Genomic DNA, 57671 nt, shown 5'->3' on the forward strand with positions numbered 1-57671 from the left:
GGAATATTTGATCACGCATGGCTTTATACGCAAGGTTGAGAAAAGCTCAAAAAATGATGCCATTGAACTGCGTATTGAATATTTAAATTTAGATAAAGAACTCGTTTCCAAAACCTTTGTCATTCGACCGGTTCAACTGTTGTACTATAAGAATGAAGCTAATGTGCTTTTATCTAACTTTGTATACTTACCCAAATTTCATCAGATCGAATTATTGATTGGACAACAGGTTGAACTGTGTTTATTACCAACTTCTCATTTCTTGGTACAGATTCGCCTTATTGATCCTGAAGCGACATGTACTGACATCTGGCAACCTAAATTACATAAAAGAGCAGTATTTTGGCATCCACACACCTCTGGTATTCCACATCATCAAGCTCCCTATGCACTTGCGAATGTCCAATCGATCCAAGCACTAAAAACAGTAACGGGCTTTGAACTAAAGTTTGAGTGTATGGAGCAAAATGATTTTTGTATTCCAAATGATCTCGGCAATTTCAAAGACATTGAACTTCAAATCCAATCCTTCTTTAAAGGCTTTGACCAATCTACTTATGACCTTTTTAAACAACATCCTGATGCTCATCCAGTTCAACTTTGGCAAACACCCCAGTCCATTAGTACAAGCATTCAAAAGAAAGAACAGGATGGTCAGCTTCAACTGTCCACAGCCTTACTGTTTTTCATTCTACTTATTATTTTCTTTATTATTTGCCAATATTCGATTGGTTGGGGCGTATTTTGCTTTATGTTCAGTTTGGCATTTTTACTGCGTTGGTATTTCTATCAGCAAAAGAAAATCGGCTTTTATAATGGTCAGTATTTCATTCTCAATCAAATAACAAAAACAAATACATAAACAACAGCAGGTCAATTATGCAGAACTTTTCATCCGCAGAAATTAAAACAGCCTCAACACCTGAAGCTCAAAAATTATATTCAGATGCTGTGAAAAACTTTAAAAAATTGCATGGCCCAAAGCTTAAGCTTCATCAAAAAATAAAAGCTCGCTTTCATTGGATTTTTGCTATTGGCGCGATTTATCTTGTATGGAATTCTAATAATCCACAACTGACTATTTCTGTACTTTTTCTTGGGCTGTTTACATTAAATGAAATAGAGGGTTTGTATCTATGGCTATATGCTCGAAAAACACGAAAACAATATTCCGACCAATACCTCAAGACATTTGGCAAGATCACCAAAGTTTCAAAATATGATCCCAAATTAAAGCAGCTTAATATTGAACTTAAATTTTATGATTTAAAAAATGAAACCCATAAAAAGACTTTTAATATTCGCTATCCCGATTTCTTAATTTTACAACCCATAGAAGTTAAACCTAAACAACTTGTAGGTCAATCAGTTGAAGTGTGCCTTACACCTGATTTAGCTCTTATTTTACAAATACGTGCTTATCATCCCAACCCTGACGAATTGCCAATTTTCACCCATAATTTCCACAAACACCCACTGTGGCAACGGCATGAAAATTATCTACTGCACCCAAGTTATTTTTATCCAGAATCCATGTTATCGATTCATTTTATCCGCAATGAATACGCTGGAAATTTTCAGCTTGTCTTTCAAGATTTGAATCAGGATTTTAGTGTTAGCACAGCATCACCAAGTTTAGAGCAGATCGAAAATTATATTTTTGCCTCATATTCGGATTTTTTTATGAAGCATGATGCCTTACAGCCCGCTTATAGTGAATACCGACAACTTAAGTTTAGCAATGAGCCAATAAAAATCGAATTGTGGAAAAATCAGACTAAACCAATGTCAAATCAGGAAATTCAAGTCGTTGTAAAACAAAAAAAGAAACGTGTATTGGTATGGATAATCCCGTGTTTGCTCATCATCCTTTTATCATCTTTGTTTGTTTCGCCAGTAGCAAGGCTTGCATTATTTATTCTATGTATTTATACCTGTTTAATTTATTTCGAATATACATCCAATCAAAGTAAATTTTATCAGCGCTGTGTTCCTCAACTTTAATTATCTGAATGATGATTTGGCTTTTTTAGAAAATAGAGGAAGGATGATTCACAAATTATTCTGCTTACAATAAAAAAATCCCCGATTGATCGGGGATTTTTTATGTCTGTACTTTATTCTCCGGAGAGAAGTTGCTGACGTTTACGAAGACGTGGTTTATACAAAGTGTGATAGGTGGCGAACAGAATTACTAACCACAGCGGACTAATCATCAGTGCTTTCATGGTATCTACTTCGAGACTTAAAATAACCAAGGCAAAGAACAAGAAGATCAGCACCAGATAGGACATCCAGATTCCGCCCGGCATCTTGAAGGTCGAAGTGGCATGTTTTTCAGGTTGCTGTTTACGGTAACGGATATAACACACCATAATCAGCCCCCAGATACTGATAAACAGAATCACACAGAGTGAACTGGCCAGCGTAAAGGCTTCCATCGTGTTCGGCACAAAATACTGGAAAGCCGCACCTGCCATAATAAAGGCACAGGAAAATAACAGACCTTTAGCCGGAACTGCACGACTTGAAAGCTCAGCCAAAGCCTGAGGTGCCTGACCATCACGTGCCAAACCAAACAGCATCCGGCTGGTAGAGAACACGCCACTATTCATGGAGGACATCACAGAAGACAGTACCACCAGATTCATGATAATGGCTGACACCGGAATACCCGCATGCAGAAACAGTGTTACAAAAGGACTTTGATCAGCAGGAATTTCTACCCACGGTGTTACAGACATAATGACCAGCAGAGACAACACATAGAACAGGATGATCCGTGTAGGAATCGCATTCACTGCTTTAGGCAAGTTCTTTTCAGGATCCTTGGTTTCAGCCGCCATCGTACCCAGCAGTTCTACACCGACGAAAGCAAACATCGCAATCTGGAAGCCAGCCAGAAAGCCCATTGTGCCCTTAGGGAACATACCATCATAGGCCCAGACATTGGTCAGGCTGGCAGCCGATCCACCTGGTGCCTGGAAGTCGCTGAAGATCATATATCCACCAATCGCAATCAGGCCTAAAATCGCCAGAATTTTAATCAGTGCAAACCAGAACTCGATTTCACCAAACAGCTTAACGGTCAGCAGGTTAATTCCCAGTACCAGCAGTACACAGCCAGCACTGATCATGGCCTGCCCCATGGGTGTAAAAGCCATATCGGGTGGCAGCCAGAAATTCAGATAATTGATAATTGCCGCTAAGTCGGCAATACCGACCAGAATCCAGCCCAGCCAGTACGACCAGCCAATATAATAGCCAGCCCCCGGACCAATCAGGTCATGCGCCATATCAATGAAGGATTTGTAGTGCAGATTGGACAGTAAAATTTCCCCTAATGCACGCATTAGGAAAAAGAACATGGCTCCAATAATCATGTAGATAAATAAGATTGAAGGCCCTGCCAGTGCAATCGTTTTACCAGAACCCATAAACAGGCCTGTACCAATGGCACCACCAATGGCAATTAACTGCAAATGGCGATTAGAGAGCTTACGCTGTAATTCATGGGGAGATGATGATGCATCATCTTTGGAGGAGGCTGTATTCATATTCGGTTCCTTTTTCCCATCAGGCCCTCGCTCATCTGATCGGATTTCTTCCTGAAATCCTGATTGCAGATACAGTTTCATTTAATGAATTAAATGATCAGGCCTGATGTGCTTACAAAATCAAGTTGGGAGATATAAAAATCTGAAGCAACTTAAGGGAGGGCTGCAATCACTGCAATTTCAATTAACCAGGCGGGATTTACCAGATCCGCCTGAATGGTTGCGCGTGCTGGTGTGCCATATCCCTCGAGCCATTCAATCCAGAGTGCATTGACGGTTTGAAAGTCTTCCAGGTTTTTAACAAAGAGCTGTGCAGATAACAGACGGCTTTTGTCTGTACCTGCCAGTTTAAGGAGTTGATCAATCTTCAAGAGCACTTCACGCGTTTGACCACGAATATCCAGACTGGTGCTGTCTGGCACCTGCCCTGATAAATACACGGTTTGATTATGAATGGTGACAGCACTCATGACCTGATTGCTGTTCAAACGCTGAATATCTGCATGTTCCGTCATAATTTTATCCTCTCTTATTTCTAATATTTGTTTAATCTTTAGCTTTCAATGTGCATAGGCACACGTTGGGTGATGGCACACATCAGCTCATAGCCAACCGTACCCGAACCCGCGGCCACTTCATCAATCGGCAATACTGTGCCGTGTATGGATTGTCCCCACAGCACAACTTCGCTACCAATCTGCGCATCCGGGACAGAAGCTAGATCAACCGCCAGCATATCCATACTGATGCGACCGATCGTTTGGGTTCGAATCCCATCTACCAAAACTGGTGTTCCAGTTTGTGTGATTCGCTGATAACCATCCGCATAACCACAGGCCACAATTCCAATCTGCATATCTTGCTCAACTATAAAAGTAGAGCCATAACCAATGCTGTCTCCTGCCCGAACCTGCTGAATCGCGATCAGTTCGCTACGCAGACTCATGGTCGGTTTTAAGTTCCAGTGATCAATCGTATGGGTAGGATAGTCAGGTGAGCTGCCGTAAAGCATGATGCCGCTACGTACAATGTCTGACTGTATATGCTGATGATGACGCAGAATGGCAGCACTATTACTGAGTGAAGTTTTGCCCGGCAGATTTTGAATGGTTTCGGTAAAGACCAGCTGTTGATGTTCAATACCTTCCTGTCCAAGGCGCATGCCATCCGCATCGGAAAAATGTGTCATATGACTGATGGAGCATACTTGCTTAATATTTTTTAATTCCTGAAAAGCGACACGATACTGCTCAGGTAAAAAACCGAGCCGGTTCATTCCGCTATTCATTTTTAAAAAGACATCAAACTGTACGTCTGGTTGTAATTGGACAAAGGTTTTTAACCATTCCAGTTGATGCTGGGCATGAATTGCAAAACTTATCTCATACTTGGCGCAGTCGAATAAATCTTCAAGGCCAAAAATGCCTTCCAGCAACAATAATGGTTTGTCACAGCCTAAGGCACGCAAACGCTTTCCTTCAATAAGATCCAGAAAGGCAAAACCATCGGCACTTTTTAATGCGGCATAAACCCGCTCAATACCATGCCCATAAGCATCAGCTTTGACGATTGCAAAGACCTGGCTTTGAGGTGCGCAGGAACGTGCAACTTGCAGGTTATGTTGCAATGCCTGTTGATGAATCACCGCGCGTATTGGACGTGGCATAAATTTCTTCCCTGAAACTGATAATCCTTAAAAGCTTAAGCAACCTGCTGATAACGATTCAGCGACAAGCCTTCAGTACTAATTTCAGGTGCTTGACCCAGTACCAAATCACTGATCAGCTTTCCTGAGCCACATGCCATGGTCCAGCCTAGCGTACCGTGTCCGGTATTCAGGAACAGATTGTTAAAGCGTGTCGGTCCAATAATTGGTGTGCTATCTGGAGTCATTGGACGTAAGCCGGTCCAGAAACTGGCCTGCGCCATGTCACCACCCGGGAACAGGTCACGAGTGACCATTTCCAAGGTTGCACGGCGATCTTCGTTCAAGCCCAAATTAAAGCCTGTCAACTCTGCCATACCACCGACACGGATCCGCTGATCAAAACGAGTCAATGCAATCTTGTAAGTTTCATCCAGCACAGTCGATTGTGGTGCATGAGTCTGATCCACAATTGGAATGGTCAATGAATAACCTTTGACTGGATACACCGGCAGATCCAGATGTAGCGGCTTCAGGAAATCACGGGAATAGCTGCCAAAAGCCAGCACATATTTATCTGCGGTCAATACCTGACCATTGACCAGTACACCTTTGATCTGGTCACCTTCAAACAGCAGTTTTTCAACCTGCTGGTTAAACTTGAATTGTACGCCCATGCCTTTGGCGTAATTGGCCAGTGCATTGGTAAACAGGTAGCAATCACCGGTTTCATCATTTGGCAGATGCAAACCACCTACTAGTTTATCTTTAGCTTCTGCCAGTGCCGGTTCAACTTTGGCTAGCTGCTCACGATCCAGCAACTCAAAATCCACGCCGGTTTCTTTCAGCACTTCGATATCACGTTGCACTGCGTCGAGCTGTGCTTCCTTACGGAAAATCTGCAAGGTTCCCTTAGAACGGTTTTCATAAGAAATGCCGATATCACGACGTAGATTACGTAAACAGTCACGGCTATATTCGGCGACCCGCACCATACGTTCTTTATTCACTGCATAATGTTGAGCATTACAGTTTTTCAGCATCTGGGCCATCCACTGTAACTGCCACAGACTACCATCAACATTAATCGCCAATGGTGCATGATGCTGGAACATCCATTTCACTGCTTTAAATGGAATGCCAGGTGCTGCCCATGGTGTCGAATAACCAGGAGAAATCTGGCCCGCATTACCAAAACTGGTTTCTTCAGCCGGACCTGCCTGACGGTCAAGGACAGTCACTTCTGCTCCCTGCTGCGCAAGATAGTAGGCACTTGTTACACCAATGACACCACCACCCAATACAATTACGCGCATGACATTACCCTCAATGACATTTATAGTTTATTTCACCAGTATATTTTTGGATCAATAGTGAATTTCACTGTTTTAAACTGATATATTCAGCAAATTCACTAGATTCTTCGCGTCATTTTTAAAAATTAAGGGAATAATAGATGCGCAAATTAGACCGCATTGATCGCATGATTTTAGATATCCTGCAGCGCGATGGACGCATTGCAATCAGTGAACTCGCTTCCCGGGTCAACCTCTCTACCACGCCTTGTTCCGAGCGGGTCAAGCGGCTAGAACGCGATGGAATCATCATGGGTTATCATGCCCGACTCAATCCGGAAAAGCTGGAAAAGAACCTGTTAGTGTTTCTGGAAATCAAACTTTCTGCCAAATCCGGTGATGTATTTGAACAGGTCGCGCGTGACTTAAGCGAAATTCCTGAAGTGCTGGAATGTCATCTCATCTCGGGAGATTTTGATTATCTGGTGAAAGCCCGCCTAAAGGAAATGAGTGCTTACCGGCGTCTGCTTGGGGATTTATTAAAAAAGCTCCCCTCTTCTGCTTCCTCACATAGTTATGTAGTGATGGAAGAAGTAAAGGAAAGTTCATATCTGGATGTAGGAATCTAATTCTGACAAGGGTTCAATTTGTAGACACAACAAAACCCCATAAGGGGCTTTGTTGTGAACCGTTTATCTGAATTAGATAAGTTTAAAGTAAAATTTTATTATTTATATGGATGATTATCTAAGACTAGGCAGGAATACGTAGTACTTGCCCCGGGAAAATATCATCGGCATTTTTCAGTAAAGGGCGATTTGCCTCGAAAATCTTATTGTACTGATTGGCATCACCATAAAACTCTTTCGAAATTTTAGATAAGGTATCACCCGATTTAACCGTATAGAACTTACTTTCAGGTTCCGGATTCGCCACAGTCAGCTGGTCATCCACTTTAGCGACATGATCAACATTTCCTACTGCTAAAATAATCTTTTCACGATCCGCCTGACTTTGTACCTGTCCGCGTACGGTTGCCAGATCTGAGGTTGAGTTATAGCTGATCGACAATCCTGTAATTGGCAGTCCTAGGCTTTTAACATGGCCTAATAATTTGTTCGCTATTTCCTGTGCAGAAGGTTCAGCCGATGCTGCTTTAGATGCAGCGGCAGGTGCCTGTTGAGTTGCTGCCGGTGTTTGTTGTGGCTCCGCAGCTGCAGTGTTCTTTTTACCAATGCCTTTTACAAAATCAAAAAGACCCATAGTGGACTCCATTCTTGTTATTCATCAGATCATTCTTATTTGTACAAGGAAAGCAGCAGATACAAAGTTAGTCATTGGTAAGCAAAAGGTTATCGATTGTAAAATCACCCTATATCTATTCTACAGGCACAAAAAAACCACCTTGCGGTGGTCTTTAGGTTCAGCAAAGCTGAAAATCAGCATTAACCAAGTTTTTTAGTAACATAGTCAATAGCAGATTGAACAGTCGTGATTTCGTTAGAATCTTCATCAGGAATAGTGATGTCGAAGTCATTTTCGAAAGACATAACAAGTTCAACTAGGTCTAGAGAGTCAGCACCTAAGTCATCCATGAAAGATGCTTCGTTTTTAATCTCTTCGACTTTGATACCAAGTTGTTCTGCAACCGCTTGTTTAACGCGTTGTTCGATATCGCTCACAGGAATTCTCCTCATTGCTTGTGGCGTTTTTAATGCCGTTAGTTTAATTGAATCTATAAAATTTGGAAAGTTAATACATGTGCCGTTTAGCTCATGTATAAACCACCATTAACGTGAATGACTGTACCTGTAATGTAACTGGCTTTGTCCGATGCCAGGAAACTTACGGCATTCGCGATATCTTGTGGGTCACCTAAACGGTTTAAAGCCACTTGATCACTCATTTTCTTGCGAATTTCTTCACTTAACTGTTCAGTCATTTCAGTCGCGATAAAGCCTGGTGCAACAGCATTGACTGTAATCTGACGACTACCCATTTCTTTAGCCAGACTGCGACCAAACGCCTCAATACCTGCTTTGGCAGCTGAATAGTTCGCCTGACCTGGGTTAGCAAAATGCGCCACCACAGAACTGATATTGATGATACGGCCGAAACGTGCCTTAGTCATACCTTTCAGCACACGTTTAGATAAACGATAAACGGCTTTCAGATGGATGTTTAAAATATCATCCCAGTCGTCTTCCGACATGCGTAATAACAGGTTGTCTTTGGTAATACCGGCATTATTCACCAGTACCAGCACAGGGCCATAGTTTTGCTCAATATCGCTGACCAGTGCATCAATCGCAGCACCATCACGTACATCTAGAACTTTACCGGCACCATTTTCAGCAAATTGTGCATTAAGTTTCTCTGCACCCGCTTCAGAAGTCGCAGTACCTACGACAAAATAACCGTCTTGAATTAATTGTTGTGCAATTGCAGCACCAATGCCGCGGCTTGCACCTGTCACCAAGGCAACTTTACGTTCCTGTGTCATGCAATTTTCCCTTCTGCCACCAATACGGTGTTCAACGCATCTTCCAGACGAGATTGAGTATCTAATGGAAGTGCTTTTTCGATATTCGGTAAACGTTTTGCCATATTGGCCAGTACATTACCTGGGCCACATTCTACAATGTACTCAACGCCTTCATCTTGAAGGAATTGTAGTGTTTTAGTCCATTGCACTGACTCATACAGCTGCTCAGTCAAAGCCTGACGAAGTTCAGTCACGTCCGCAGCTGCTTTTGCGCCTACATTTTGTAATACAGGTATGCGTGGCATCTCAATGGCAGTTTGTTCCAAAGCTGTTGCGAACTGCTCAGCGGCAGGTTTCATCAGTGAACAATGTGAAGGAACTGAAACTGGTAGTGCAATCGCTTTACCGCCATTTTCTTTGGCCAGTGCCATCACGGCTTCTACACGTTCTTTATTACCAGCAACTACGACTTGCCCCTGAGCATTATAGTTGGCTGCTTCAACTGAACCTTCACCTGCTGCTGTTGCTTGTGCACAAAGCTCGATCACTTTGGCATCATCCAGACCCAGAATCGCTGCCATTGCACCTACGCCTTGAGGTACAGCAGTTTGCATCAACTTACCACGCAGGTTCACCAGCTTGACTGCATCACCCAGACTTAAAGCACCCGCTGCAACTAACGCGCTGTATTCACCGAGTGAATGGCCCGCCATATATTTTGGTGCTACTCCACCCAGCTCTAACCATACACGCCATAAAGCGATTGATGCTGTTAATAGTACCGGTTGAGTAAATTCGGTTTGATCCAGACCTTCACCCGTCTGTGCAATCTGCCACAGATCAAAACCCACCGCTTCAGATGCTTCAGCAAATGTATCGCGGATACCACTAAACTGTTCTGCAAGTTCAGCGAGCATGCCGACTTTTTGCGAACCCTGACCTGGGAACACAAATGCAGTTTTAGTTGCTTGAGCTGCTTGTTCGAGTTGTTTAGCAGACATAAATAAAATCCTTTCATTCAAGAGGTGCGAATCTTTTCTTAGACCTAAAAGTTGGCCGATCAGATCACCTTACCCATTGTGGAGCGCAATTTAACACGTAATTTTGGCTTGGGTAATTGCCAAATACAACAAAAACCGCGACTTCACATGATGACCGCAAAACCTATGTATAAAATCAAGCATAAAAAAAGGGAGCTTAACGCTCCCATTTTTTCTACTAAGCTTTAACGCTTAATACATCATCAATTATTCAGCAGATGCTTTAGCGAATAATTGACGACCACGGTAGATACCATCTTTAGATACGTGGTGACGACGATGAGTTTCACCAGTAGTTTGGTCTACAGTTAATGCATTCTCAGTTAAAGCGTCATGTGAACGGCGCATGTCACGGCGAGAGCGACTTTTACGGTTTTGCTGAACGGCCATGATGGCTCCTTACAAATATCGAAAAAATGGATCAGAACAAATTCGATTGTCTTATACGCATGAGTATAACACAAAAATTAGTTAAGTTTACCCTTCAAAGCTGCCAAAACTTCAAACGGATTATCCCGTTTTTCTTCAACAACTTCTTCTGCGGCAGGTTGATGCTTATGCTCACAAACATCATGCTTAGGAGACAGCGGCATCAACAATAACAATTCATCTTCTATCAGTGCGAGCAAGTCAGCGGTGGCAGGTGCATCATATGAACCTTTCGTCGTTGCTTCACTTTCACCTAAGACGATGAAATCAGCATCCTCATCCAAGCGCTCTATCAGTGACTCATCATCCACAAGAGCTAGATGAAAATCTGAAACGAGTTCGATTTCAACAGTCTCCAGACAACGCTGGCATTCCATTGGAACTTTCGTTTCAACATGACCATCCAACCATGCAATGCGATGATAGGCATCCATTGATAGCTTACAGTCTATGTTAATCAATTGATCATCAATTGATCCAACAGCTTCACGAGCAATACGAACAAAGCGAGATAATGGCAGGTTTCCTGACCATACAAAGCCCTGTTCAGCCCATTTAAACGGCTCAATCTGTGCCGGAAAGGTATTTGCTGACATAATTAAGGCGGCAATTCTACAAATTCATCAGAACTCTGTCAAAGATTAAGATACAATTTTGTACTTATTTTTAGACAGACCAATTGGGTAATTTCAGTCATGCATCTGTTGCAGCCGCAAACAGAAGTGAATGTTTCATCACTCGTTAGCACACTTTCAACCTCCGATTCTGACAGCTCACTACAGCAAGTGCAACGCTTACCGTGGGCGAATTTATCCTCAGAAGCGGAACAGGTTGATTGGCTCATCTTACACTTTAATCACTGGTTTTCCCACCTAAATGTCACTTTAGTCCGTGGTGATTTTGAACCGGAGTATTTCCCGGCAACAAAAGATAGCCCTGCCCGGATCCAGTTTGCGCATGGCTTCTTTAATAGTGCTCTGCATGAAATCAGTCACTGGACTATTGCCGGTGACAAGCGCCGTCTGCTGCCAGATCTGGGCTACTGGTATGCGCCAGATGGCCGCACCAAGGAACAGCAGGCATTATTTGAGCAGGTCGAAATCAAGCCACAAGCGATTGAATGGATGTTCTCCAAAGCATTTGGCCGTAAGTTCCGTGTGTCTCTGGATAATTTAACCGGTGATGGTGGCGATGGTTCCAGCTTTAAAGATAATGTCTATACCCAGGTGCAACGCTATTTTAGTGGTGAAGCCAAACTGCCACGTGATGCCAAACGCTTCATTGATTGTATCTGTGTCTGCATCCGTGCGGGCAAAAGTTTACAATCTGATGAATTTCAACGTGAAATGCTTGATTAAATTACACAAATCTACCTGTTTGTTATTGTTACTTTATACAAAGGCATTTCATAATAAGTTTAAGGCAGGTTGGGAGGAATATTTATGCTGCATTTACGTGTACACCCGGATAATCCGCAAGCTCGTCTGATCAGTCAGGCGGTAGAACGTATTCGTGCCGGTGATGTTATAGTTTATCCGACCGATGCAGCCTATGCGATTGGCTGCCAGATTGGGAATAAACATGCGATGGAGCGAATCGCGCAGATTCGTGGTCTAGGCCCAAAGCACCAATATGCCATTATCTGCTGTGACTTATCCGATCTTGCGACTTATGCCAAAGTCGACAATGCTGTCTATCGTTTGCTGAAAAATAATACACCTGCTGTGACCACGTTTATTCTTCCGGCAACCAGCGAAGTGCCTAAACGTTTAATGCATCCGAAGAAAAAAACTATTGGTTTACGTATCCCGACCAATCCTGTGTGCCAGATGCTGCTGAAAGAACTCGGTGAACCGCTGCTAACTTCAACACTCATCCTACCAGACCAGACGGATCCTTTAGATGATCCTTATGACATTGAGATGCAACTCGGTAAGCGTATTGATGTGTTTATCGACAGTGGTCTAGGCACATTAAGTACGACTTCTATTGTAGATTTATCAGGAGATCAGCCTGAAGTGATCCGTCGTGGTGTTGGTGATGTCAGTGCTTTTGAATAAATAAAGCTGCTTCTAATGAAGTCTCAGAAGAAAATAAAATGGATTTGTTTTATATCCTCCTGAACCTGAATGAATTTCCTGCCGATCATCTGATCTATGCCGAATTGCCTTGGACACTGGAATCCAAGGCAATATCTATCGATAAAAATTCCAAGCCAGAATTAAATCTGAATATCAACAATATTGAATACGCATACTTTCTTGAGATCGCGATGGCAAGAAAACTTCTACAAGTTTATTCAACAAGCAATGTTTGTCTGGCAGCTACCTGCCAACGTATCATCGAATATGTATTGCGAGAGCAGAATTAAAATAACCTTATCACGCATGCCAAGATTTAATAGCTCGCTGCACGCTCCTGAGTAGATGTACTGACCGCTGGTGCAACCGAAGGAACCTGATTATTCAAACTTGGCATTGGGGGTAACGGATCACCTTCTTTATAATGTTTTAACTGCAAGAAGTTTGGACATTCCGACAGTTTTTGCTGATGAGTTGCCAGTTCAGCACCAAACCTGTTTTTGACTGAAACATGAAAAGTGATTTGATCCTCTTCAAGCACATTCAATAACGCAGTCCGGGCTGTGGATTCCATAGTCCTAAAAGAATCAATAGAATTACAGCTCATGGTTTTGACCATTGCAGTAACACCGTCGGGTAAATCTTTACCCGTATAAAGTGTATTACGCATATAGAAACGAATATGGGGATATTGATCCAGTACGCTAAAATCCAGTTTCATGGCCTGCATCACTGGTTTGGCCTGCTCAACAAAGCTGGAAAAGCCGCCAGACTTCAGATTGGTACGCATTTCATTTTCAAGCTGCATAAGCTGATATTGAGGATAGCCCCAGAATACTCCTAAGCCGATGACGCCGATTAACACAAGTATGATTGGCATTTTTATAATTAACCTGATCTATGGTTGTTATTTATCAATATTTTTTTGGCTACATTAGTTTATTTTTTAGGCGATAGATAACTGTTTTTTCTTATTTTTATCACATATTTCCTGATGAGTTTAAACTCAGTCACTATTTAATAGGAGCTGAGAATCTTTTAAAAATTCTCTATATGAAGTTACAGTTTCTTAAGCCACCCAGACTATATTGTATTTAATTTTAGCTAATATACTGTTTAATATCAGACTTGTGCGTTTTACCCAATTAAAAAAATAAAATTTCTCCTAAAATAAATATAGTTTTTTTGCTTTTGAATGCATATCTATTTTATTTAACGACAATTTTCCAGTACAATGCCAACTACTAAATTATGTGCTTTTTCTCCTGACAAGAGCTCGGGGAATAAGCCATTTCATGCCTTTGAAAATTCGCGTGGCTTATAATTGTAATGACTCAAATGCCCCATAACGCTATGGAATCTGCTCCAAACATCCGGGTTCTGGATGAATGGCAAAATACGATTCCAGAGGATCTGTATATTCCTCCAGCAGCGTTTGAAATTCTGTTAGAACATTTTGAAGGCCCCCTCGACTTTTTAATCTACCTGATCCAGAAAAATGGTTTTGACCTGTTACAGGTTGATATCGCGCCGATTGCCTCCCAATATCTGTCCTATATGGATGCGATGAAATCCCTGAATATTGAGCTAACCGCGGATTATATGGTGATGGCTGCTTTACTGGCCGATCTCAAATCCCGTTTATTGCTGCCTAAACCGAAAAGCGTGGCTGCGGTTGAACAGGATCCGAAACAGGATCTGATTGAGCGTCTGGAAAATTATTTACGGATTAAGCAAGCTGCGGAACGTCTGGGTCAGATGACGATTCTGGAACGTGATACCTTTCAGACCAATGTTCACTTAGGCGAGTTTATCCAGCCGAATGAAGGTCATAGTGCTGATCTGCTGCGTGATGCCTTGCTTTGTGTCTTTAACCGCCCTGAACCGGCCATTCATCAAGTACAACAGGAACCGGTATTACTGGAAGAACGGATTGCCTATATTGAAAGCTGTCTGGAATCCGGTGAAGTCTTGTCTTTTGATCATTTACTCAAGCCAAGTCAGGGACGCATGGGTGTAGTCGTGACCTTTATGGCCGTACTAGAACTTACCCGCCAGCAAAAAATTCAAATTATTGCCTCAGGCATTGAGGCACCGCTCGCAATTCAAGGAGCACACGCATGACCACAGAACACAATACCTCCTTGTCTGCGGAAGATAATCTGCATGAAATTCTGATGCAGCTGGAAGCGATTATTTTTGCCAGTGATTCCCCGGTTTCCTTAGCTCGACTGAAAGAAGCATTTCAGGATCGCTATAGTAAGCAGGAGCTGCGCCAGTATTTACAGCAACTTTCCATGCTGATGCATGGCCGTTCTATTGAACTGGTTGAAACTGTGCAAGGTTACCGTTTTCAAGTGCGTGTAAAATATCGTAATATTATTGCACAGACCTGGCCTGAGCGACCGACACGCCTGTCACCTTCATTACTGGAGATGCTTGCGGTGATTGCTTATCATCAGCCAGTGACCCGAGCTGATATTGAACAAATTCGTGGTGTCACGAATAACAGTCAGATTTTGCGTACGCTATTTGACTGGAACTGGATTAAAGAATCCGGCTTTCGTGAACTCCCTGGAAGACCTGCGTTGTTAGTGACAACGCCACAATTTTTAAATGCATTTGGCTTAAATTCTTTAGGCCAATTGCCTCCCCTGCAGGATGCCAAGGAAGCTTTTATGGCGCTCGATGCGAATGCACCGAAGTCATAAATAGGTGAACTGTTGAATAATTATTTCTAAGGTTATGCTGTCATGAGTGAAAAGTTGCAAAAGGTGCTTGCACGTGTTGGTTTGGGTTCTCGCCGTTATATGGAAGAAGTCATTGCCGCAGGTCGTGTGAGTGTGAATGGGCAGATTGCCCAAGTGGGTGAACGAATCGAACCAGGTGATGAGCTTCGCATCGATGGTCGTAAAGTGCAGTTCCAAATCGAAGACGAAATCCGTCGTCGTGTACTGATTTACTATAAGCCAGAAGGCGAAATCTGTTCACGTAATGATCCTGAACAGCGTCCAACAGTATTTGACAACCTGCCATCAATTCAAGGCGATCGCTGGGTAATGGTCGGCCGTCTGGATATTAACTCGACCGGTCTGTTACTGTTCACAAATGACGGTGAACTGGCAAATCGTTTAATGCACCCATCCAATGAAATCGAACGTGAATATGCGGTTCGTGTCATGGGTGAAGTAACTCCACAACTGAAAAACAACATGCTGAAAGGCGTGGTGCTAGATGATGGTCCTGCGAAGTTTGAATCATTCTCTGAACTGGGTGGTGACGGGATCAACCGTTGGTATCAAGTTGTCGTGAAAGAAGGTCGTAACCGTGAGGTTCGTCGTATCTTTGAATCACAAGGCCTGAAAGTCAGCCGCTTGCTACGTACCCGTTACGGTACCGTGATTCTGCCACGTGAACTTCGTACAGGTCGCTGGATTGAACTGGATAAACAGGATATCGACAACCTGACCAAATCAGTTGAGCTGAAACCGCGTCAAGGTACCGGCTTATTCGGCATGGCGAAACGTCGTAATGAACGTATGCAGGAAAAACCGATGGCAGCGCGCCGTGGTGGTTACCTGCGTCAGCAACGCCGTGATACCGATGAGCAGCAGCCGCAATACAACAGCCGTGAACGTCGCGATGATCAGGGCTTTGGTCGTCGTGAAAACCAGAATGGCACCCAGTTTGCACGTCGTGACAACCGTGAAGACAACCAGTTTGGTCGCCGCGAAAATCGTGAAGGCAATGCACCACGCGGTTTATATGGTGCGAATAAAGGCTTTAAAAAGTTCTAAGCTTTGAATAAGAGAGAGTCACTTCGGTGGCTCTTTTTTTTGCAAGAACAATAATAATGACTCAATTTTATCTATCCCTGGTCTTCTCAATAGAACCCGATATAAAAGGTGAGTATCTCCTTCCTATTTCCTGAAAGTGAATTCCCGTCATAAAAAATGCCCAGCAATGTGGACATTTTTTACTTCGTACTTTAGCAAGTTACTGCGGAATACCCTGTGGAATCGCACTTAACAAACGCTTGGTATAGTCGTGTTGTGGAGATTGATACAGATCATCTGAGTTGGCAATTTCCACCAAATCACCATGATTTAGCACCATGATCTGATCAGAAATATATTTCACCACTGATAAATCGTGTGAAATAAAGATATAACTCAGACCAAATTCATCCTGCAAATCCTGCAATAGATTCAACACCTGTGCCTGTACGGATACATCCAGTGCTGACACCGATTCATCACAGATCAGAATCTCAGGCTTTAAAGTTAGACAACGTGCAATCGCGATCCGCTGACGCTGACCACCTGAAAACTCATGTGGATAACGATAGAAGGCCTGAGCCGGTAAGCTGACCCTTTCCAGTAAATCGAGTGCCATCTGTTTACGTTCTGCGTCATCTTTACCGATATGATGAATCTGCATCGGCTCCATCAGGATTTGTCCCACGGTAAAACGCGGATTCAGCGAAGCATACGGATTCTGGAAAATGATCTGGATTTTACGTTGATAGGCCGTAAACTCTTTTTCCGTCATCGACAAGATATCTTTGCCCTGAAACAGCGCCTTGCCGCCTGTGGCCTGCTGTAGACGCATCAAAAGCAAACCAATCGTGGTTTTACCAGAACCTGATTCACCAACCAGCCCTAAGGTTTTGCCTTTAGCCAGCTGAAAAGACACCCCTTTCACGGCCTGAAATTCATCTTTGCCAAATAGGCCTTTACGGCTATAGAAGGATTTTTTCAGATCACGTACATCGAGAATGATCTCTTCATTACCTTTTAGACCACGAGAACGTTCCTTTTGTGGCGGAGCGTTCGCATGCAGGTCATGCGCCAGACTATCCTGTTTCATAAAGTCGCTAATCACCGGCAAACGCAAAGGACGGTGCGACAGCTGTGGACGGCAATGCAACAAGGCTTGGGTATAAATATCCTGAGGATTGTTCAGGACTTCTGTCACCGAACCTTGCTCACGAATCTCGCCATAACGCATTACAATGACCTGATCCGCAATTTCACCAACTACCGCTAAGTCATGGCTGATGAATAACATCGACATTTGACGGCGCTGACGCAGGGATTCAAGCAGGTCCAGAATCTGTTTCTGGATAGTCACATCTAGTGCTGTCGTTGGCTCATCGGCAATCAAGAGCTTCGGCTCACAGGCAATTGCCATCGCAATCATGACCCGTTGCTGCTGTCCACCAGACAACTGACTCGGATAAGCATCAATCTTAGTTTCTGGAGAAGGAATACCGACTTCCTGCAAAAGTTCCAGTGTTCTTTGACGGGCCTGCTTTTTATTCATACCCAAATGCAGACGTAGAATTTCCGAAATCTGCATCCCCACGGTAAATACTGGATTCAATGAAGACATTGGCTCCTGGAAGATCATGGCAATTTCTTTGCCACAGATCTGACGCATTTCACTCGACTTGAGTTTTAGCAAATCACGCCCTTCAAACAGAATCTGACTGTCTTCAGCGACCTTCGAGTTCTCAGGTGCTAATAGTCCCATCACTGCTAATGAAGTCACAGATTTACCACTTCCGGATTCGCCAACTAACGCCACTGTGGTATTGGCCGGAATTTCAAATGAAATTCCTTTGACCGTTTCCACATACTGTTTATTTTCACCTTTAAAACTGACGCGTAGGTTGTCTACGCGAAGTAACGCGGGTGCTGTGCTTAGATTCATTTCAGACATCGCTGCGCTCCTATTTCAGTTTTGGATCTAATGCATCACGTAATGCATCAGTAAACATTGAGAAAGCTGTCACCAGTACCGCCATCGCCACCGATGCCGCAGTCAACTGCCACCATTTACCTAAAATCAGCTCGCTTTGTGCTTCATTCAGCATACTACCCCATGACACTACCCCAATCGGTACGCCAAAGCCTAAGAAGCTCAGAATCACTTCGGACTTGATAAAGGCCACTGCAAGAATGGACATTTGAACCAAAGCGATATGGCTGACATTCGGGAAAATATGCACGAAGATACGGCGCATATTGCTTACCCCAATGGCTTTAGCCGCCAGTACATATTCACGCGCAGTATGCTTCATATATTCAGCACGAACCAAACGGAACACCCCGGTCCAGCCAGTCAGACCCAAAATCAGGATAATCGATAAAATCCCTTTTTGTTGCAGTACTGCTGCAATCGCTAACACCAGCAACAGATAAGGAATCGAAGTAAAAATATTATAGAACCAGTTCAGCACATCATCGACCCAGCCACCGAAATAGCCAGCAATCGCACCCAGTACAGTACCAATCACCACCGCAACCAGCGCAGCAATCAGGCCAACCAAGATCGAAGTTTCTGCACCTTTAATGGTTTTTAGTAATACATCCTGACCCCATTTATCCGCACCAAAGAACAGGCTTTGCTTTAATTCACTGCTCTGATCCAGTAACTGACCCCCTAATTCCTGATCAATGGCTTTCATATCTTCAGCCAGCGGATCAACTACACCATAATAATCAATCGCACCTACACCCTGTTCAGCAGCAATTTCTGCTTCCAGTTCGGCAATCACATCTTTTAAAGGATCGACTGGATTAACTGGCACTGCGGCAGATTCAGTACTTTGATCTTCACCTGCCGCTCCAGGCACAGACGGTGTATAGATAAAACTTGGAGGTGCATAACTCACCGCTACTTCTTTATTCCAGTCCTTGGCAATCATACCGGTCATGGAAAGCAGAAGCATCAGCAGATAAAACAGCACCACAAATAGAGAGAACATCGCAATACGGTCACGTTTCAGACGACGCAACGCCAGCTGCCATAATCCGGTTGAAGCAGACTCAGGCACTGCTGAAGCATGTTGCTCTTTTTTAAATATCGCACTCAGCATAATTCACCTACTTCAACTGTACACGTGGATCGACCCATTTATAGATCAGATCGGCAATCAGGTTAAATAACATGGTCGCAGCCGCAACATAGACCGTAATCGCTTTAATTACCGGAAAGTCAGAACGTTCAACTGCGATAATCACTTCACGGCCAATGCCAGGAATACCGAAGAAACGTTCAATCAGGAAAGCACCGATCAGTAAAGCCGGAAGTCCCGCCATGACATCAGTAATGATTGGAATCGAAGCATTGCGCAGTACGTGCACGCCCAGAATGCGGCTTTCGCCCAGACCTTTGGCACGTGCGGTACGGACATAATCCTGATTGACTTCATCCAGAACAAAACTGCGGTAGAGACGTAAAGTCGGTGCAATACTCACCACCAGCATGATTAATACTGGCAATAGTGCATATTTGAATAAATTTTCAGTAAAGTTATCGCTCCAGCCCTGTACCGGGAACCAGCTCAGTTCATAAGCCAAGACGTACTGGAATACGATGATATAGACCAGAATACTGATCGACATACCGATGGTACACAGCATCATGATCATGCGGTCAGTCAGCGAACCACGCACTGAAGCTACCCCGAGCGCCAGAATGATTGAAACAATCGTTTGCAGGATAGTCAGTGGAATCAGAATGGTCAGTGACGGCCCCAAGCGGGTAGTAATAATCTGTGATACCGATTCTCCGGTACTCCAGCTCACGCCATAATCAAAGGTCAAAATCTGCTGGATAAAAATCCACAGTTGTACGTAATAGGGCTGATCGACCCCGAGCTGCTGACGGATGTTTTCAATCTGCTCAGCATTGGCCATTTTACCGGCCAGGATATAGGCCGGATCTCCCCCGACCCAGTTAAATAACAGGAAAATCAGCAGAATCACCCCCAGCATGGTGGGGATCATTTGCCAAATCCTTCGAATAATATATGCCAGCATCACTTTCCTTCCTTGACTTAATGTCCTGAAATTTCATTAAAGAAAGCTTTGCTGTCCGGTTCGCGGCCCAGAAAATCTTTAACCATCTGATCGCCCGGTTTTTGTCCGCCTTGTGCCAGTACAGTCTCACGATAATGCATGCCGACTTTCGGATCCATCAGATGATCACCATAAGCAGACAACATATCGAGTGCCAGCACTTCAGACCACATATAGCTGTAATAACCCGCCTGATAGCCACCCATCAAATGTCCGAACTGACCCGGGAATTGCTGACCTGGAACAGAACCCAACGCAGTTTTACTTTCCATATCCTGCCAGAGTTTTAATGGATCAATACTTTTCGCATCTTTACCGTGCAGGGCCATGTCGTACTGAGCATATAAAGTCTGACGGGCATAATGCAGGCCGCGACCATAATTTTTCACATTCTTTAAGCGCTCGGTCATGGCTTCATCGACACGAGGACAAGCAGGTTCACAGTAATCCGCTACTTTAGATAAAGTCTCGAAACGGCGCGCCCACTCTTCATACATTTGCGAAGGTGCTTCAACAAAGTCACGCTCTACCGATGTACCTGACTGCTCGGTATAACGAGTCTTCGATAAAATTCCATGCAGCGCATGACCCATTTCATGTACAAAAGTTTCCAGCTCATTACTGTTCAGACCTTTACGGTTGAAGTTGGTCACCAAAACAGAGACCGGACGGCGATGATTTAAACGACTACCACCATAAACGCCCCAGACTGCAGCGTGGCCATATTTGCCTTCACGTGGGTATTTATCAACATATAGTCCGCCCATAAACTCACCAGTAGCTTTGTCATGCACGGCATAGTATTCAACTTCATCGTGCCAGGCTTTGACTTTTACCGGCTTGAATTCAATTCCATATAAATCGGAAGATACGGCAAATAACCATTTTTGAGCCGCTTCAGTCGGGAAATAATCACGCAGTTTTTCCTGATCCACTTTGTATTTAGCCTGACGCAGTTTTTCACTCCAGTAGCCTTGGCTCCAGCGCTCAATCTCTGCTTTTTCCAGCGGAATTTTTAAGGTTTCTGCCTTGAACTGACGTAATTCTTCAACATCCTGCTTTTCTAATGGTGCAACTTTGGCATAAACCTCATCCAGAAAACTATTGACTGCTTCTGGGGTTTTGGCCATGCGATCTTTTAAGGCAACATAAGCATAGCTGTCTTTATCGAATAGCTGGGCCAGTTCATAACGCAGATCAATGGCCTTTTTCATGTATTCGAGATTTTTCTCGGTACCACGACGGGTATAGGCAGTCTGATAGCGTTTACGTGCTTCATCACTCTCTGCCAGCTCCATAAATGGCTGATATTCCGGATAGTCAAAGCCGAGCAGATAATTGCCCTTTTCATTTTTCTTTAGACCGGCGATATAGCTCGCAGGTAAACCTTTCAGTTCCGCAGCAGTGAATTCAACTTTTTCAGGATTATCACGTACATTCTTGGAATAGTCCTGCCCCAGTTTGGTACTTTCTTCAATAATTTCCTTCAGACGCTTCTGTTTCTCTGCGCTGAGTTGTACCCCCGTTTTTTCAAACTGATTCAGAATATCTTTCAGGAATTTTTCATCGACCGGATCTGTGGCTTTCAGTTTCTTGAACTGGGCATACAGTTTTGGACTCTGATACATGGAAGTCAGGTATTTACTGATTTTCAGTTCACAGTCATCTGCCGCCTGACGCAAGGCTGGATCAGGATCAACATTACTATATAGACCGATTGGCGAAACAAAATCACCGATCGATGCCTGCAATGTATCCCAAGCTGCCAGATAAGGACGGGCTTCAGCCTTATTTTTGATTTTCTGGCTTTCAAATTTCTGGATATCTTTTTGCATTTTATCCAGATTGGCATCGCACAATGCCGGAATTTCTGCAGCCTTGAATAAAGGCAAAAGCTGGGTTTGGGTCTCTGCCATGACGGTTTGAGATCCCCCGATCATCGCCAGACAGAGTGTGGTAAATTTCAAGTGTTTTAATGTCATCATCATCTCCAGCTTTTTCTTACTTTTTAGTATCAATATCGATATACATCCATTCTGTAGACAGAATCGGATGGGACTTGTGTCCAACAACATGAGGTTGCGCTAATGCATTACGGTAGGTGCTATACAGCATCATGGTTGGCATATTGACCTCTAGAATACGGGTCATTTTGCGATAAACCAGATCCCGTTCAGGACCCGGTGGCATGCTCTGACTCTGTTCATATAAACGGTCATATTCCGCATGCTTGAAACAGGCATTATTGGTGACATTGACGTTTTTGCCATAGAACAGCTGCATGAAGTTGTCAGCATCCGGATAATCGGCAATCCATGCAGAGCTTTTAAACATGGTTTTACATTGCTTTTCCAGCTTAATGCCTTCAGCAAATGGCATGGCCTTACTGGTCAGTTTGATATGAATATTATCTAGGGTCTTTTTCCAGAATTCGCCCTGTTGCTGACCACGACTGGTATTGGCCGTAATCAGTTCAATCACCAGAGGTTTGCCTTCAGGAGTTCTCCGCCAGCCATCCGCACCGATCTTGTAGTTATAGCGATCCAGCAACATGTTGGCTGCCTTGACCGAATATGGCGTACTGGTTTTATAAGCGGGTGAATAGCCTGCAACTCCTGGCGGAATAGGCATGTGCAGTTTTGCGCCATCTCCTTTTAGTAATACGCTAATCATGTTTTCAACAGAAAAAGCCATTGCCATCGCACGACGTAAGGCTATTTTTTCTGGCGTAAAGCCACCCACCACCGGGTCTTGCATATTCCAGTAATGGTAGTTAATCGATGGCTCCAACATGCGTGAAAGCTTGATGCCTTGCTTGACCAGCTCAGGTTTTAACTTGTCACCATCCAATGCCTGCACGACCAGATCGCCGTCGATTTCCACCAGATCCAGTTCATTTTTCTTAAATGACAACATCCGTGATTGTGCTTCTTCAATGATACGCACATCAATGGTGCCGATTTGAGGCATTTTTTTGCCCTGCATCGCACTGACAATCGCCTGGTCTCCTGCACTATTGGCTTTATAATTCCAGACAAAACCACGATAAGCCGGATTTGGCTTTAAGATAATGCGTGATCCCGGTGTCCAGCGACTAAGTACATAAGGCCCTGTACCGACCGGCTTACTCATCACCCAGCCAGCTTTGTCTTTGTACTTTTCAATGACTTCGCGTGCCACTGCGGCAGCCGGACCGTGTGCCAGCAACATCGGAAAGTTCTGATCCGGATTATTCAGCTTGAGTACCAGCGTATAGCGGTCTGGAGTCTGAATGCCTTCAAATGGATTTTCATAGACTTTGCCATTTTTTTTCGCCATGGCTGTCCAAGCTTCCAGCCCTTTGATCCGGCCATCCAGCAACCAGCTATTTGGTGAATTAAGCTTTGGATCTAAGAGACGCTTTAGAGAATAGGCATAGTCATAGGCAGTCAGTTCACGTTTTTTACCGCCAAAGACCGGATCATCTGCAAAGTAAATGCCCTTTTTAACTTTAATCGTATAAGTCAAACCGTCTGCACTGACTTGAGGCATATCTACCGCAGTTAATGGCACCAGTTTCGCTGGTGAGGCCAGATAATCATAGGTATATAAGGTTTCGAAAATCGCCGAGTTAATCTTGGCAGAATAACGGTCATGGATATAACCGGGATCAAAACCGGTTTCAGCCGCGGGAAAGACCGTTTTTAAGACTTTATTCGGATTGGCGGGATTGGCAGCCCATGTGGGTGCAGCACCTGCCATCATTAAACTGGCTATTAAAACCCCACTGGCCAGCTTTTTTAAAGCGTTTGTATTCACATTCATACTGGTTCTTAATCTTCTCAAGTTATTTTTTAACAGGTTCAATATCCAGATATTGCCAAACTGCTCTAGTCACCGGATGTGCCTTAAAGCCCTGTACCTGTGGGTGAATCAGCCAGTTACGTACCCGGGTATTGTGTAGAATCCACGGATTATCGGCCTCCATCTGGCGGTTCATCTGCTCATAATATGGAGTACGTTGCTGAGGTGGCAGCTTCATTGCGGTTTGATACAGCGCGTCATAAGCTTTAGAGGTATAGCAGCTCAGGTTACCTTGCTGGGCATTTGGGCCATACAGCAACTGGGCAAAGTTTTCCCCTTCCGGATAATCCGCAATCCAGGCACCACCCCACATCATGTGTTTGCACTGGGTGGCTTCTTTTAAATTGTCGGCAAAATTACTGACTTTAAATTCAACTTTTACCCCGATTGCATCCAGGTTCTTTTTCCATAGCTCCGCAGAAATGACGGAAGAACTTGAGCTAGTCGAGTTCATTTTCAAAACCAATGGTTTGCCATCAGGCAAGGTGCGGTAACCGTCGGCGCCTTTCTTGTAGCCAAAGCGATCGAGCAGTTTATTGGCAAGCAATGGGTTGTAGGCAATGCTGCTTCTATAATTCGGGTTATATCCGCCTACGCCTTCAGGAAGAATCATTTCAGCTTTAACCGCATGGCCCTTGTATAGCTGCTGGATGGCTTCTTTCTGGTTATAGGACAAAGCAATGGCACGGCGTAGTGCTACTTTTTCCAGTGAGTTCCCACCAATCATTGGATCACGCATGTTCATGATGGTATAGGTGATTTCTGGTTCTTTATTCGGATAATGCAGGATGCCTTTTTTCTTGTATTCACTTTTCAGCTGCTTATTTTCCAGTGCCTGTTCAGCACCGCTTGCAGTCAGTTTGTCATAGTCTAATTGTCCAGATTTTAAGGCCAGCCAGCGTGATTGCTCTTCTTCAATAATACTGATTTTGACCTTGCCAATTTGTGGCATCTGCTTGCCTTGCATGGCCTTGACAATCCGTTGATCCCACTCTGAACCATCCCCCTTAAAGTTCCAGACAAAACCGCGATAATTTGGATTGGCAGTTAATTCAATACGGCTACGCGGCACATATTTATGTAACTGGTATGCCCCTGTTCCAACTGGATGCTGACCTACCCGATCGCCATAATATTCGATGACTTCGCGTGCAGTACCAGCAAAAGCGACATAGGCCAGAATGTAAGGAAAGTTCAGGTCGGAACGGGTCAGGGTAATTTGTAAGGTATATTTATCTAGGGCTTTTAAACCGGCAATCGGAGCATCATAGTTAAATTTGCCTGTTTTTTTGGCCTGCTGGATAACTTGATCTGCGCCAAGAATTTTGCCTTCGATAAAGGAAAAAGAAGGCGAATGGCTTTTCGGATCCATCACCCTTTGCATGGAATAAATATAATCCCGGGCAACCAGTTCACGCTTCTTGCCCTGAAAGGCTGGATCCGGACTGAAATAAATTCCTGGCTTGATTTTAAAGGTATAAATTTTGCCATCCTGTTCAACCACGGGTAAAGACTCGGCGGTATTCGGAGCCAAAATTGCAGGCCGGGCCAGATAGTCATAACGCAACAAAGGCTCGAAAATGGCCTCAGCAACGCTACCACTATAAAAATTATAGGTTTTGACCATATCAAAACCATCATCAGGTGCTTCGAAAGCCAGGTTTAAGACTTTATCCGGATGTGCAGATGATTTTGCCCAGGCAGTTTGCCCCGAGCTCATAGCCAAGGCCAAAATCGTCATGCTAAAAAGTGCTGATTTCAAATTTGTACCTATTCTTTATCTTGAAGTTTTATTGCTATAGGAAGTTTTAAATACATCATCCCATATTTGCTTCAATGGATGGGTCAAAGCTGGACAGATGGAATAAACTGAACAAAGCGAATTTCATGCCATCCTTGTAAAAAATAGGGATTTCTTCCTGTTTTTAACTGAAAAAAGTTTATTTTTATTAATTATTTAAAACATTATGAATAACATAATATTTTCCATGAATCATTAATTAAATTTTTATCCTCAAAATTCTTACTGAAGTTCATTTCGCACAAAAATAACTCAACCCTGTTTCATCTTATTGCACTATTGTATACCTTTAGGTAAACAATAAATAAACACAAGTAATTGTATTATAAATAATTTATTTTAAAAAAATATTGTATATTTTATGTAAAAATTATGCACCATGATTAAACTTTATTCAATTTCCCTCTCATTTTTGGACTACTTTCTTATTCATTAAATATTTATTTATTGCTTTGACAGGGGTCTCACTTCCTTCTTTCTTCAGATTCGATACACAGACTTCTTAATTTTTCTTCAGTATCGCTCGATAAATTTAAACCTCATTCAATTAAATCAATATTTTTCAATAAGTTAAAAATATAAAAATATAAAATTTTATAAGTTGGCATCCGCCTTGCTTAGATCAACCCAGCACTACTTCACATAACAAAAGGGTGAAATTTACGATGAAAAAAAATAAATTGGTCGGATCTATGGGGGCTCCAACCGTCAGCAAAAGACTACTCAAGTTAAGCGCACTCAGCTTAAGTATGATGTGTCTGCCGCTGGCCCATGCCGAAGAAGCTGCATCTGCTGAACAGCCAACTAAAGTTCAGAAAGTGACAGTGACGGGTTCATCAATCAAGGGGGTTGCTGCACAAAGTTCTTCACCAATCACCGTCATTAAAGGTGAAGATCTTGCGAACCAGGGTGTAACTACTGTTGAAGAAGCTTTAGTAAAAGTCAGCGCGAACCAGGCTGGTTTCTCTACTGCTCAAAACGTAGGTGCAAGTAATACTTCAGGTTCTACAGCCAACTTACGTGGTCTAGGCTCAGACAAAACGCTTGTGCTTTTAAATGGCCGCCGTCTTGCCTATAGTGCATTCAGTACAGATAGTACCAACTTAAACATTATCCCTATGGCGATGATTGACCGTATTGAGATTTTACGTGATGGTGCTTCTGCAGTTTATGGTGCAGATGCGATTGCGGGGGTAATCAACTTCATCACCAAATCTGAATACAATGGCTTAGGCGTTACCGGAGCCTTGCATGAAACTGAACATTCAGGTGGTGAGAAACAACAGGCTGCGATCTTCGGGGGTTTTGGTGACCTGGATGAAAATGGCTTTAACGTCATGGGTGTCTTGGACTACCGTAAATCTAACCAGATCCATGCTCAACAGCGTAAAGTCAGCCGCCGTGGTGGTGTAATTCCTGAATTAGGCATTGATGCAGGCTCTGCAAGTGGTTTCCCGGCAAACATCTATGATCCAACAAGTGGTTATTTAGGTAACCCATATCCAGATGACTGTAACAATATTCCTTGGTCTTCTCCAGATGACGGCTTCTGTTATCTGAATACGCAGGCTTTGATTGCCATCAAACCACAGGTTGAAACCCTGTCTGCATTAGGTAAAGGGACATTCAAACTTAATGATTCATTAAATGCGGTTGGTGAATACGTGTTTACACGTTCTGAAGTATCCACTTCAATTGCACCAGACGTTTATGGCCGTACTGTGACTTTACCTTCAAGCAGCCAATACTATCCAGGTAATGGAATTACTCCGGCTATTACAGATGGAGATTTGAGCGGTGACCCACTTGAACTTTACCTCCGTTCTCAGGCAGGTAACCGTCAAAGTATGTCAACCAATGACTCACACCGCTTCTTTGCCGGTATTGAAGGTGAGGCATTAGGCTGGGATATCAACGCAGGCGTGTCATACGCGAAAAGCGAAGCAACTGATGAATTTACAGGTGGTTACTTACACCGTAGCAACCTGCAAACTGCATTGAATGAAGGTCGTATTAACCCATTCGGTCCAGCACGTCCAGGCGATACCCCTTGGGAATCATTTGTAATTAATGGCGAAACTAACATCGCCTCTTTAGAATCTACAACTGCAGACTTTACGATTAGCCGTCCAATTTTTGAATTACCTGCAGGTGATGTTGGCTTTGCCTTCGGTGGTAGCTTCACGACTCAGGACTGGGAAGCAAAAGTAAACTCTGAAATTGTGGCTCAAGTACCAGGTTCTGGTATTGATCCGAGCAAACCAATCAGTAAGGGTGACCGTGACATCACAGCATTCTTTACTGAATTCCAGATCCCAATCTTGCCAAGTCTGGAAGCTCAAATTGCTGCCCGTTATGATGACTACAGCGACTTCGGTGATACCTTCAACCCGAAAGTTGGTCTTCGTTGGGAACCAATGAAGGAAATCATGTTCCGTGCATCTTATAGCACCGGTTTCCGTGCACCAAGCTTGTACGAAATCAACGCGCCTATCAGTGAAACCTGGACAGGTGCGAAATACAATGACCCTGTGTTATGTCCAGGTGGCACGCCAGTTGAACCTAAATACCAGGTTGAATGTAATACCCAGTTCAAGCGTACCCAAGGTGGTTCACCTGATCTGCAACCAGAAGAATCTACATCGTTCACTGCTGGTTTAGTATTTGAACCAATCAAAAACCTGGTCTTCACTGCTGACTACTTCAATATCGAGATCGATGGTCTGGTAGGTACAGTGGGTGAATCATCAATCTTTGGTGATCCAGACCTTTATGCTGACCGTTTCGTACGTGATAGCGAAGGCCGTATCCAGCACATCCGTACTACCCTGATGAACTCTGGCGGTTTAAAAACTTCAGGTGTAGACCTGAGCCTGAACTACCTGACACCTAAAACTTCTACTGGTCGTTTCGGTTTCGGTATTGATGGTACTTACGTGATCAATCTGGACTACCAAAGTGAACCAGGCGGTGAATGGTCTGGTCTGGTAGGCAAATATGAAGACCCGGCAGTAGTTCGCTGGAAACATGTTGCCAACCTGAACTGGTCTTATGAAGACTGGAAAATGATCTTTGAACAACAGTTCACTCGTGGTTATGAAGACTACTCTGGCGAACGTGATGTGGGTGACTACACACTTTATAACTTCGCAACAACTTATAAAGGCTTCAAAAACCTAGAGTTGACTGGCGGTATCCTCAACATCTTTGATGAAGAGCCCGCTGCATCTGATGTTCTGGATAACTTCCAATACGGTTATGACCCTCGTTACTCAGATCCTACAGGTCGTACTTACTACATCCGTGGTACTTACAAATTCTAAGACAAGCTTTCTGCAAATACAGCGTCATGCTGTATTTGCAGTATTCATATCATTTTAGCCAAACAAAAAATAATGCAGCTACCTCACCTTTGAAATAAACCGTTATTTCTTGTTTGTCTTAAATTCCAGGAGTCATGATGAGCACAACGTTTGAAGACATAGAAAAAAGCTCCGCCAAAAAGTTGACTGGAATTGGTGTCGTGATTTTCTTGCATATCCTGGTGGGCCTGGTGCTAATGGCAGGTATGGCAAAAGACATCATCAAACCGTCAGAAGAACCGGTTGAATTGATGATTATTCAGGATATTAAACCACCAGAACCAGAGCCACCTAAGGAAACCCCACCTGAGCCACCAAAAATGGTAGAAAAAGTGGCACAGGTTCCTGAGGTTAAACCGGTAGAAAAAGTGGTTCCGGTACAGAAAACACAGCCTACACCAACAGTCACTCAACCGGTTGCAGAACCAACACCTGTAGCTGCAGCAACACCATCCCCAAGTCCGGTGGCTGCACCAGCCCCAGTTGTTGCAGCAGCACCTGCTGCTCCACCGCAACCAACTGGCGTTACACGCGGCGTATCTCAAGGCGAAGCTGGCTGTAAGAGTCCAGAATATCCACGTGATGCACTAATGAATGAAGAGCAAGGTGAAGTGCTGATCTCTGTATATGTAAATACTGCTGGCAAGGTCCAGGATGCAAAGGTGAAAAAGTCGAGCGGAAGCCGTGCATTGGATCGTGCCGCATCGAAAGCCTTCAGTTTATGTACCTTCAAGCCGGCAATGAAAAATGGCGAACCGCAAGCATCTTGGTATGACATTCCCTATGAATTTGTCCTTGACTAACAGATACAACAGATAAAGAAAAAAATCAGGAGATCCATGATGAAAAAATCACTAAAACCTTTAAAAAATATGACTGCTGCCGGTGTAATTGCCATCAGTACCTTATTGCCTTTACAAGCAGTTTTTGCAGAACAGTCCGCTACACCTGCCACGACAGTGACTGAAACTGCAGAAACCACACCAGCGACTGTCGCAGAACCTACACCGCCAGCACCTGCTGCAGCTGAAAAACCTGCCAGTAATCCTTATGGTCTGGAAGCCATGTGGAAAGAAGGCGACATGGTGTCTAAAGTGACCCTGTTCATTCTGGTGATCATGTCGATCGGTACATGGTACATCATGATCACTAAGTGCTTGCAACAAGGCAAGATTCGCAAACAGGCCAAAGAAGCAGAACATCAGTTCTGGGAATCTTCTTCACTGGATAATGCAGCACAAAATCTGGATGAAGCCAGCGTATATCGTTTTATCGCTGAAAAAGGCATCAAGTCAACCCAAAATCATGGTGGTAATTTACTTGAACGTATTGATTTCAATACTTGGGTCACCATTTCGATTTCCCGTGCAATCGACAAAATCCAGAACCATCTGAGTGGTGGTCTGGCATTCCTTGCAACCGTAGGTTCTACTGCACCTTTCGTAGGTCTGTTTGGTACCGTTTGGGGCATTTACCATGCCTTGACTGCAATTGGTATTTCCGGTCAGGCATCAATCGATAAAGTTGCTGGTCCGGTCGGTGAAGCACTGATCATGACTGCAATCGGTCTGGCAGTGGCAGTTCCTGCAGTACTTGGCTACAACTGGTTAACTCGCCGTAATAAAGCGGTGATGGAAGAAGTCCGTACCTTCGGTTCTGACCTGCATGCTGTACTGCTGAGCGGCGAAATCAGCTCAAATAATCCTGTTCACCGCGACACAAAATAAAAATGGGGGTCAACCATGGGAATGATGGTCAATTCAAACGACAGCGATGATGAGGTCATTGGTACCATTAATACCACGCCTCTGGTTGATGTGATGCTGGTACTGCTGATTATTTTTCTGATTACAGTACCGGTTGCAATTCATACCGTACCGGTCAATCTGCCTGAAGAACGTAATGTCCCGTATGAAACCAAGCCGGAAAATATCCAGCTGGCAGTCAATAAAAATGGCGATATTTTCTGGAATGAATCCTATATTCCGGACAAGGCAATTTTATTGACCCGTTTACAGGCAGAAGCCCAGAAACGTCCTCAGCCTGAAGTGCATATTCGTGGTGATCAAAGAACAGCTTTTGAAGCGATTGATCAGGTCATCAGTACTACCCAGCAAGCGGGTATTGGCAAAATTGCTTTTGTCACCACTCCGCCCGCTACACCTTAAGATTGAGAGAGAATCCAGTTATGGGAATGAATGTTGGCTCAAATCAGGATGATGATGTAATGCTGGACGTCAACATGACACCATTGATTGATGTCATGCTGGTCTTGCTGATTATGTTTATTATCACTATTCCATTGCCGAATAATTCGATTAATATCAACCTGCCGAATGGTACACCACCACCGACTGAGGAAAAACCGCCAGAGATTGTGAATTTGCGTCTCGATGCTCAAGGCCAGATCTTCTGGAATGATCAGCCGGTGGCGAATGCCCAAGCGCTAGAAGCCTTATTCAAGACCGTGGCGCAAAAAGCGGATCAGGATCAGATTAAAATCAAGGCTGATCGCGCAACTGAATATAAGCATATCGCCATGGTGATGGCTGCGGCTCAGCGTCTGGAAGTGAAAAAAATCGGGATTGTCAGCAACAACAATTCTTGAATCTACAGAATCAAAAAACCCAGCATGTGCTGGGTTTTTTATTATTCAATATCTTACATTTGCGACTGGATATAGTTTTGCAGGCCAATCAGCTCGATTAAACGTAACTGTTTTTCTAACCAGTAAGTATGATCTTCTTCCGTATCTGACATTTGCTGGCGCAGCATGTCACGGGTCACATAATCGCCCTTCTCTTCACAAAGTTTTACCCCTTGAGCCAGCTTTTCACGGACATGATACTCAAGCTTCAGGTCAGCTTTCAGGCAGGTCACCACATCTTCACCAACTTCGATGTCATCACGCTGCATATTTGGCGTACCTTCAAGGAACAGGACACGACGAATCAGGGCATCTGCATGCTGTGCTTCTTCCTGCATTTCATGGTCGATGCGTTCAAAGATTTTCGTCAGACCCCAATCTTCATACATACGAGAGTGAATCAGGTATTGATCACGAGCAGCCAGTTCGCCACCGATCAGCATATTTAAATAATCTACGACTTCTGGATTACCGCGCATTTGAATTACTCCCTGCTTTTATCATCTTATTATGGAGAAAAGATGTTTGTTTTGCAAAAACAAAATTATGGTAAATGTCTGATTTTTATATAATTAAAATGAGAAGCACTTGCATTTACGCTCTCTGTTCGACCAAATCCCATTTATAAAACAATATCTTGCATTTTTCATTCCGTTTTTATTCAATCCAGCAAGCTGGAATATTCAAACGTTAATTTTTGTAAATATTAATAAGCACTTATCTTGTTGCTTATTTTTATCTTGGACTCACCTGTTTGGCCTGGTTCATGCATAATTGTGCCTACGATGAAAGAAGTCAAAACAACAACGGTTTAAATATGACATTACAACATAGCACAGCACCTGTTCTGGTCACCGGCGCATCTGGCTATATCGCCAGTTGGGTGATCCAGAAACTTTTGAAACAAGGTTATACCGTACATGCCACTGTACGTGACCTGAATAAAACCCAGAGTTATACGCACCTTGAACAAATTGCAGACAGCAGCCCGGGGACCTTAAAGCTGTTTGAAGCCAACCTGCTCAAGCCCGGTTCTTTTGATGCGGCCATGCAAGGCTGTGAAATTGTCTTTCATATGGCCTCGCCTTTTGTAGTCACCAATTATAAAGATGCGCTCAAAGACATTATTGAACCTGCAATTCTGGGTACGCAAAATGTGCTGAATAGTGTCAATAAAACAGAATCTGTCAAACGTGTGATTGTCACCTCAAGTATTGCCTCAACATATGGCGATGCGATTGATATTTTGCAAACCGAGCACACCAGTTTTGATGAATCTCACTGGAATACCACCAGTTCAGAAACCCATCAGCCTTATCCGTATTCCAAAGTCATGGCAGAACGCAAAGCTTGGGAAATGGCGGAAGCACAGGATCGCTGGGACCTGATCTGTATCAATCCGGCACTGGTCTTTGGGGAATCCTTAACACCGAATACTCAATCAGGCAGTGTGGAAGTTCTGCAACAGTTTGCCAATGGCATGACCTTGCTGGGTGTTCCACCGATGTGGAATGGTGTGGTCGATGTTCAGGATGTTGCTGAAGCACATATCCTTGCTGCATTTAACCCGGAAGCGCATGGTCGCTATATTATCTGCAGTGAGACTTTGAGTTTACTGGAAATGGGAAAAATCCTGCGCGAAGCGTTTGGTCCAAAATTCCCGTTTCCACGCAACCAGTTACCTAAAACGGCTTTCAAGATTTTTGGTCCTCTGGCAGGCTTTAGCCGTAAATTTGTTGAACTCAATATGGGTTATCCAATTTTCTTTAATGCACAAAAAAGTAAGGATGAACTCGGTCTGGAATATCGTCCGGTGAAAGAAAGTCTGGTCGAACATTTCCAGCAATTACTGGATGATGGTCTGGTAAAAAAATATATTCCTTAATCGTACTCGCTCAAACCTGATCTGACAGTGACCGATTTTTTATTGTATCTGTCAGATTAAGTTTGAGCTTATGCATCAAGTCATTTATCGGCAAGCTTATGACGACTGCTTAAAAATCTACTTAAGCAGAAGTCCAACGCGCATTTTTCCACGCTTGCTGTTGCTTTGTATTTAGAAAAGTCCAAGCCACAAAACGACTCTCTTTTTGCCCCTGCGTCATTTTAATGGTTTTTACATCCACTGCACCGCACTTACGCAAGGTATTTAACAGCATAGGCAATGTGGTTTTCTTAGAAACCAGTGTACTAAACCAAAGACATTGCTCAGCAAACTGTGTGCTCTCTTGTACCATCTGGCAAACAAAGCGTTCTTCTCCACCGTCACACCACAGCTCGTTCTTTTGTCCGCCAAAGTTTAACACCACCTTAGAGCGATCAACCGGTTTGCCAAGTTTGCGTAATTTTTGCGTTGCTGTGGCATTTGCTTCATCTTGCGAAGCATGAAATGGTGGGTTACACAGGGTCAAATCAAAACGATCTGAAGGTTTAATCACACCTTTGAAAATATTGCTCGGTGTCTTTTGCAATCGAATCTGAATCCCCTTCCTGAGATTTGGATTTGCCTCCACGATAAATTGAGCACTTTTAACCGATGCAGGATGAATGTCTGAGCCGACAAATTTCCAACCATAACTACGATGCCCAATGATCGGATAAATACAGTTCGCACCTACCCCAATATCTAACACCTGAACTGCACGCCCTGTTGGAATTTGGCCGTTATTATTGTCACTTAACAGGTCAGCCAAATAGTGAATATAGTCCGCTCTACCCGGAATCGGTGGGCAAAGATAATCTTGAGGAATATCCCAATATTGAATACCATAAAAATGCTTGAGCAATGCTTTATTGAGCATTTTCACAGCTTGAGGATCAGAAAAGTTGACTGAAAGATCGTTGTATTGATTCGGGCTGACAAAAGGTGCTAGTTCCGGACAACTCTGGATGAGCTGAGGAAAATCGTAACGACTGCGATGCAGATTTCGTGCATGTAATTGCGATTTTTGTTGCGGAAAAGATTTCTTTGCTTGCGCCATGTGTATGCCAATCATCAACGGGAGAATAGAATCAATAAGGCAGGATCTATACCTGCAAATGAATCGATATTGTACGTGAATTCAACTTACATTGCCGAACCCGTCCTTGTATTTGTCTATCCTCCCCCTCTCATTCACCTATAGTTTTGAACTAGCAATAAAAAAGACACCTCAAGATTCATCATCCTGGGTGTCTTTTTTATTTGAATCATTGTTTAGAACTGATTATTCTTCGATTTGCCCATGCTCTTTCATCAAAGCAATAAACTGTTCTTCATTGATCACAGGCACACCGAGTTTTTCTGCTTTATCGAGCTTAGAACCCGCTTTTTCACCCGCCACCACACATTTGGTTTTACTCGATACACTGCCACTGACCCGTGCACCTAAGGCTTGCAACAGTTGTGTTGCTTCATCACGTCCCATAGAGCTTAAAGTTCCAGTCACTACCCAGCTTTCACCATTCAGTGGTTGGCGCGTTGGTGCAATTGGCGCATCCCAATGAATACCGGCAGCCAACAAGCGATCCAATACTTCCAGGTTATGCGGTGCCTGGAAGAAATCCAGAATCCATTCCGCCGTAATATCGCCAACATCCGGGGTTTTCTTTAGCGATTCCAGATCAGCACTACGTAAAGCATCCAGTGTTTGGAAAGTATTGGCCAGCATACGGGCTGTCGTTTCACCGACACCACGAATACCTAGTGCATAGATGAAAGCAGCCAGTGTGGTTTTCTTACTGTTCTCAATCGAATCAATGAGATTCTGAACGGACTTTTTACCCATTTTTTCGATTTGCAGTAATTGCTCACGATGCTCATGCAAGTGATAAATATCCGAGACATCTTTTAAAAGATTGAGATGTAACAGTGACTCCACCCAGCGATCGCCCAGACCTTCAATGTCCATGGCCTTACGTGATACAAAGTGGCGGATGGTTTCGATGCGCTGCGCCGCACAATACAGCTCACCTGAACAGCGTGCCAAGGCCTCGCCTTCCGGCATAACGACTGGAGAACCGCACACCGGACAATTCTCAGGTAAATGCACTTCTACCGCATCGGCAGGACGAAATTCTGGCCAGACTTTTTCAACTTTAGGAATCACGTCACCACTACGATAGACACTGACGGTATCCCCGATTCTTACATCAAGACGGTGAATTTCACCAATATTATGCAGGGTCACATTGGAAACCGTCACACCGCCCACGGCAACCGGATTTAAACGTGCCACAGGCGTTAGAGTCCCGGTACGACCTACTTGCCAGTCAATATTTTCAACGGTGGTCAATGCAGCCACTGCAGGGAATTTATAAGCCGTTGCCCAGCGTGGTTCACGGCTCAAGAAACCCAGTTTCTGCTGTTGTTTCAGGTCATTGACCTTAATGACCATACCATCAATTTCGACACTAAGCTTTGAACGTTCTTCAATGATCTGCTCGTAAACCTTTTGCACTTCCTGGATGCTACTGCAGATAAAATGCCGCTCACCTACAGCAAAGCCAAACTGCTGTAGCCATTCCAGACTGGCTGACATCGTGGTTTGACCATGATGCGGTACACACTGGGCAATCCCATAGGCATAGAAAGCCAAAGGTCGAGAAGCTGCAATATTTGGATCAAGCTGGCGTAAACTGCCGGCCGCGGCATTACGCGGATTAGCAAAGGTTTTTTCGCCTTTTGCTGCATTGGCCGCATTCAGGCGTTCAAAGCCGGATTTCGGCATCAGCACTTCGCCACGCACTTCCAGTAATTCTGGAATCACGCCATTCACTGGAGACAGGAATTTCGGCAGGTTACGGATGGTTTTGACATTCTGGGTAATATCTTCTCCAGTTTCCCCATCACCACGGGTGACACCGCGAACCAGTACACCATGTTCATACCAGAGGGAAATTGCCAGACCATCAAATTTCAGCTCAACATCGTATTCAATCTTTTGATTGGGTAAGCGCTCTTCAATACGGCGTGCGAAAGCAAACAGATCGTCCTGATTAAACACGTTGCCCAAAGACAGCATTGGCACCGCATGCGTTACGGTCAGAAATTTGGAAAGTGCCTGACCGCCTACTTTAACTGTCGGTGTGTCTGGCTGTTGTAAATGTGGATATTGTTCTTCTAAAGCTTTGAGCTGATGAAAGAGCTGATCATATTCACTGTCTTCAATCGTAGGTTGATCCATCACATAATAAGCATGATTATGCTTGGCAAGCAGTTGAATCAATTGACGCATTTGCGCAATGACAGTGGCATCTTGGGTCATAATTTCACCATAAAAAAGGGCGGAAAATCCGCCCTATACAATATTCAGCTTTTCGCTATTATAAAAATCGGATTCTGCAGATTCAATATTGGAATATTAAACTTCTGCAGTCTGTCCAGCACGATAATCAATCGCCTGATGACGCCAGAATTCACGTAATTGTGGGGTCATTTCCTGCTGGTTCTGATCATAGACCAGACCATCCACTTCACGCGCAATCAGACGTGAAATGCTGTCCATAGTATCGAAGGCATTCTGTACATCGCTATGCGGTAAAGCCAGGAAGAACGCCAAACCTTTGACTTCTTCAGTCGACAGGGTTTCTAAGTCAAAACCTTCCATACCGGTATCTGCCATACGCAATACCGAAAATAGCAATTTCGAGCCATCTTCACTATAACGATGGAAACATGCCAGCTCACCATAACGCAGGCCATATTTCAGTAAAACTTTTAAGGTTTTTTCGCCTGAAAGAGCACGGCCCTGTGGATAAACATGCAATGAAATAATCGTTTCAGCATTAGCCAGCGAACATTCTTCATCCACAATTTTTTGCTCATGGAGATGTGCATCCAGAATACTGCTTTCATCATTGAAGTCAGAAATTTCAGCTTTCTCAATATTGCTATTCAGGCTAAATTCAGCGGCTTTAGGCTCTTTTGCTGTTTCTGCTACTTCTACGGTTTCAGGCTTGTTCTCTTGTTCAGGTGACGTAGTGTTTTCTTCAGTTTTGGCTACTTCTGGTTCTGCTTCCTCTGCAACCACCGGTGTATCAAGTGGACTTGCTGCTTTGGTTTCGGGCTGGACGGTTTCAGTCAAAGTTGGCTCTACTTTGGCTGCTTCTTTTTGTTCTGTTTCAGGTGTAATGTTGTCTACTGCTTCTTCATTCAGACTCGGTTCCACACGTGCAGCAGCCAGACTTTCGGTTTTAGACAGCTGAGAACGGACATGCCTTGGAATAACCGGAGTCTGGCTGTCAGGATCAATATGCAGATCCGCATCCAGTGACGGTACAGCCTCCGCAGGTTTTTTCAAGATCAGTCTTATGCCGAATAGCATAATCACAATTGCAATAACAATCCCGATAATTGTGGTGATTTCCATGTTATACCTCCGCAGCTAAGCCGTATTCTTTTGCCTGTTCCAAATTTACTGTCACTAATTTTGAGGTTCCCGGTTCAGGCATGGTTACACCTAAAAGATCAGTCGCCATCATCATTGCAAGTTTGTTATGGGTAATATAAATAAATTGCACTTGTTCAGAAAGCTCTTTGACTAAATTACAAAAACGTCCCACATTGGCATCATCCAGCGGCGCATCCACTTCGTCCAATACACAGAATGGCGCCGGATTTAGGCGGAAAATTGCAAAGACCAGTGCTAATGCGGTTAAAGCCTTTTCACCACCAGAAAGCAATGCCAGTGAGCTGTTGCGCTTGCCCGGTGGGCGAGCCATCAGTTTTACACCCGATTGCCATCCATCTTCAAGACTTAAACTCGCTTCACCACCCTCAAATACTTTCGGGAACAGGTTTTGCAGCTCGGCATTGACCTGATCAAAGGTATTCATAAACAGCTTACGGGTTTCCTGATCAATACTTTTCATTGCTGCCTGCAGCTGTTCAACGGTATTTTCCAGGTCCTGAATCTGATGGTTGAGTTCGTCATAGCGTTTCGAAACTTCTTCATACTCTTCAGAAGCTGCCAGATTCACTGCACCCAGTTTATCGAATTGAGCTTGTGCTTTTTCCAGTTTGGTCTGATGTGCTTTTACATCAATATTCAGCCCTGAAATTACTTCACTATTCAATTCTTTCAGCTGTTCTGAATAATGCTGTAAATCAGATTTGGCTGCCTGCCAAGCCAGACGTTTGGCTTCAAGTTCAGTACGCAGTTGTTCATCCTGCTGCTGGAAAGTATGGCGCTGCTCAGTCAGGTGCTGCTGCTTGCTCTGGATCTGATTCAGCTCAACCTGCCAGTCTGCCCAGGTCTTTTGCAATTTTTCCGTGATCAGTGCCTGTTCATTAAACTGGCTCTGTAAAGCAGGCAATTCCAGCTGTACCGGATCGACAAACTTTTTGGCCTGTTCTATTTGCGCAATAATCTGCTGATATTGTTCTTTTAAAAACAGCTGATCTTTTTCCAGCAGTTCAGCCTGTTGCTGACTTTGTACCGTTTGCCTGCGTAGTAATTCTAATTCCTGCTGTGCCTGTTGAGTGACTTGCTGTGAGTCTTCCAGCTGGGCATTAAGTTCTTCCAGCTGGAATTGCAAGGTCTTGTAATTCGGCAGTGCCTGTTCCAGTTTCAAATTCAGTGCATGCAGATCAATTTCCAGATCGTCTTTCTGCATCGCATCTTCTTCCAGCTGCTCATCCAGTTGCTGTAACTGGTTTTGCAATTGCTGTTTCTGTACCGCAAAGGCCTGCGTCGCGCTCTGAACTTTGGCAATGTTCAGATCAAGCTGTTGCAACTGCTTTTGTGCCTGCTTCTGCTGCTCATTGATGCTTTGAATCTGGCTTTGCAAAGCTTTTACTTGAGCAGTGAGTTCAGGAAGCTGTTGCTCTAGATCAGCAAATTTCGGTTCAAGCTGAGTCAGTTGCTGCTCAATTTCATCCAGACGAATACGATGACTCAGTGCCCCTTGTCCCGCCTGACTGGCTTCATCATAGTCCAGTGCAATCATCCAGTCGGGTCCGACATGATAGCCATCCAGACTTAAGATCGACTGGCCTGCTCTCAGCTGAGTTTGTAAACCAAGTGCTTGTTTAAAGTTCTCAGCTACGGCCACCTGTTGCCAGAGTGAGTATTGAGGCGCTTCAATCCAGTCTGCTAAACAAGGGAGTTCAGCGATCTGAATATTATCTTGTGACATCTGAGCTTTGAGTTGGCGTGCACTATTCTCTAAAAAATGCTCAGTTTCTTCTAATACTTGTGCAGAAAGCCATTTCGCCAGGAACTTTTCAATCAAGCTGGCATGAGCTTTGGCTTGTGGATTCAGCTTCAACACCTGCATTAACTGCACCGCATCCGCTTTAGCATTTGGATTGGCTTTGGTCAATAACTGGCTCAGGTTTTTGCGTTCTGATTGCAGCACCTGAATTTCCGATTTCAGCTGCATCAGCAATTGCTGCTGACTTGCCTGTTCTGCTTGTAGCTGCTCAAGCTCAGTTTTCAGTGTTTTGAGTTGAGTCTCAAAGCCACTGATTTGCTGTTCAGTTTCAGCTTTATCAGCCTGATACTGTTCCAGCTCTTCTTGCTGCGCCTGCTGCTGAATTTGTGCTGCCTGTTGTTGCAAGGTTTCTTTTTGCTGTTCAATCCGGACAATATTTTTAACCAGCTGTTCACTTTGCGCCAGCATTTGCTGTTTACGTTGTTGCTGTTGCTCAACCTGGGTTTTAATTTGAGTAAACTGGACAGCAATTGTACCTTGCTGGGATTTCAGATCAGTCAGATCCTGGTTTTGTTCCTGACTTTGACCTTCCTGCTGCTGCAATTGTGCAGTCTGATCTTCGAGTTGCTGATGCAGGGTGTCCAACTGTAATTCAATCAGTTGTAAACGTTCTTTGGTCTGCGCTTTCTGTTCTTCGAGCTTCACCAGACTGGTCGAGTTCTGCTGCAATAAGGACTGCTTTTGCTGCAAAGTCATTTCCAGTTCGCTGAGCTTTTTTTCAGCCTGTTGCCATTCAGTTTGTAATGGCGTGGACTGTTGAATCAGGCGCTGGAACAATTCACTGGTGGCACCCAGATCATGCTCAACAGTGGTCAATTCAGAACGTACCAGCTTAAAATTCTCGCCCAGCGTATTCATCTGCACAGTATATTCTTCTTGCAAACGCTGGCTTTGTTCACACTGGAACGAAAGGATTTCAATCTTGATGGTACGGATCTGGCCTTCCAGCTCCTTATATTGAATCGCAGTTTCTGACTGGCGTTTTAAGGTTTTAAGCTGAGACTTTAACTCTGAGGCAATATCTTCCAGACGTGACAGGTTCTGCGTCGTGTGATCCAGATGCAGCATGGTCTCGCGGCGACGTGCCTGATAACGGGAAACACCGGCAGCTTCTTCAATAAAGACTCGCATTTCTTCCGGCTTGGCATCCACCAGACGGCTAATCATGCCCTGTTCAATAATTGCATAAGAACGCGGTCCTAGACCGGTTCCCAGAAAAATATCGGTAATATCACGACGTCGGCATTTGGTGCCATTCAGGAAATATTCAGACTTGCCATCACGGTTAACCTGACGGCGTACTGCCAGCTCATTATAGGCATTATACGCACCGCCCAGCTTGCCATAGGTATTATCAAAGCGCAGTTCTACACTGGCGATGCCCACCGGTTTGCGCTTGGCTGTTCCGGTAAAAATCACATCCTGCATGCTGCCACCACGTAGTTGGCGCGCACTGGACTCACCCATTACCCAGCGTATGGCATCAATCACATTTGATTTACCACAACCATTGGGTCCCACCACTGCAGTCCGGTTATCCTTGAAGTGTAAGGTGGTACTGTCAGCAAAAGATTTGAAGCCTGAAAGTTTTAAACTGCTTAAACGCATAGTGTCCTGATTTAACGTCGTGAGCGTCTGGCCCACGCGAGTTCAATTTGTTTCATCCGTGTCAGAGATTCCAACACAAGGTTGCGCAAGTGTCGACAAAAATCTTCCATAAATAACGTCGCCTGATGGGATTTACGAATTAAAATCGCTTCCGTCACCAGTTTAAATAATTCAAAAGATTCCTGTAGCTCACGTCTTGAAATATTCAGGGTCAGAAAATAGCTACGGCGTAAAGATGGCAACAGTTCCTGATAGTAGCGCATCAGGTAAAGATTACCGACCATCTCCTGTTGCTGGGCCATTCCCTGAAAGATCAAATCATAAAACTTTTCGGTATGGCCTTGGCGGGTTTCGGCTTCCAATTGTTCTAATAATAGCTGAATGCGCTCTGCCTCATGACTGCGCCAGGTCTCTGCCATGCGATGTACCATCTGCCCCAGCAATAAAGAGGTCAGGTCAAACAGGGCACGAACCTGCATGGCCGACATTTCCGAAACAATGGCACCGCGACGCGGGAAGATTTCAATCAACTGGGTACGTTCAAGCAAGAGCAAGGCTTCTCGGACTGATCCCCGACTGACGTCAAGCTCCGATGCAATTCTGAGTTCCTGGATGCGTTCGCCTTCAACCAGTTCACCCCGGATAATCTGTTCACTGATATGCTTGGCAATCTGTTCAGACAAACTGTGTGCTTCTTGTTGTTGCATACTGTTCCTGTCTTATTTTTATTGATGCAAGTGCAGTCATTCTGGATGACTTTTCAGTTATTAAACGGCTTTTTTGCAGAAAATACTTTGACATTGTCAGACAATCTTGTGTCTATACAGCCAACCCAGTCAAAGAAAAAGGAGAATAGTGACCTATTCTCCTCAAAAATTTAGCTGATAAAAAATGAGTAGTTCAGGCAGTAAAGCCTTGATAGATAAAATACAGACCAACTGTAGTCAGTAAGGCTGCAAAACATTTTTTTAATAGAACTGGTGATAATAAATGCGCCACTTTTGCACCAAATTTTGCAGTGATAAAACTCATCACACTAATACCAATAAACGCATAAATATGAATATAACCAATCGTATTTGGCACTTCGACTTCAGCTTTCTGACCAAACCAGATGAAACCTAAGGCACCGGCCACTGCAATCGGCAAACCGCAGGCAGCAGAAGTGGCTACTGCTTTCTGGATGACGACACCACAACGATTCAGGAAAGGCACAGTCAAACTACCGCCACCAATCCCGAATATGGCCGATGCCACGCCAATGCCACCACCCGCTGCCAGCTGTAATGCGGCTGAAGGCAATTTCTGGTTCGGATCAACCTGATAATGTGCACCTCTAAACATTCTGAATGCAATCCAGACTGCAAAGAAGCCAATCAGCAATTGCAGGCCCTGACCCGATAAATAATCTGCAATTCCAGCTCCTAAGAATGAGCCAATAACCAGGCCGGGCGCCAGATTACGCACTACATCCCATAACACTGCTCCTCTTTGATGATGTGCCATCACCGAACTGATTGAGGTCACAATAATCGTAGCTAGAGAAGTTCCGACTGCCATATGCATAATCACGCTTGGATCGTACTGGAGCTGGGTAAAAACAATGTACAGGATTGGCACGATAATCAGGCCACCACCCACGCCAAACAGGCCTGCGGCAAATCCTGCAATTGCACCAATCAATAAATATATGATTAACTCCATAACGACATTTACCACGTTTAGATTCAAATGGATGTAGAAACTCGCGAACTGCAGCAACGTTTAAGTCAAGCAGGCCAGCTTCCTGAAGTGTTGCTGATCAAGCCCATTACCACATCGACCAATGACGATGTCCGGGAACTGGCAACCAAAGGGGTACAACAGGTACTGGTGTGTAGCCGCGTGCAAACCCAGGGACGTGGACAGCGTCAACGTCAGTGGATTTCTCCTGAGGGGAACATCTATTTAAGCACATTGCTGCATACACAAAAAGCAATCGATGGTCGTCTGGCGCTGGAAATTGCATTAAATATCCTGCAAATGCCAAGTCTAAAAGGCCTGGACTTGCAGGTAAAATGGCCCAATGACCTGTACAGCCTGCAAGGGAAATGGGGCGGCATTCTGATTGAACCGATTTCGACTCAACAGGTCGTAGTCGGTGTCGGGATCAATGTCAGCCCACTCACGGAAAGCATTCCAGACCAGCAGGTAACTTCTCTGACTGAATTGGGACTACAGCATGCTTCACGTGTAGATCTGATTGCCGAGTTGTATCTGGCTATTCAACAAGCGGGTGAATGGTTTAATTATGGCAGTCAGAATCTGCCGGCACGGTTTAACCAATATGCTGCATTTTTCCAGCAAACAGTTGAATTTACCGATATTCAAGGCCAATATTCCGGAACTTTCCTCGGCATTCAGGACGATGGTGCGGTCATTATCGAAACGGATGCAGGTACGCAGACATTTTATCAGGGGCAACTCCGTCTCAAAAACGGCGGCTGAACAGGCATCATTCAATGAAAAAACTATGGTTGGATATCGGCAATACACGACTCAAGTACTGGATTACGGAACAGAACCAGATCATTGAACATGCTGCGGAAATGCATTTGCAATCCCCTGCCGACTTACTTCTTGGCTTGATTCAGCACTTTAAGAGTTTGGGCCTGCATCAGGTCGGAATTTCTTCAGTGCTGGACAAAGCAAATAATGTCCGTATTCAATCGATTCTGACCTGCCTGAACATTCCTGTAGTTTTTGCCACGGTACAGGCACGCTATGCCGGTCTGATCTGTGGCTATGATGATCCTTCCCAGCTTGGGATTGACCGCTGGTTGCAGGTGCTGGCCGTTGCCAAGTCAGCCGACCAAAATTACTGTGTCATCAGCTGTGGGACTGCCCTGACCATTGATCTAGCCCAAGGTCAAAAACATCTCGGCGGTTATATCCTGCCGAATCTGTATTTACAGCGCGATTCCCTGATCCAGAACACCAAAGGCATTAAAATCCCGGATGCGGCTTTCGAGGAACTCAGTCCTGGACGCAATACCATTGATGCCGTGCATCATGGCATTTTATTCGGTCTGCTCAGCACCATTGAAAAAGTACTGCAAGATTTTCCGGCACAGTTGATCCTGACTGGTGGAGATGCTGCGCTGTTTGCACAGCATCTCGAACGGTTTCAGCCCGTGATTGAGCCAGATTTATTGCTTAAAGGCCTGCAGCATTTTGCAGATCATTTGCCAGACACAGTTTAAGTAGTTCGAGCAACTTTGAAAAATCTGCATAGCCATCTAGCTTGTGAAAATGCCCTGCATTTTTGATTTCAAAAATCTGTGCATTCAGGCTATGGCCCAAACGCAACGAAATCGGTGCAGGAACATAAGGATCATTGCTGGAAAGCAGCATTACAAAGCGTTTGGCAGCATGTGATAGATTGTTCATATCTAACTTTACTGCCTGCACCATTTTGTTCAGTTCCGACCAGGCCACCAGTGGTGTATCAAAAGCTGCGACTAACATGAGTCCGCCAATTTTCAATTGCGTACGGCTATAATGTTCTTCAAGAAACTTTAGAGCACTTAAGCCACCCAAGCCGTGCGCAACAATGAAACTATGCTCATCCAGATGCGGAATCTGCAGTTTCAGGTTGTGCTGCCATTCTTCCAGATCAGGTTGAAAAGGATTGGTCAGCATGATCCGTTTGGCCTCGAACCCGGCGTCTTTGATCTTCCGGCTCAACCATGGATACCAGTGGTCATTTGAGGTCGCTTGATAATCAGGCACGATATAGACTTTCTTCGTTATATTTTTCATAGCATTGTACTTATTATATTTAGAGCAAAATGCTCCGACAAAAGTTAAGTTTTTAATTATTAGCGGATGAAATTCAATATTCCCTATTTAATTTCATCCTGTCATCATTGAACCAATCTGTTCATCATCCTCCCTATTCAGTGGAAGATTGGATTAGATAAGGCTGAATTACTCGCCAGACTTCTGGCAGTTCAGTACAGCCTTGCGAATTAATAAAATGTCCTTGATGCTCGGCACAGACCACAATTGCTTCCAGACTTTCCGCTTGCTCCAGACTGAAGTCAGGCTGAACCCGATCATCACCTTCTGAATAAATCACTACACGTTCATCAATCTGATGTTTCAGTAAATCAAAATCCACTTCAGCCGCGTCAATGAAAGGATTAACTTCTTCCAGACGTCCCAGTCTGCCATTAAAACCGGCCACCAAAACCAGTTGTTTGATTCTCTGATTTTTTAATTCGCGACTTAAATAATGTAATGCAGCCAGGCAACCCAGACTATGCGCAATAAAAATACTGTTTTCGTCAATCCCGTCAATCTGTTCACGCATTTGCTGTTCCCAGACCTCTAATTTTGGCGTAGTCGATGGGTCAAGTCTGAGTACTTTCAAGCTGACATGTTCCTGCTGGGCTTTTTCCTGAATCCATGGAAACCAGTTTTCTTCAGGACTTGCGGTATAGCCATGCACCACAATCACTTGAGTCATTAGAAACATCCTTCTGTATTATTTTATTTCGAATGTTTTCGAGTCTGCCTGATTTTTCTGGAAATTTGGGTAAGCAAATGTTGTTTTGTTTAAACTGGATATAAAAGAAAATACAGACAATAAAAAAGGCGCTATATGCGCCTTTTTTATTTAAAACATTTATTTTTTGTCGTTACCGCCGAACAGTGGACCCATACCACCGCCACCACCAAACTGTTTTTGCAGACCGCTCAGTGATTTCATCATTTTTGCCATACCCGACGGATTGGCAAATTTCTTCATCATCTTCGCCATTTGCGCATGCTGCTTGATCAGCTTGTTGACTTCTGACACTTCCATACCACAACCTGCTGCAATACGCTTTTTACGGCTTGGATTCATCAGGTCAGGATTACGACGTTCCTTAATGGTCATCGACTGGATAATCGCTTCCATTTTCTTCACTTGCTTTTCAGGATTCGCCTGCGCAATCGCATCTTGAATACCAGAATTGCTCATGCCTGGAAGTTTGTCCAGGAAGCCCATCATGCCGCCCATCTTGTTCATCTGCTCGAATTGCATCAGCATATCTTCAAAGTTGAAGCTACCGCCTTTCTGCAATTTCTTCGCCATTTTCTCGGCTTTTTCTTTGTCGATTTTGCGTTCAACTTCTTCGACCAAAGAAAGCACGTCACCCATGCCCAGAATACGCTGTGCCACACGTTCCGGATGGAATGGCTCAAGGGCATCCAGTTTTTCGCCCATACCGAGGAACTTGATTGGCTTGCCAGTAATCGCACGAACAGACAGTGCTGCACCACCACGCGCATCACCATCAGTTTTAGTCAGGATCACACCCGTCAAAGGAAGCGCATCGTTAAATGCTTTGGCTGTATTTGCCGCATCCTGACCGGTCATGGCATCAACTACAAACAGGGTTTCAGTCGGATTAATCGCTGCATGCAGCTCTTTAATCTCTTCCATCATATTGTCATCGATATGCAGACGACCTGCAGTATCGACAATCAACACATCGGCAAACTGGATTTTTGCCTGTTCAATTGCACGATTGACGATGCTGATTGGCTTTTCAGTAGCACTCGATTCAAGGAAAATCGCGCCAACTTCGCCAGCCACCGTCTGTAGCTGCTTGATCGCAGCCGGACGATAAATGTCGGCAGACACCATGGCTACTTTTTTCTTTTGACGTTCTTGCAGGAAGCGTGCAAGTTTGGCTGCAGTCGTGGTTTTACCCGCACCCTGCAAACCGGCAAGCAGTACCACCACCGGTGGTTTCGCTGCCAGGTCGAGGCTTTCATTGGCCTCGCCCATCATTTTGGTCAATTCGTCATAGACGATTTTGACGAAAGCTTGCCCTGGTGATAACTGAGTCATCACTTCCTGGCCTAATGCTTCTTCCTTAACTTTCGCGATAAATTCACGAGTTACAGGTAACGCAACGTCGGCTTCAAGAAGTGCCATACGTACTTCACGTAACGTATCTTTAATATTGTCTTCGGTTAGCTGCCCTGAGCCAGTAACATTTCTTAAACTCTGCGTGAGTCGTTCTGTTAAGGTATCAAACATTGCAAAATCCGCTTAAAATAGCCAGTAGCAAAAAATTGTTTCTTAAAATAGAAAATTTATGCATAGAATGCTATAGGATACTGTAGTTCGCACTGAATTTATATAAATGAATATTCATCACCCTTAAAAAGGTTTGACATGCTTAGCCTACCCTTGGTTTACACGATCTTAGCATTAATCGCTTATACCTCCTCTTTTTGGTATCTGTTCATTCATTTAATGACTAAACGTACTCCAAATCAATGGTTTGTCGGCTTAACAGCTTTAGTTGGACTGGTACTGCATGCTTTGGTTTTATCAGGTGACATGTATACCCCGATGGGGATGAATTATGATGTATTTGCCTTACTTTCCTTTACGTCAGGGCTAATGCTGCTGCTAAGTATCATTTACAGTACCTATCGGCCGATTATTGCTTTAAACCTGATTGGTATTCCCGTCGCTGCAACCGGCCTAATTCTCGGTTTCAGTTTCACCCAGCCAGCGAAAGTCATTGCACAGAATTCTCTAGGCCTGGATATTCATATTATCTTGTCCCTATCCGCTTATGCTGTGTTATTGATGGCGACGATTCAGGCCGTCATTTTGCGGTTTCAGGACCGTGAACTGAAGAAAAAACAGAAACGTCGGGTTTGGGTCAATCTGTTGCCCTCCTATCAGGATATGGAATCTTTATTGTTCGATATGCTGATGACTGGTTTCATTCTATTGACACTCGCACTAGGTTTTGGCTTCTTTACTATTGATAATTTCTTCGCCCAACATCTGGCCCATAAGACCGCCTTTAGTATTGTATCCTGGCTGGTTTATGGTGCATTACTGATCGGACACTGGAAATTTGGCTGGCGTGGCCAGAAAGCAGTTCGTTTTACCCTGCTTGGGTTTGGTCTGCTGGCGCTCGGTTTTATCGGTTCCAAGTTTGTGCTGGAAATGCTGTTAAACAAATAAAGTAATTGATCTTCAATATTATAAAAGCTCAGCTAAGACTGAGCTTTTTCTTTAATTATTCATTCCTTTATCTGGATTTATCCTTCCCACTCGTAGCGATAGCGGCCAACTCACCACCCGGGGCAATTCTGGGTCTTCCCATTCTGGCAATAAGGCATCTGCCAGTACATTCAGCGGACTATGTCCGAGTGCCGTGGTGGCTGCTTTTACGGCTGACCAGGTACTCATATAGCCTATCAGTTGGTAAAAGTTCCACTCGACTTGTAATACCGGCGGCTGTACAGAAATTTCCTGAAATGGAAATGGCAGATTTTTGTATCCTTCATCGACATGGCGGCGTTCTGCTGCCCAATAGGGCGCAATAGTCACTTCATAAAAATGTCTGAAATAATGATTCAGATGTTCTTCATCAATGCTGAATACCCCATAACTAATAAGAGCTAGAATGGCATTGGGTTTTGCAATACGGTGAACTTCCGCATAGAATTTGTCCAGATCCAGCCAGTGGGCAGCTTGTGCGACTGAAATCAGGTCAGTGCTTTGATCAGCTAAGGGTATATTTTCAGCTAGGGCATGAAGGTATTGAATTTTCGGATGAGGTTTGGCCTGTGCGATTTGTTCTTTACTCGCATCAATAGCAATCACCTGATCAAAATAATGCGCCAAAACCTCTGAAAACTGTCCTGAGCCACAGCCAACATCTAAAGCTACTTTCGTACTCGGTGCTAGCTCTGCCAGTATCTTCCCCAAAGTGTCCGGATAATGCGGGCGAAACAAGGCATAATCTTGGGACTGCTGGGAGAAATGGTCTTTAAATTCCCGCCTTTCCATCTGCACTTTCCTGACCTGTTTTCTAACAGCTTAACTCGATCCGGAAAGGCGACAATAGGAATTTGGTTTCATTTCCAATAATTTTTAAAACTAAAAAATTAGCGTATTTTAATTATCTAAATTTTTTAAACATCAGCTAGTTTAACTATTTTGCTTGATTTGATAATCCGCTTTAAAGTTCTGATAACTACGTCGCTCTGCGGAATTTTCGGTTAAAGCTTTTACTTCCTGCATGGTATTCAGGCAACGTGCAGTGAGCTGGATATATTGCTCGGTGCCATGGCTTTTCCAGGCAATTTCTTTTTCTTCTAAAGGACGGATGACTTTTGCCGGACTGCCAAGTACCAGATTATTTGCTGGCACTTTGAATTTAGCCTTAACTGTACTGTTGGCCCCAACAATGACATTCTCCCCGATTTCGGCCTCATCCAGAATTACACTGTTCATACCGATCAAGGCATTTTTTCGTACCACGCAGCCATGCAGAATGGCACCATGACCAACATGGCCATATTCTTCAACCAAGGTCACACTGTCCGGAAATCCATGAATGGTACAGGAATCCTGTACATTGGCATTTTTCTGGATATGAATCCGGCCAAAATCGGCACGCAACGAAGCGAACGGACCAATATAAACTCCGGCTTCAATGATCACATCACCGATCAGCACAGCCGTAGGATGGACATAAGCTTCAGGGCTGACGACAGGAATAACCCCATCAATCGCATAACATGGCATAGACTCCTCCTTGAGCTACTAGGTTCATGATCTTTTAAATATTAAAAAGTCAATTCCGGCTGCTTTAAGCCACCAAAACGTTTATAAAATTGTGGATGTGCAGGTGGCATAAGGCCTTCCGCTGTCCGGGCAGTCTCCAGGAAAAACTCATCTCCTGCTGCAAATACTGCCTGATATAGATTGGTACTCAGGTTGCGCGCAATCAGTGACAACCAGTCTGTTGGCAACAGTTCAAATGGCAGATTCGGGTCTTTCAGTAAAATACGGCGATATTGATGGATCAGCAGGATACGAATCTGAAAGGCTTGTACTGGATCCAGTTCCTCTTCATTTTCCACCAGATAGAAAAATTCACGGAAATCACTAATAAATTTTTCATAACGCTGATGCAGTTCAGGGATTGGCCAATTGGTTTCGACCATGCGTTTAATGGTTGGATAAGATTCCTGCCAAAGCTGTAAAGTTTCAGCACGAAATACTACGACTTGATCGGTCATCTTGTTATTCAGTAACAGGTTCTGCAGTTTCTGCTGATCACAACCCGGATAGGCCATGACATTGGTCGCGATATTGGCAAAGCCTAACCATTCCAGTTCTTTTTTCAGTGTCTGTTTATTTTCCAGTTCAACTGAACTGAGCAGAACCAGATCCCATTTCTGATCCCATTCATTATGCTGGAAGCTGTAAATTTTCTGGTCTGCGGTAATAAAACGCTGACGGCTGCTTTCGGTAATACGGTAATAACTGGTGCGGCCAATCTTTTCTGAACTCAGCCAGCCATTTTGTACCAGACGGAATACGGCGGTACGCACAGAACGCTCATTGAAGCCAAATACATCCATCAGCTGAATCAGGCTGGCAAGACTAATGACTCCCCCACGGTGATAAATACTGTCACCAAAAATCGTCATTACCAATGAGGTTCCACTGAGGGTCTCATTCTGAATGAAATCATCAATTACTTGTTTTAATTTCGGATTCATTACGTTCAATTTACCTTATCAAAGCCGGATGACAGACCTGAGCCTGTCATCCAGACGTATTTAAGCGGACTTTCGGATATCAAACACCCGCTGAGCCTTACCTTCAGAACGTGGCAAGCTACCTTCCGGTAAAACTTCCACACTAACACTAATCCCGACCATGGTCTTGATTTGGACTTTCAGCTGATTTGCCAATTGGTGTGTCATATTTATAGCATTATCTTTACGCATTTCGGTACGAATATGCAATGTATCCAGATGACCCTGCTTACAAATCTGAATCTGATAATTTGGAATAAGCTGCGGAATATGCAGGATTTGCTCTTCAATTTGTGATGGGAACACATTCACGCCACGAATAATCATCATGTCATCACTGCGACCGACAATCTTGTCCATACGACGCATGGTACGTGCTGTACCTGGCAATAAGCGTGTCAGATCACGGGTACGGTAACGAATCACCGGCATACCTTCTTTGTTGATGGTGGTAAATACCAGTTCACCCAGCTCACCATCAGGTAATACTTCACCGGTTTCCGGATGGATAATTTCAGGATAGAAGTGATCTTCCCAGATGGTAGGACCATCTTTGGATTCCAGACATTCCATCGCCACACCCGGCCCCATCACTTCAGAAAGGCCATAAATATCCAGTGCATCAATACCCAGACGTTCTTCGATTTCACGGCGCATTTCATTGGTCCAAGGCTCCGCACCAAAGATCCCGGTCTTGATTGAACAGTCCTTGGCAGTCCCGAATTTTTTCTCCAGACACTCAATAATGTTCAGACAATAAGATGGCGTGACCATTAAAGCTGTTGGCTTGAAATCATGAATCAGCTGGGCCTGCTTGTCGGTCTGACCACCTGACATTGGGATTACGGTGGCACCCAGACGTTCTACCCCATAATGTGCACCCAGCCCGCCAGTAAACAGGCCGTAACCATAAGATACCTGAATCGTATCTTTACTGCTGAGTCCGGCTGCACGTAACGAGCGTGCCACCACATCTGACCAGGTATTAATGTCATTCTGGGTATAACCAACTACAGTCGGCTGACCTGTAGTACCTGAAGAAGCATGTACACGGACAATCTGCTCCTGAGGCACAGCAAACATGCCAAATGGATAGTTTTCGCGCAGATCCTGCTTGGTGGTAAACGGGAATTTTGCCAGATCGTCCAGTGATTTCAGATCATTCGGATGGACACCGGCTTCATCAAACTTTTTCTTGTAAACCGTACTGTTCTGATAAGCATGCTGTAGTGTTTTTTTCATACGTTCCAATTGCAGGCCACGTAATTCATCTACTGAAGCGGTTTCAATTTGTTCCATTGCATTGTTATTCATATTCTTGCTCCTGCTGCAGTCATCCTGACTGCTGATGATTTCTCTTTTGATTCAGTCCTTAAGCCACATTTTCCAGAATCAGTGCGACACCCTGTCCAACACCGACACACATGGTACAAAGGGCATATTTTCCTTGCTTACGTTGTAATTCTTTCATGGCGGTAATCACTAGTCGCGTACCGCTCATTCCGAGTGGATGGCCAAGGGCAATAGCACCACCGTTTGGATTGACTCGTGGATCGTCATCCTGAAGGCCTAGCTCACGTAGCACTGCAAGCGCCTGTGCGGCAAAGGCTTCATTTAGTTCGATCACATCCATCTGTTCTAGACTTAAGTTTGTCTGTTTTAATACTTTCTGCACTGCGGGCACTGGACCGATACCCATATAACGTGGTTCTACTCCTGCACTGGCGATTCCTACCACCCGTGCTAGCGGTTTCAGCCCATATTGTTCTGCGAAATATTTATTACCCAGTAGCACACAGGCTGCACCGTCATTGACACCAGACGCATTACCCGCAGTTACCGAACCACCTTCCTTGCGAAATGGTGCTTTTAAAGAAGATAACTTTTCTAAAGTAGTATCGGCACGTGGATGCTCATCTTCAGCAATCACCTGAGTAGAACCTTTAGCACCTTTGATTTCTACTGGCAGGATTTCTGCCTGAAAAATGCCATTCTGCTGTGCCTGTTCAGTTTTTTGCTGACTGCGATAAGCAAACAGATCCTGATCTTCACGATTAATCTGATATTTTTCAGCTACGTTTTCTGCCGTTTCCGGCATACTATCTACGCCAAAACCTACCTTGAATTTTGGATTGATAAAACGCCAGCCAATGGTAGTATCATAAATTTCAGGAGTACGGCTAAATGCTATGGTGGGCTTGGATTGCACAAAGGGCGCACGGCTCATAGACTCTACCCCACCGGCCACTACAAATTGTGCTTCACCCGATTTAATTGCACGTGCTGCCAGGCCGACTGCATCCAGACCGGAAGCACAGAGACGATTTACAGCAATCGCGGGTACGCTTTCCGGCAGGCCCGCTAAAAGTGCTGCCATACGCGCGACATTACGATTATCTTCACCGGCCTGATTGGCACAGCCTAAAATTACCTCATCTACGTCTGCCCACGGCAGATTAGGATGCTGCTGTTTTAAATACTGGATCGGTAAAGCAGCAAGGTCATCGGCACGAATACTGCTCAAACCACCTGCGTAACGACCAATTGGGGTACGAATACCGTCAAAAATATAAACATGTTCCATCGTTCTTGTTCCTTAGCTCGCCATACCTTAGTCTGTTGGCGATACTTGTTGCGCCTGTCCTAGCGCTGTCTGCTTAGTTCAATATATACCAGGTTGTATCACTCTTCACCAAAAATACGATACATATTTTTTAATATTTTTAAATTTGTGTCATATTAAATTCTATTTACTCATTCAAATTATTTATCTGAATAAATAAAATAAAATACAAGTTACAAATCAATAGGTTGACTATAAAAATAGTACATAAATCTATATTTTAAGATTTCATTTACTATCAGGGTAATACTACATATAACATAGGACCTAGCTAACCATCAGACCAAATAGGTATCATATTCATACCTGTCAGGAATAATTCAACTCGACCAAGTTGCTAAGCGATAACTGTAAGGAAAGATCGTCACAACTTTGAGCCGAGTCAAATCCATCTCCGGCAGATTTAGCAGCCCTTATATTGTGGTGTTCGTTTTTGCATAAAGGCCTGAACGCCCTCACGATAATCACTGGAACGGCCTGCCAGACGTTGCAGATCCCGCTCCAGAATCAGTTGCTCATCCAGATTATTGTCTGCGGCGGCATGAATCGCTTTTTTGATCAGGGATAGACCATAAGTCGGCTGAGTCGCCAGATGTTCAGCCATTTTTTCAGCTTCTGCTTTTAACTGGTCATCTTCAACTACCTGCCAAATCATACCGAGTTGTAGCGCACGTTCAGCCGAGATTTTGTCACCCAGCATCGCCAGACCCATCGCTTGGGCACGTCCAACCAGGCGTGGCAGGAACCAGGTACCCCCTGAATCTGGCACCAGACCGAGACGGCAGAAAGCCTGAATAAATGAAGCAGATTTCGCTGCTACCACGATGTCACAAGCCAGAGCAATATTGGCACCTGCACCTGCTGCCACACCATTTACGGCACAGATCACCGGTTTTGGCATTTCAGTAATCAGTTTAATCAGCGGGTTGTAGTATTTTTCAATGGATAGACCTAAATCTGGCGCATCAGCATTTGGATCAACCACACGATCATTCAAGTCCTGACCGGCACAGAAACCACGACCTTCTGCAGAAATCACTACAGCGCGAATTGCTGAATCTTGCGCCCAGCGTTTTACGACAGAAGATACTTCCTGATGCATGGTTTCATTAAAACTGTTGAGCTGTTTGGGACGGTTAAAAGTCAGGTAGCCCACTGCATTTTTTTCTTCGACAATAATTGTTTGGTAATCCATTACACACCTTTTAAGTTCTATTGAGTTCATGCATTTATTTGCATGGTGCTTAATTTAAAATCTTTACTCATCGAAACTGAGACGAACATTTTGAGTGGTTGGACGCGCCTGACAGCTCAGCACATAACCTTTCTGGATTTCTTCTTCTTCCAGGCTATAGTTGATTGCCATTTCCACTTCACCCTGTAACACCTTGCATTTACAGGTTGCACATACCCCGCCCTTGCAGGCATATGGCAGATCCGCACCAGCGCGTAAAGCCGCATCCAGAATGCTGTCATCCTGTTTGGACACCTCAATGATCAGCTCACGACCATCCAGAACGATGTTAACCTTTTCCTCGGTACGGCTTTCGATCTGCTGCGCAGAGGCTTTTGGTGCAGTACCGGTATTGAAGCGTTCGGTGTGAATCTTGTTACGTTCAATCCCGACGGTTGGCAATACGGTTTCTACCGCATTCATCATTTCTTCAGGACCGCAGGCGAAGCAGTGATCAGTTTCTGCTGGAATCAGGCCCGCCTGGAATAGCTGCTGTAGTTTTTCTGCATCAATACGACCATTGAAAATCTCGCTGTCATTCAGTTCACGCGAGAAAATGTTGATCAGTTGTAGGCGTTCCTTAAAACGGTCTTTCAGATCCATGATTTGTTCAGAGAACATGGTCTGTTTCCAGGAACGGTTACCATAAACCAGGGTAAAAGTGGCATCTTTCTGACGGTTCAAAACTGATTTGACAATAGACAGAATTGGCGTAATACCACTACCTGCAGCAAAACCGAGATAGTGTTTGCCACCAGTCTTGGCCGCTTTCTGGAAAAACACACCTTGTGGTGGCATTACTTCCAGTACATCACCCACTTTCAGGTTTTGATTAGCCCAGGTCGAGAACTGACCCTGATCAATTTTCTTGATCGCAATACTCATGTCTTCATCACTATCGCTACAGATCGAATAGCAACGGCGCAATTCTTCCTGTTCTGTTAGATGACGGATTGTTAGGTGTTGGCCCGGCTGATACTGAAAATTTTCGGCATGTTCCGGACTCAGTTCAAAAGCAATGCAAATTGCCTGTTCAGTCTGAGGCTGAATCGATTTAATGGTTAACGGAATAAACTGGCTCATTTCAAAATCCTTCTTAAGCTGTGGCGATCTCACGCTTTATTGTTATGGCTTGTGCGCTTAAGCCCTTAAATACATTTAAAATAGTCAAACGGCTCCAGGCATTCCTGACATTTGTACAGCGCCTTGCAAGCGGTTGAACTGAATTCACTGAGTAGTCGGGTGTGATGGCTATGGCAATGTGGACACTGGATACCATCACTGAGTGCAACATGAGTGCCGCAGCTATTCGATTCACCTTTAGGTGGAGCAATACCATATTGCTGCAGCTTCTGTTTGCCTTGCTCACTCATCCAGTCAGTGGTCCAGGCTTCTGACAGATCGACCACCACTTTGACTGGCGTCAGCTCGTGCGCTTCAAATGCCTGGGTGATCTCGGCCTTGAGCAGATCGGTTGCCGGACAGCCACTATAGGTAGGGGTCAATCGGACGATGATTTCATCCTGCGGGTTGATCTCGACCCCGCGAATCATGCCCAGGTCGAGGACTGACAGGACTGGAATTTCCGGATCGGAAACCTGGGCCAGGACCTCCCAGCATTGATCTTCTACATGTCTAATCAAGTTCATGCCACTCACTCCCTGTGATGTGCTGGATTTACCAGTTCATGCCTGGATAGCTGCGCTGCATATATTGCAGTTCCGCCAGTACATAACCCAGATGTTCGGTATGTAGTCCCTGCTTGGCGCCACTACGGTAAGCACCACTTTCTGGCAAGCTCAGTTCAAAACGTTGCAACTCAGCAGATATGGTTTCCAACCATTTCGGTTTCAGCAGTTCCAGATCCGGAATCAGGTGAGCATCAACCAGCTGACGTTCATCTGCACTCAGGCTGAACAACTCTTCGGTAAAACGCCATAGCTGATTCAGACCATTCTGGATTTTTTCATGAGCTTCTGCTGTACCTAAGCTCAGGCGTTCCATCCATGAGGTTGAAAAACGCAAATGGTATTTCACTTCTTTCAGTGATTTGATGGCGAATGAGGAAATCTCTTCATTCCTGCTATTGCTCAGTGCTGCAAACAGCAAAGCATGGTAATGATCCATCAACCACTGACGTACGATAGTTTGACCGAAGTCATTATTTGGCTGTTCGCATAGCAGTAAGTTACGGTATTCACGCTCGGTACGGAAATAGGCCAGTTTATCTTCATCACGACCTTGCCCTTCAATTTCACCGGCTAGGCTCAATGCGGTACGTGCCTGACCTAACAGGTCCAAACCGATATTTGCCAATGCAATATCCAGCTCTAGCTCCG

General features: G+C 44.3%; 54 protein-coding genes (2 of these 54 only partly in view). 18 read left to right on the plus strand and 36 right to left on the minus strand.

Going from position 1 to position 57671, the window contains the following annotated elements; genetic code table 11:
* Both AC4MCD_RS11235 and AC4MCD_RS11240 read left to right on the plus strand, forming a co-directional pair.
* A protein-coding gene (locus AC4MCD_RS11235; protein ID WP_491876123.1) for a hypothetical protein crosses the window boundary here: on the plus strand, window positions 1-862 show its 3' portion. It extends 344 nt beyond the left edge of the window; only the last 862 of its 1206 coding nucleotides appear in the window; the start codon falls outside the window, past its left edge; it ends in the stop codon at window positions 860-862.
* A 17-nt stretch (window positions 863-879) separates the two neighbouring features.
* Window positions 880-2004 (plus strand): hypothetical protein, encoded by a 1125-nt coding sequence (locus AC4MCD_RS11240; protein WP_491876124.1) that lies wholly within the window; start codon window positions 880-882, stop codon window positions 2002-2004.
* Between the two features lie 113 nt (window positions 2005-2117).
* Here AC4MCD_RS11240 and AC4MCD_RS11245 read toward each other — a convergent pair whose 3' ends face one another.
* The 4 genes from AC4MCD_RS11245 to AC4MCD_RS11260 all read right to left on the minus strand — a co-directional run bounded on the left by AC4MCD_RS11245 (window position 2118) and on the right by AC4MCD_RS11260 (window position 6518).
* The gene (locus AC4MCD_RS11245; protein WP_419365627.1) at window positions 2118-3557 is read right to left on the minus strand and encodes an amino acid permease; all 1440 of its coding nucleotides are present in this window, start codon (window positions 3555-3557) and stop codon (window positions 2118-2120) included.
* A gap of 152 nt (window positions 3558-3709) precedes the next feature.
* On the minus strand, window positions 3710-4072 hold the full coding sequence (locus AC4MCD_RS11250; RefSeq protein ID WP_419365628.1) for a RidA family protein: 363 nt from the start codon (window positions 4070-4072) through the stop codon (window positions 3710-3712).
* A 38-nt stretch (window positions 4073-4110) separates the two neighbouring features.
* Entirely contained in the window at window positions 4111-5223 is a 1113-nt protein-coding gene (gene alr / locus AC4MCD_RS11255; RefSeq protein ID WP_491876125.1) for an alanine racemase, read from the minus strand.
* Between the two features lie 35 nt (window positions 5224-5258).
* Complete coding sequence (locus tag AC4MCD_RS11260; RefSeq protein WP_125278766.1) at window positions 5259-6518, minus strand: D-amino acid dehydrogenase; 1260 nt, start codon at window positions 6516-6518, stop codon at window positions 5259-5261.
* A 140-nt stretch (window positions 6519-6658) separates the two neighbouring features.
* Between AC4MCD_RS11260 and AC4MCD_RS11265 the strand changes: the two genes are divergently transcribed.
* On the plus strand, window positions 6659-7126 hold the full coding sequence (locus AC4MCD_RS11265) for an Lrp/AsnC ligand binding domain-containing protein (RefSeq protein ID WP_004783295.1): 468 nt from the start codon (window positions 6659-6661) through the stop codon (window positions 7124-7126).
* 124 nt (window positions 7127-7250) lie between these two features.
* Here the strand turns inward: AC4MCD_RS11265 and lysM are convergent, their stop codons facing one another.
* The 6 genes from lysM to AC4MCD_RS11295 form a co-directional block, all read right to left on the minus strand.
* Window positions 7251-7760, minus strand: a complete 510-nt coding sequence (lysM, locus tag AC4MCD_RS11270; RefSeq protein ID WP_419374999.1) for a peptidoglycan-binding protein LysM — start codon at window positions 7758-7760, stop codon at window positions 7251-7253.
* A gap of 182 nt (window positions 7761-7942) precedes the next feature.
* Entirely contained in the window at window positions 7943-8179 is a 237-nt protein-coding gene (acpP, locus tag AC4MCD_RS11275) for an acyl carrier protein (protein WP_004783299.1), read from the minus strand.
* 86 nt (window positions 8180-8265) lie between these two features.
* The gene (gene fabG / locus AC4MCD_RS11280; protein WP_004783301.1) at window positions 8266-9000 is read right to left on the minus strand and encodes a 3-oxoacyl-ACP reductase FabG; all 735 of its coding nucleotides are present in this window, start codon (window positions 8998-9000) and stop codon (window positions 8266-8268) included.
* Window positions 8997-9983, minus strand: coding sequence for an ACP S-malonyltransferase (fabD, locus tag AC4MCD_RS11285; RefSeq protein WP_175966821.1), 987 nt, complete (start codon window positions 9981-9983; stop codon window positions 8997-8999). Before fabD ends, fabG begins: the two co-directional genes overlap by 4 nt.
* Before the next feature lie 246 nt (window positions 9984-10229).
* Window positions 10230-10412 (minus strand): 50S ribosomal protein L32, encoded by a 183-nt coding sequence (gene rpmF / locus AC4MCD_RS11290; protein WP_004783304.1) that lies wholly within the window; start codon window positions 10410-10412, stop codon window positions 10230-10232.
* Window positions 10413-10489: 77 nt separating this feature from the next.
* The gene (locus AC4MCD_RS11295; protein WP_180070283.1) at window positions 10490-11047 is read right to left on the minus strand and encodes a YceD family protein; all 558 of its coding nucleotides are present in this window, start codon (window positions 11045-11047) and stop codon (window positions 10490-10492) included.
* A 99-nt stretch (window positions 11048-11146) separates the two neighbouring features.
* Between AC4MCD_RS11295 and AC4MCD_RS11300 the strand changes: the two genes are divergently transcribed.
* From AC4MCD_RS11300 to AC4MCD_RS11310, 3 genes are all read left to right on the plus strand, one after another.
* Window positions 11147-11809 (plus strand): elongation factor P hydroxylase, encoded by a 663-nt coding sequence (locus AC4MCD_RS11300; protein ID WP_180047969.1) that lies wholly within the window; start codon window positions 11147-11149, stop codon window positions 11807-11809.
* A gap of 84 nt (window positions 11810-11893) precedes the next feature.
* On the plus strand, window positions 11894-12511 hold the full coding sequence (locus AC4MCD_RS11305; protein ID WP_491876126.1) for an L-threonylcarbamoyladenylate synthase: 618 nt from the start codon (window positions 11894-11896) through the stop codon (window positions 12509-12511).
* Window positions 12512-12549: 38 nt separating this feature from the next.
* The gene (locus AC4MCD_RS11310) at window positions 12550-12822 is read left to right on the plus strand and encodes a hypothetical protein (RefSeq protein WP_491876127.1); all 273 of its coding nucleotides are present in this window, start codon (window positions 12550-12552) and stop codon (window positions 12820-12822) included.
* Between the two features lie 26 nt (window positions 12823-12848).
* Here AC4MCD_RS11310 and AC4MCD_RS11315 read toward each other — a convergent pair whose 3' ends face one another.
* The gene (locus AC4MCD_RS11315) at window positions 12849-13412 is read right to left on the minus strand and encodes a hypothetical protein (RefSeq protein ID WP_125278774.1); all 564 of its coding nucleotides are present in this window, start codon (window positions 13410-13412) and stop codon (window positions 12849-12851) included.
* 449 nt (window positions 13413-13861) lie between these two features.
* Between AC4MCD_RS11315 and AC4MCD_RS11320 the strand changes: the two genes are divergently transcribed.
* The 3 genes from AC4MCD_RS11320 to rluB are packed head-to-tail and all read left to right on the plus strand — an operon-like array spanning window position 13862 to window position 16329.
* On the plus strand, window positions 13862-14656 hold the full coding sequence (locus AC4MCD_RS11320) for a segregation and condensation protein A (protein WP_491876128.1): 795 nt from the start codon (window positions 13862-13864) through the stop codon (window positions 14654-14656).
* A complete protein-coding gene (scpB, locus tag AC4MCD_RS11325; RefSeq protein ID WP_262738821.1) occupies window positions 14653-15243 on the plus strand; it encodes an SMC-Scp complex subunit ScpB in 591 nt (196 codons plus the stop codon). Before AC4MCD_RS11320 ends, scpB begins: the two co-directional genes overlap by 4 nt.
* A 42-nt stretch (window positions 15244-15285) precedes the next feature.
* Window positions 15286-16329 (plus strand): 23S rRNA pseudouridine(2605) synthase RluB, encoded by a 1044-nt coding sequence (rluB, locus tag AC4MCD_RS11330; protein WP_208462122.1) that lies wholly within the window; start codon window positions 15286-15288, stop codon window positions 16327-16329.
* Window positions 16330-16528: 199 nt separating this feature from the next.
* Here rluB and AC4MCD_RS11335 read toward each other — a convergent pair whose 3' ends face one another.
* From AC4MCD_RS11335 to AC4MCD_RS11360, 6 genes are read right to left on the minus strand one after another with little or no spacing between them, the layout of a single operon-like run.
* A complete protein-coding gene (locus tag AC4MCD_RS11335; protein ID WP_491876129.1) occupies window positions 16529-18256 on the minus strand; it encodes an ABC transporter ATP-binding protein in 1728 nt (575 codons plus the stop codon).
* A 10-nt stretch (window positions 18257-18266) separates the two neighbouring features.
* Entirely contained in the window at window positions 18267-19415 is a 1149-nt protein-coding gene (locus AC4MCD_RS11340; protein WP_491876130.1) for an ABC transporter permease, read from the minus strand.
* Between the two features lie 7 nt (window positions 19416-19422).
* Window positions 19423-20361, minus strand: a complete 939-nt coding sequence (locus AC4MCD_RS11345; protein WP_004783323.1) for an ABC transporter permease — start codon at window positions 20359-20361, stop codon at window positions 19423-19425.
* A gap of 17 nt (window positions 20362-20378) precedes the next feature.
* Window positions 20379-22382 carry a M3 family metallopeptidase gene (locus AC4MCD_RS11350; RefSeq protein ID WP_004783325.1) on the minus strand — a complete coding sequence of 668 codons (2004 nt, stop codon included), beginning with the start codon at window positions 22380-22382 and terminating at the stop codon, window positions 20379-20381.
* A 19-nt stretch (window positions 22383-22401) separates the two neighbouring features.
* A complete protein-coding gene (locus AC4MCD_RS11355) occupies window positions 22402-24204 on the minus strand; it encodes an ABC transporter substrate-binding protein (protein WP_491876131.1) in 1803 nt (600 codons plus the stop codon).
* A 22-nt stretch (window positions 24205-24226) separates the two neighbouring features.
* Window positions 24227-25984: an ABC transporter substrate-binding protein gene (locus AC4MCD_RS11360; protein WP_419365637.1), complete on the minus strand. Its 1758-nt coding sequence runs from the start codon at window positions 25982-25984 to the stop codon at window positions 24227-24229.
* A gap of 725 nt (window positions 25985-26709) precedes the next feature.
* Here AC4MCD_RS11360 and AC4MCD_RS11365 point away from each other — a divergent pair.
* The 5 genes from AC4MCD_RS11365 to AC4MCD_RS11385 all read left to right on the plus strand — a co-directional run bounded on the left by AC4MCD_RS11365 (window position 26710) and on the right by AC4MCD_RS11385 (window position 32014).
* The gene (locus AC4MCD_RS11365; RefSeq protein ID WP_491876132.1) at window positions 26710-29367 is read left to right on the plus strand and encodes a TonB-dependent receptor; all 2658 of its coding nucleotides are present in this window, start codon (window positions 26710-26712) and stop codon (window positions 29365-29367) included.
* Between the two features lie 137 nt (window positions 29368-29504).
* Window positions 29505-30209 (plus strand): energy transducer TonB, encoded by a 705-nt coding sequence (locus AC4MCD_RS11370; RefSeq protein ID WP_491876133.1) that lies wholly within the window; start codon window positions 29505-29507, stop codon window positions 30207-30209.
* Window positions 30210-30248: 39 nt separating this feature from the next.
* Window positions 30249-31133 carry a MotA/TolQ/ExbB proton channel family protein gene (locus AC4MCD_RS11375; protein ID WP_491876134.1) on the plus strand — a complete coding sequence of 295 codons (885 nt, stop codon included), beginning with the start codon at window positions 30249-30251 and terminating at the stop codon, window positions 31131-31133.
* Between the two features lie 15 nt (window positions 31134-31148).
* Complete coding sequence (locus AC4MCD_RS11380; RefSeq protein ID WP_491876135.1) at window positions 31149-31574, plus strand: ExbD/TolR family protein; 426 nt, start codon at window positions 31149-31151, stop codon at window positions 31572-31574.
* A 20-nt stretch (window positions 31575-31594) separates the two neighbouring features.
* Window positions 31595-32014 (plus strand): ExbD/TolR family protein, encoded by a 420-nt coding sequence (locus AC4MCD_RS11385; RefSeq protein ID WP_004783336.1) that lies wholly within the window; start codon window positions 31595-31597, stop codon window positions 32012-32014.
* A gap of 53 nt (window positions 32015-32067) precedes the next feature.
* Here AC4MCD_RS11385 and ftn read toward each other — a convergent pair whose 3' ends face one another.
* On the minus strand, window positions 32068-32532 hold the full coding sequence (ftn, locus tag AC4MCD_RS11390) for a heteropolymeric bacterioferritin subunit Ftn (protein ID WP_004783337.1): 465 nt from the start codon (window positions 32530-32532) through the stop codon (window positions 32068-32070).
* A 338-nt stretch (window positions 32533-32870) separates the two neighbouring features.
* On the opposite strand from ftn, the gene AC4MCD_RS11395 reads away from it, so the two are divergent.
* On the plus strand, window positions 32871-33938 hold the full coding sequence (locus AC4MCD_RS11395) for an SDR family oxidoreductase (RefSeq protein WP_491876136.1): 1068 nt from the start codon (window positions 32871-32873) through the stop codon (window positions 33936-33938).
* A 121-nt stretch (window positions 33939-34059) separates the two neighbouring features.
* Here the strand turns inward: AC4MCD_RS11395 and rlmF are convergent, their stop codons facing one another.
* The 6 genes from rlmF to AC4MCD_RS11425 all read right to left on the minus strand — a co-directional run bounded on the left by rlmF (window position 34060) and on the right by AC4MCD_RS11425 (window position 43561).
* Window positions 34060-35034: a 23S rRNA (adenine(1618)-N(6))-methyltransferase RlmF gene (rlmF, locus tag AC4MCD_RS11400; RefSeq protein ID WP_491876137.1), complete on the minus strand. Its 975-nt coding sequence runs from the start codon at window positions 35032-35034 to the stop codon at window positions 34060-34062.
* Window positions 35035-35259: 225 nt separating this feature from the next.
* Window positions 35260-37299 carry an NAD-dependent DNA ligase LigA gene (gene ligA / locus AC4MCD_RS11405; RefSeq protein ID WP_491876138.1) on the minus strand — a complete coding sequence of 680 codons (2040 nt, stop codon included), beginning with the start codon at window positions 37297-37299 and terminating at the stop codon, window positions 35260-35262.
* 96 nt (window positions 37300-37395) lie between these two features.
* Window positions 37396-38403, minus strand: coding sequence for a cell division protein ZipA C-terminal FtsZ-binding domain-containing protein (locus tag AC4MCD_RS11410; RefSeq protein ID WP_491876139.1), 1008 nt, complete (start codon window positions 38401-38403; stop codon window positions 37396-37398).
* A gap of 1 nt (window position 38404) precedes the next feature.
* Window positions 38405-41857, minus strand: a complete 3453-nt coding sequence (gene smc / locus AC4MCD_RS11415) for a chromosome segregation protein SMC (RefSeq protein ID WP_491876862.1) — start codon at window positions 41855-41857, stop codon at window positions 38405-38407.
* An 11-nt stretch (window positions 41858-41868) separates the two neighbouring features.
* The gene (locus AC4MCD_RS11420; protein WP_005234246.1) at window positions 41869-42564 is read right to left on the minus strand and encodes a GntR family transcriptional regulator; all 696 of its coding nucleotides are present in this window, start codon (window positions 42562-42564) and stop codon (window positions 41869-41871) included.
* Window positions 42565-42757: 193 nt separating this feature from the next.
* Window positions 42758-43561, minus strand: a complete 804-nt coding sequence (locus AC4MCD_RS11425; protein ID WP_004783347.1) for a sulfite exporter TauE/SafE family protein — start codon at window positions 43559-43561, stop codon at window positions 42758-42760.
* Window positions 43562-43588: 27 nt separating this feature from the next.
* On the opposite strand from AC4MCD_RS11425, the gene AC4MCD_RS11430 reads away from it, so the two are divergent.
* Window positions 43589-44344 (plus strand): biotin--[acetyl-CoA-carboxylase] ligase, encoded by a 756-nt coding sequence (locus tag AC4MCD_RS11430; RefSeq protein WP_419365647.1) that lies wholly within the window; start codon window positions 43589-43591, stop codon window positions 44342-44344.
* Window positions 44345-44358: 14 nt separating this feature from the next.
* Window positions 44359-45099 (plus strand): type III pantothenate kinase, encoded by a 741-nt coding sequence (locus AC4MCD_RS11435; RefSeq protein WP_034170644.1) that lies wholly within the window; start codon window positions 44359-44361, stop codon window positions 45097-45099.
* On the opposite strand, the gene AC4MCD_RS11440 is transcribed toward AC4MCD_RS11435, so the two are convergent.
* The 3 genes from AC4MCD_RS11440 to ffh all read right to left on the minus strand — a co-directional run bounded on the left by AC4MCD_RS11440 (window position 45053) and on the right by ffh (window position 47933).
* Entirely contained in the window at window positions 45053-45658 is a 606-nt protein-coding gene (locus AC4MCD_RS11440) for an RBBP9/YdeN family alpha/beta hydrolase (protein ID WP_491876140.1), read from the minus strand. The genes AC4MCD_RS11435 and AC4MCD_RS11440 overlap by 47 nt on opposite strands.
* Window positions 45659-45791: 133 nt before the next feature.
* Window positions 45792-46367 (minus strand): RBBP9/YdeN family alpha/beta hydrolase, encoded by a 576-nt coding sequence (locus tag AC4MCD_RS11445; protein WP_491876141.1) that lies wholly within the window; start codon window positions 46365-46367, stop codon window positions 45792-45794.
* 159 nt (window positions 46368-46526) lie between these two features.
* Window positions 46527-47933, minus strand: coding sequence for a signal recognition particle protein (gene ffh, locus AC4MCD_RS11450; RefSeq protein ID WP_419365651.1), 1407 nt, complete (start codon window positions 47931-47933; stop codon window positions 46527-46529).
* Between the two features lie 138 nt (window positions 47934-48071).
* Here ffh and AC4MCD_RS11455 point away from each other — a divergent pair, with 138 nt between their 5' ends.
* Window positions 48072-48881, plus strand: coding sequence for a cytochrome C assembly family protein (locus AC4MCD_RS11455; RefSeq protein ID WP_004783358.1), 810 nt, complete (start codon window positions 48072-48074; stop codon window positions 48879-48881).
* A 51-nt stretch (window positions 48882-48932) separates the two neighbouring features.
* On the opposite strand, the gene AC4MCD_RS11460 is transcribed toward AC4MCD_RS11455, so the two are convergent.
* The 9 genes from AC4MCD_RS11460 to paaC form a co-directional block, all read right to left on the minus strand.
* Window positions 48933-49712, minus strand: coding sequence for a class I SAM-dependent methyltransferase (locus AC4MCD_RS11460; protein ID WP_419374980.1), 780 nt, complete (start codon window positions 49710-49712; stop codon window positions 48933-48935).
* A gap of 141 nt (window positions 49713-49853) precedes the next feature.
* Entirely contained in the window at window positions 49854-50453 is a 600-nt protein-coding gene (locus AC4MCD_RS11465; RefSeq protein ID WP_419374979.1) for a gamma carbonic anhydrase family protein, read from the minus strand.
* 41 nt (window positions 50454-50494) lie between these two features.
* A complete protein-coding gene (paaX, locus tag AC4MCD_RS11470) occupies window positions 50495-51436 on the minus strand; it encodes a phenylacetic acid degradation operon negative regulatory protein PaaX (protein ID WP_159123525.1) in 942 nt (313 codons plus the stop codon).
* A gap of 60 nt (window positions 51437-51496) precedes the next feature.
* Entirely contained in the window at window positions 51497-52789 is a 1293-nt protein-coding gene (paaK, locus tag AC4MCD_RS11475) for a phenylacetate--CoA ligase PaaK (RefSeq protein ID WP_491876142.1), read from the minus strand.
* Window positions 52790-52847: 58 nt separating this feature from the next.
* Window positions 52848-54059 carry a 3-oxoadipyl-CoA thiolase gene (gene pcaF / locus AC4MCD_RS11480; protein WP_419374977.1) on the minus strand — a complete coding sequence of 404 codons (1212 nt, stop codon included), beginning with the start codon at window positions 54057-54059 and terminating at the stop codon, window positions 52848-52850.
* 442 nt (window positions 54060-54501) lie between these two features.
* Complete coding sequence (gene paaG / locus AC4MCD_RS11485) at window positions 54502-55293, minus strand: 2-(1,2-epoxy-1,2-dihydrophenyl)acetyl-CoA isomerase PaaG (protein ID WP_004783368.1); 792 nt, start codon at window positions 55291-55293, stop codon at window positions 54502-54504.
* Window positions 55294-55356: 63 nt separating this feature from the next.
* Entirely contained in the window at window positions 55357-56415 is a 1059-nt protein-coding gene (gene paaE, locus AC4MCD_RS11490; protein ID WP_419365657.1) for a 1,2-phenylacetyl-CoA epoxidase subunit PaaE, read from the minus strand.
* Window positions 56416-56480: 65 nt separating this feature from the next.
* Window positions 56481-56981 carry a 1,2-phenylacetyl-CoA epoxidase subunit PaaD gene (gene paaD, locus AC4MCD_RS11495; protein ID WP_419365658.1) on the minus strand — a complete coding sequence of 167 codons (501 nt, stop codon included), beginning with the start codon at window positions 56979-56981 and terminating at the stop codon, window positions 56481-56483.
* Between the two features lie 28 nt (window positions 56982-57009).
* Window positions 57010-57671 carry the 3' portion of a 1,2-phenylacetyl-CoA epoxidase subunit PaaC gene (gene paaC, locus AC4MCD_RS11500; protein ID WP_419374975.1) on the minus strand. It continues 94 nt past the right edge of the window, so the window shows 662 of its 756 coding nt (coding positions 95-756); the start codon falls outside the window, past its right edge; it ends in the stop codon at window positions 57010-57012.

Source organism: Acinetobacter sp. CAU_H_78, from assembly GCF_058599365.1.

Bases quoted from the DNA above. Each gene is read 5' to 3' on its own strand.
- AC4MCD_RS11240 (WP_491876124.1), top strand. From the start codon at position 880: ATGCAGAACTTTTCATCCGCAGAAATTAAAACAGCCTCAACACCTGAA.
- AC4MCD_RS11245 (WP_419365627.1), bottom strand. From the start codon at position 3,557: ATGAATACAGCCTCCTCCAAAGATGATGCATCATCATCTCCCCATGAA.
- AC4MCD_RS11250 (WP_419365628.1), bottom strand. From the start codon at position 4,072: ATGACGGAACATGCAGATATTCAGCGTTTGAACAGCAATCAGGTCATG.
- alr (WP_491876125.1), bottom strand. From the start codon at position 5,223: ATGCCACGTCCAATACGCGCGGTGATTCATCAACAGGCATTGCAACAT.
- AC4MCD_RS11260 (WP_125278766.1), bottom strand. From the start codon at position 6,518: ATGCGCGTAATTGTATTGGGTGGTGGTGTCATTGGTGTAACAAGTGCC.
- AC4MCD_RS11265 (WP_004783295.1), top strand. From the start codon at position 6,659: ATGCGCAAATTAGACCGCATTGATCGCATGATTTTAGATATCCTGCAG.
- lysM (WP_419374999.1), bottom strand. From the start codon at position 7,760: ATGGGTCTTTTTGATTTTGTAAAAGGCATTGGTAAAAAGAACACTGCA.
- fabG (WP_004783301.1), bottom strand. From the start codon at position 9,000: ATGACACAGGAACGTAAAGTTGCCTTGGTGACAGGTGCAAGCCGCGGC.
- fabD (WP_175966821.1), bottom strand. From the start codon at position 9,983: ATGTCTGCTAAACAACTCGAACAAGCAGCTCAAGCAACTAAAACTGCA.
- rpmF (WP_004783304.1), bottom strand. From the start codon at position 10,412: ATGGCCGTTCAGCAAAACCGTAAAAGTCGCTCTCGCCGTGACATGCGC.
- AC4MCD_RS11295 (WP_180070283.1), bottom strand. From the start codon at position 11,047: ATGTCAGCAAATACCTTTCCGGCACAGATTGAGCCGTTTAAATGGGCT.
- AC4MCD_RS11300 (WP_180047969.1), top strand. From the start codon at position 11,147: ATGCATCTGTTGCAGCCGCAAACAGAAGTGAATGTTTCATCACTCGTT.
- AC4MCD_RS11305 (WP_491876126.1), top strand. From the start codon at position 11,894: ATGCTGCATTTACGTGTACACCCGGATAATCCGCAAGCTCGTCTGATC.
- AC4MCD_RS11310 (WP_491876127.1), top strand. From the start codon at position 12,550: ATGGATTTGTTTTATATCCTCCTGAACCTGAATGAATTTCCTGCCGAT.
- AC4MCD_RS11315 (WP_125278774.1), bottom strand. From the start codon at position 13,412: ATGCCAATCATACTTGTGTTAATCGGCGTCATCGGCTTAGGAGTATTC.
- AC4MCD_RS11320 (WP_491876128.1), top strand. From the start codon at position 13,862: ATGACTCAAATGCCCCATAACGCTATGGAATCTGCTCCAAACATCCGG.
- scpB (WP_262738821.1), top strand. From the start codon at position 14,653: ATGACCACAGAACACAATACCTCCTTGTCTGCGGAAGATAATCTGCAT.
- rluB (WP_208462122.1), top strand. From the start codon at position 15,286: ATGAGTGAAAAGTTGCAAAAGGTGCTTGCACGTGTTGGTTTGGGTTCT.
- AC4MCD_RS11335 (WP_491876129.1), bottom strand. From the start codon at position 18,256: ATGTCTGAAATGAATCTAAGCACAGCACCCGCGTTACTTCGCGTAGAC.
- AC4MCD_RS11340 (WP_491876130.1), bottom strand. From the start codon at position 19,415: ATGCTGAGTGCGATATTTAAAAAAGAGCAACATGCTTCAGCAGTGCCT.
- AC4MCD_RS11345 (WP_004783323.1), bottom strand. From the start codon at position 20,361: ATGCTGGCATATATTATTCGAAGGATTTGGCAAATGATCCCCACCATG.
- AC4MCD_RS11350 (WP_004783325.1), bottom strand. From the start codon at position 22,382: ATGACATTAAAACACTTGAAATTTACCACACTCTGTCTGGCGATGATC.
- AC4MCD_RS11355 (WP_491876131.1), bottom strand. From the start codon at position 24,204: ATGAATGTGAATACAAACGCTTTAAAAAAGCTGGCCAGTGGGGTTTTA.
- AC4MCD_RS11360 (WP_419365637.1), bottom strand. From the start codon at position 25,984: ATGACGATTTTGGCCTTGGCTATGAGCTCGGGGCAAACTGCCTGGGCA.
- AC4MCD_RS11365 (WP_491876132.1), top strand. From the start codon at position 26,710: ATGAAAAAAAATAAATTGGTCGGATCTATGGGGGCTCCAACCGTCAGC.
- AC4MCD_RS11370 (WP_491876133.1), top strand. From the start codon at position 29,505: ATGAGCACAACGTTTGAAGACATAGAAAAAAGCTCCGCCAAAAAGTTG.
- AC4MCD_RS11375 (WP_491876134.1), top strand. From the start codon at position 30,249: ATGAAAAAATCACTAAAACCTTTAAAAAATATGACTGCTGCCGGTGTA.
- AC4MCD_RS11380 (WP_491876135.1), top strand. From the start codon at position 31,149: ATGGGAATGATGGTCAATTCAAACGACAGCGATGATGAGGTCATTGGT.
- AC4MCD_RS11385 (WP_004783336.1), top strand. From the start codon at position 31,595: ATGGGAATGAATGTTGGCTCAAATCAGGATGATGATGTAATGCTGGAC.
- ftn (WP_004783337.1), bottom strand. From the start codon at position 32,532: ATGCGCGGTAATCCAGAAGTCGTAGATTATTTAAATATGCTGATCGGT.
- AC4MCD_RS11395 (WP_491876136.1), top strand. From the start codon at position 32,871: ATGACATTACAACATAGCACAGCACCTGTTCTGGTCACCGGCGCATCT.
- rlmF (WP_491876137.1), bottom strand. From the start codon at position 35,034: ATGGCGCAAGCAAAGAAATCTTTTCCGCAACAAAAATCGCAATTACAT.
- ligA (WP_491876138.1), bottom strand. From the start codon at position 37,299: ATGACCCAAGATGCCACTGTCATTGCGCAAATGCGTCAATTGATTCAA.
- AC4MCD_RS11410 (WP_491876139.1), bottom strand. From the start codon at position 38,403: ATGGAAATCACCACAATTATCGGGATTGTTATTGCAATTGTGATTATG.
- smc (WP_491876862.1), bottom strand. From the start codon at position 41,857: ATGCGTTTAAGCAGTTTAAAACTTTCAGGCTTCAAATCTTTTGCTGAC.
- AC4MCD_RS11420 (WP_005234246.1), bottom strand. From the start codon at position 42,564: ATGCAACAACAAGAAGCACACAGTTTGTCTGAACAGATTGCCAAGCAT.
- AC4MCD_RS11425 (WP_004783347.1), bottom strand. From the start codon at position 43,561: ATGGAGTTAATCATATATTTATTGATTGGTGCAATTGCAGGATTTGCC.
- AC4MCD_RS11430 (WP_419365647.1), top strand. From the start codon at position 43,589: ATGGATGTAGAAACTCGCGAACTGCAGCAACGTTTAAGTCAAGCAGGC.
- AC4MCD_RS11435 (WP_034170644.1), top strand. From the start codon at position 44,359: ATGAAAAAACTATGGTTGGATATCGGCAATACACGACTCAAGTACTGG.
- AC4MCD_RS11440 (WP_491876140.1), bottom strand. From the start codon at position 45,658: ATGAAAAATATAACGAAGAAAGTCTATATCGTGCCTGATTATCAAGCG.
- AC4MCD_RS11445 (WP_491876141.1), bottom strand. From the start codon at position 46,367: ATGACTCAAGTGATTGTGGTGCATGGCTATACCGCAAGTCCTGAAGAA.
- ffh (WP_419365651.1), bottom strand. From the start codon at position 47,933: ATGTTTGATACCTTAACAGAACGACTCACGCAGAGTTTAAGAAATGTT.
- AC4MCD_RS11455 (WP_004783358.1), top strand. From the start codon at position 48,072: ATGCTTAGCCTACCCTTGGTTTACACGATCTTAGCATTAATCGCTTAT.
- AC4MCD_RS11460 (WP_419374980.1), bottom strand. From the start codon at position 49,712: ATGGAAAGGCGGGAATTTAAAGACCATTTCTCCCAGCAGTCCCAAGAT.
- AC4MCD_RS11465 (WP_419374979.1), bottom strand. From the start codon at position 50,453: ATGCCATGTTATGCGATTGATGGGGTTATTCCTGTCGTCAGCCCTGAA.
- paaX (WP_159123525.1), bottom strand. From the start codon at position 51,436: ATGAATCCGAAATTAAAACAAGTAATTGATGATTTCATTCAGAATGAG.
- paaK (WP_491876142.1), bottom strand. From the start codon at position 52,789: ATGAATAACAATGCAATGGAACAAATTGAAACCGCTTCAGTAGATGAA.
- pcaF (WP_419374977.1), bottom strand. From the start codon at position 54,059: ATGGAACATGTTTATATTTTTGACGGTATTCGTACCCCAATTGGTCGT.
- paaG (WP_004783368.1), bottom strand. From the start codon at position 55,293: ATGGATTACCAAACAATTATTGTCGAAGAAAAAAATGCAGTGGGCTAC.
- paaE (WP_419365657.1), bottom strand. From the start codon at position 56,415: ATGAGCCAGTTTATTCCGTTAACCATTAAATCGATTCAGCCTCAGACT.
- paaD (WP_419365658.1), bottom strand. From the start codon at position 56,981: ATGAACTTGATTAGACATGTAGAAGATCAATGCTGGGAGGTCCTGGCC.